This window comes from Kitasatospora sp. NPDC004240 (assembly GCF_053603215.1).
On the sequence record NZ_JBSGFD010000029.1, the window covers coordinates 1 to 56896 of the forward strand.

Here is a 56896-nt window from a genome sequence, read left to right on the forward strand (position 1 = left end):
CTCCTGGCTTGGACGGTGCAGACGGTTGGCACGGGACTACGAGCGCAAGACCGCGCACGCCGAAGCGATGATCAAGGTTGCGATGATCCGACTCATGGCCGCCCGCCTCGCCGGCGAGGAGGTTGAACCGCGCGGCCCCATCGAGACCGAAGCAGCCCGCCGCCTCGCCGACGACCTCAAGAACCAGTAATCATCCGATTACCCAACACTTTCTTAGGCCCTGTCCGGCCCTAGGACCGGCTCCGACCCGTCGCCGGTGGGGGCGTGGCGGCCGCTCCCACCGGTCACGGCCACGGGCGCCGGATCAGCCGGCCGCGCCCAGGAAGCTCTCCCAGCCGCCCGCCGGCGCCTGCCCCACGTTGAGGGTGCGCAGCTTGCGGAGCATGGACTGGTCCTGGACCTCCAGCCATTCGACCAGCTGCTTGAACGAGACCATCCGGACGTCGGGCTTGTCCGCGATCGCCTTGATCGTCTCCTCCACGGCGTCCATGTAGATCCCGCCGTTCCACTGCTCGAAGTGGTTGCCGATGAACAGTGGTGCCCGGTTGCCGTTGTAGGCCCGGTTGAAGCCGGCCAGGTAGGAGTCCCGGGCCTGGGTGCGCCAGTCGTTGTACTTAGCGGGGTCGCCCTTGGTGCTGCCGGCGGACTGGTTGGCCAGGATGTTGTAGTCCATCGACAGGACCTGGAACGTGTGCCCGGGGAACGGGATGCCCTGCAGGGGGAAGTCCCAGATCTTCCCGTCCTGGACCTTCTGCGGCCAGATCTGCGTCCCGCCGGAGGAGCTCGCGTCGTACTTCCAGCCCAGCTTGACCGCGGTCGGGAGCAGCGCCTTCTGCCCCTCGAGGCACGGGGTCCGGCCGCCGATCAGTTCCTTCTTGTAGTCGAAGGGCAGCGGGTCGACGTCGGTGAACCCGGTGTTGGTGCGCCACTGGGTCACGAAACCTATCGCCTGGTCTATCTCGCTCTGCCAGTCCTCGGGGGTCCACTTGTTGACCCCGTTGCCGTCCGAACGGGTCGAGCAGAAGTGCCCGTTGAAGTGGGTGCCGATCTCGTGGCCGGCCAGCCAGGCCTGGCTGATGAGCTTGAGCGTGCTCTTGACCGCGCCCTCCGACAGGTACGGGATGTCGGAGGCGCCGACCGAGTGCTTCGGCGGGTGGTACAGATCGGCCTTGGGCTTCGGCAGCGCGTAGATGCCGGACAGGAAGAAGGTCATCGACGCCTTGTGCTCCTGGGCGACCTTGAGGAAGCGGGGGAACTGGTTGTCGTCCGTCCCTCCCGCGCCGTCCCAGGAGAAGACCACGAACTGCGGCGGCCGCTCGCCGGGCTTGAGCTTCTCCGCCTTCGGCTGGTTCGGCTGCGGGCCGGTGTCGGAGGTCGATCCGTCACCGATGGGCGTCCCCTTGCCCCCGCCCTTGATCGGGCTGCCGCTCGCGCCCTGGCCGTTGCCGCCGTTCGCCGAGCCGTTGCCCGACTCGGGACCGGATCCGGACCCGCCACTGGAGCAGGCCGCTACCGCTCCGAGTGCCGCAGTCGCGGCGGTGGCTGTGAGCACGGTCCTTCGCGAGATGCCGGTCATGGTCTCCCCTGGTGCCGTTGACCGGGTGGTGGCTGCACCCCAGGGCCACTGGAACGCACCGGTCAAAATCGGGCAAATTGACGAATGATTCGTCGTCAGCATGTCACGCGAACACAGGGGCGACCAAGGCCCCCGCGTTCGCTGACATTCATCACGTCAGGAATGGACACCCGGGCTGCGCGGGTCGGTCGTCTGTTGCCGTCCTGTGACGGATCGCGCCCGTCGAGCGGTCAGGGGCGAACCCGGGGAGAGGCGTGGGCGTGGCCCAGGGCGAACGCGCGGGACGAACGCGCGGCGAGGGCAGCCCGCAGGGGGATGCCGCAGGAGGCCGCGTCAGATGGCCGCGAGCCGCCGGCTTCGGCGGACGATCCGCGCGATCGCGGTGCTGATCACCGTGGCGGCGGTGCAGGAGACCACGAGGCTCAGCCAGGCGGTGTCGAACCAGTGGCTGTTGAGCCAGCCCAGGGTGACGATGTAGGCCGCCCAGATCAGCGCGGCCAGGGCGGACCAGCGCAGGAACCGGAAGGGGTGGGCGGGGGAGTGGCCCATGGCGAGGTCCAGGACGGTGCGTCCGGCCGGGACGAAGCGGGCGATCACCACCATGGCGGCCGTCGCGGCGTTGGTGCGCCCGTCCAGCGCCCGCTGCAACTGGGTCACGCTGGCCGCGAGTTTGGGGCGGTGCTCCAGGCGGCGGCGTACCGAGGGCGCGCCCCGGCGGGCCAGCTGGAGCAGGAGGAGATCGCCGAGGAAGGAGGCCATCGCGACGCCGAGTGCCAGCAGCACCGGTGCGCCGTCGATCTGGGCGGTGTTCAACACGGCCAGGATGACGAGGGTGCCACTGGGGAGGAAGGGGAGGAACGCGTCGCCCAGGACGGCGCAGAGCGCCAGGGCGCAGATCCATGAGGATCCGATCACCATCGCGATGTCCAAGGTCTTCTCCCTCCAGGCTGCCCGGGGGAGCAGGTGGCTGCGGGGGTCAACGCTAGCGCCTCGACTTTTCATGCCATGAAGCACCCCGGTATGCCGCACCTCACAGGGGTGGCCGCTCCGGCCGGCGCCCGCCGGGCGGAGTCGAGGGGGAGGGGCGCGGCTGCGGGAGCCCGTCGTGGCCGCCTCGGCCCGCAATGGCGCGAGCCCCTGGAGCGGGGTGCCGCTCCAGGGGCTCGTGGGGATCGTTCGGCGCTGGTCCAGCCCGACGACCTTGCTGTGGAGTGCGGATCCAGTACGGGATCCGCTCCTGATCGATAGCCTGCCGGACGCGGCCCGCCGACCGCGAGCCCTGAGCCTGGCGACTTCCCGCGCTGGCGTGAAGTCGCCACGCGTGTCCGTCTGCTGGCGCAGAGTCATCCGAACGGTCGGTCGGCGCTCCTCGCGGATCGCTTCCGCCGGCACGCCCGCCGGGAACACGGGCCCCGCGACGCGGTTGTCCTCCGTCGACGAAGCAGCGACGAAACGGCGCGACGACCCGACGCGCGTCGGCGAGGCGGAACGACCGAGCGGCGACAGCGCTCAGCGTCCGGAGACGGCCAGGAGGCAGACGGCATGACCACCGAGGACCAGCAGGAGCAGGGGAACGGCGGACGGCCGACCGGGCCGGGCTTCACCGCGGACGCCATCCGCGGGACGGTCCGGGGCACGGCACCCGCCCCGCTCTCCATCCTCGACCTGGCGACGGTCGGCGCCGGCCGGACGGCGGCCGAGGCGCTGGCCGCCACCACGGCCCTGGCCCGCAGCGCCGAGGAGTGGGGCTACCACCGCTTCTGGGTGGCCGAGCACCACGGGATGCCGGGGGTCGCCAGTTCCACCCCGGCCGTCCTGCTGGCCCACCTGGGCGCCCACACCCGTACGCTGCGGCTCGGTTCGGGCGGGGTGATGCTGCCCAACCACGCGCCGCTGGCGATCGCCGAGCAGTTCGGGCTGCTGGAGGCGCTGCACCCCGGGCGCATCGACCTCGGTCTCGGCCGGGCCCCCGGCACCGACCAGGCCACCGCCCGCGCCCTGCGCCGCGGCCTCACCGAGGGGGCGGAGGACTTCCCGCTGCAGCTGTCCGAGCTCACCCACTTCCTGGACGGCGACTTCCCGGACGGCCACCCGTACGCGCGGCTGACGGCGGTGCCCAAGGGCGACGGACGGCCGCCGGTCTGGCTGCTCGGTTCCTCGGGCTTCAGCGCCCAGCTGGCCGGTCGGCTCGGCCTGCCGTTCGCCTTCGCCCACCACTTCAGCGCGGCCAACACCGTCCCCGCCCTCGACCTCTACCGGTCGAGCTTCCGGCCGTCGTCCGTGCTCGACGAGCCCTACGCGCTGATCGGCGTGAGCGCGGTCGCCGCCGAGGACGAGCCGGCCGCGCGCCGGCTGGCCCGCTCGGCCGCCCTCGGCATGCTCCGGCTGCGCCGCGGCAACCCGGGTCCGATCCCCACCCCGGAGGAGGCCGAGTCCTACCCGTACAGCCCGGTGGAGGCCGACTTCATCGACGACTGGCTGAGCAAGGTGGTCCTCGGCACGCCCGGAGAGGTCGCGGACGGGCTGGAGGCGCTGCGCAAGCGCACCGGCGCGCAGGAGCTGATGGTCACCTCGCACATCCACGGCCACGAGGCCCGGCACCGCTCGTACGGGCTCATCGCGCAGGCGTACGGGCTGACCGGCGGGGCGCCCCGCTGACGTCGGCGGTGGCGGGCGCCCGCCGGCCGGTCAGCGTCCGGCCCGGGCGGTGCGCCCTTCGCGGAGTATCGCGGCGACGAGTTCGGCCTCGCCGGGCCGGGCGAAGTACCAGCCCTGGGCGGTGTCGCAGCCGGTCAGCCGGAGCCGCTCGGCCTGGGCGGCGCTCTCGATGCCCTCGGCGGTGACGGTCAGGCCGAGGGTGTGGGCCAGCTGCACCATCGCGCCCACGATCTGCTCGTCGGCGTCGCTCCGGCGCGACCGGAGCCCTGGCCCGGCGGCAGCCTGAGGGGCAGGGGCAGGGGCGGCAGGAACGGCGGGCGCGGCCGGAGCGGTGGACGGGGCGGGTGCCGCCGGCTCGGCCGCCGTGAGCTCGGCGGGTTGGACGGACTGGACGGACTGGACGGGCTGGGGGCCCGGCGCCGGGTCGCGGAAGCCCTCGATGAACGTCCCGTCGAGCTTGAGGACGTGCACGGGCAGCCGGGAGAGGTAGGCGAGGTTGGAGTAGCCGGTGCCGAAGTCGTCGATGGCGATCCGGACGCCCATGTCGGCCAGCGCCTGCAGGGCCTGGAGGGGACGTCCGCCGGGGCCGAGGAGGGCGCTCTCGGTGATCTCCAGCTGCAGCAGCCGGGCCGGGAGGCCGGTGCTCTCCAGGGCCTGTGCCACGTCGGCGACCACGTCGGAGTCCCAGATCTGGCGGGCGGCCAGGTTGACGCTGACGAAGGCCTCGGTGTCGGGGAACTCGGTCAGCCACCGCTTGGCCTGGCGGCACGATTCTTCGAGCACCCACCGGCCGAGCGGCACGATCGCCCCGGACTCCTCGGCGAGCGGGATGAAGCGGTCCGGCGAGAGGGTGCCGTAGCGGGGGTGGCGCCAGCGGACCAGGGCCTCGGCGCCGTGGACGGCGCCGTCGGCGAGGCCGACCAGGGGCTGGTACTCGATGGTGAACTCGCCGCGTTCCAGGGCGGGGCGCAGTGCCGTGGCGAGCAGCTGGCGGGTCAGCTGGTGGGCGCCGCGGTCCGGGTCGTAGAGGGTCCAACGGGCGCGGCCGTCGGCCTTGGACCAGTAGAGGGTGGCGTCGGCGTCCTTGACCAGGTCGGTGGGCGTGGTGCCGTGGACCGGGCGCTCGACGACACCGACGCTGGCGGTGACCACGAGGCGGTGGCCCGCCACGTCGAAAGGGTGCTCCAGGGCCTCGGTGATGCGGGTCGCCAGTTCGGTCAGCTGCTCGCTGCCGGTGCTGTCGGTCACCAGGACGGCGAACTCGTCGCCGCCCATCCTGGCGACCAGCCGCTCGTCGTCCTCCGGGAACCCGCGCCTGAGGCGGGCGGCGACGGCGATCAGCAGCTGGTCGCCGATGTGGTGGCCGAGGGTCTCGTTGATGGCGGCGAAGCCGTCGAGGTCGAGGTAGCAGAGGCCGACCCGGCGCTCCGCGCCGGAGCGGACCGGGGCCGTCGCGGGAGGCGGAGGCGTCAGGGCCGCAGGGTCCGTCCGGTCGACGGGGAGGCAGGCGGCGTCGAGCCGTTCGAAGAAGAGGGTCCGGTTGGGCAGCCGGGTGAGCGGGTCGTGCAGGGCCTGGTACTCCAGGCGGTCGCCGAGGCGGCGCTGCTCGGAGATGTCCTCGACCATCGCGAGCGTGTAGAGGGGGGTGCCCGCGGCGTCCCGGATCAGGGAGACGGTGACCTTGCCCCAGACGGTGTGGCCGTCGCGGTGCTTGAGCTGCTTCTCGACGCGCAGCCGGTCGCGTTCGCCGCGCAGGAGCTCGCGGTAGAGGCGGCGGGGCATGTCCGCCGGGTCGATGATGTCGTGGAGCGGGGTTCGGACCAGGTCGGCGACCTCGCGGCCGAGCAGCGCGGCGAACGCGGGGTTGACCTCGGTGATGCGGTCCTCAGGGTCGATCAGGGCCATGCCGATGCCGGCGTCGGCGAAGGCGGCCCGGAAGCGGGACTCGCTGGCGCGCAGCGCGGCGAGGAGTTCGTCGGTGTCGTCGGCCAGCGGGCGGGCGCACAGCGGGCAGTTGGCGTGGTCGGCACCGGGCCCCGCGATCATGTCTCCGGGCGTACCCGCCCCGTCAGGGGCGGCAGGGTGGTCGGCCGGACGGGCGGGGGAGAGTCGGGTCCGGAGGCGGTGGAGCTGGTGATCCGGCCGGCCGGCCGGCAGCGAGCCGTCATGCAGCGGCGCGTCGAGCAGGGGCACACCGGGGAGCGGTGCATCGAGCGGCGGCCCGTCGTGCAGCAACGCATCGTGCGGCAACGTGTCGTGACATACAGCATCGTGACGTACACCGTCGTGACGTACGCCATCATGACCTGCGCCGTTATGACCTGCACCGTCGTGTGGTGGGGCGTCGTGGCGCGGTCCCTCGTGCCGCACGCCCGGGTGGTGCGCGTCGGCCCCCTCGCTCTGGCCCGGCACGGCATGCTCCCGTCCGCTGCTGACGCTGATCCGGCTTCGGCCGGTCCCTCCGCAGGGGCGACCGGCCTTCGTGACCCACCGGGCGCGCCCCGTGGGGTGCGCTCCGGGGTGGCCCCGGTGTTCCGCCGCGGCGCGCTCGACGTGGAGCGGCTGGTGGAGAACTGTGAAGAAAAGGGCCGTTGCGGCCGATCATAGGCGGCGGGGGGAACGGGTGTTGACAGCCAGTAGGGTGATTCGTCCTCTTTCGGGCCAAGTGTGGTGGAACATGCGGACGCCCCCGGTGCACATCACACGATGCGCGCCAGGGGCGTGTGCGCCTGCCGTACGCCCCCTGCGCGAGGGCGCACGACCACCTCCGGGAGGCGGACGCCTTCGGGCGTACGCGGTCCGCGAGGTGGCGGTGTGTCAGGCCAGCGAGGCGCTGAGGGTGATGGTGGTGCCGGTCAGGGCCTGGCTGACCGGGCAGTTCGCCTTGGCGTCCTCGGCGGCCTTCACGAAGCCCGCCTCGTCGAGACCGGGGACGTCGCCGACCACGGTGAGGTGGATGCCGGTGATGCCGGTGCCGGGCTGGAAGGTCACATCGGCCTTGGTGTCCAGCTTGGTGGGCGGGGTGCCCGCGCCGGTCAGGCCGTGCGAGAGCGCCATCGAGAAGCAGGCCGAGTGGGCGGCGGCGATGAGCTCCTCCGGGCTGGTCTTGCCGTTGGCGGCCTCGGCCCGGGCGGGCCAGGAGACCGGGTACTCGCCGATGCCGGAGGAGTCGAAGGTCACCTGGCCGGTTCCTTCGAGCAGGTTGCCCTTCCACGCCGTGTGCGCGGTGCGAGTGGTTGCCACGATCGGTGCCTCCGTTACTGAGGGAGTATTGATGCGTCACTTCCGGTCATGCGGGGACCAGCCTACGGGCACGGGGCCGGGACGGATCAGAACCGTGTCCGGATCGTGGACAGGTCGGTCAAATGGTGCGAGGTCGCGCCGGGTGCCCTGTTAGATTTGCCGACCGCCGGGGGAATCGGGGTGCCGACTGCCGACCGGCGAAGAGCCGGATCGTAGAAGACATCGCAGAAGACGCCGAAGAGCCTGACAGCAGTGGAGCCGCCCCGATGACGGATCACCCGACGACGCCCGACGCCGGCCTGCCCGAGGGGATCGACGATGCCGTGCGGGCCGAGCTGACCAGCCTGCGCGAGAGCATCGACAACATCGACGCCGCGGTGGTCCACATGCTGGCGGAGCGGTTCAAGGCGACCCAGCGCGTGGGCCGGCTCAAGGCCGAGCACAAGCTGCCGCCGGCCGACCCGACCCGCGAGCGCGACCAGATCAAGCGTCTGCGGGAGCTGGCCGCCGGGGCGCACCTGGACCCGGTGTTCGCGGAGAAGTTCCTCAACTTCATCATCGCCGAGGTGATCAGGCACCACGAGGCCATCGCCCGCGCCTGACGGGAACGGGACGGGACCGGGCCGGGGCCGCCGCCAGGAGGCGCCGCCGGTGTCAGCCGCAGCTAAATGCCGGATTTCGTGAGGCTTCTCGGTTGGGCTAGCGTGCAGGTTCCCCCAGCCGGAGAGGTGTACCGCGACGATGACGGCGAACCTGCCCGAAACGCACGCCCGGACCAGCCCCTCCGCGGCTCCCGAGGTTGCCGGTACGGGGACCGGAACCGCGGCCGGTGCCGCCACGGGCGGGCGGGCCGCCGCGCGCAGGGCGCGCGGCAAGCAGCGGCGCCGCCGTGGCTCGCGCCGCCCCAGACCGTGGTGGATCGAGGTCCCGGCGATGATCGCGGTCGGGCTGCTGGTCGCCCTGGTGATCAAGACCTGCCTGTTCCAGGTGTTCACGATCCCGTCCGGGTCGATGGAGAACACGCTGCGGATCGGCGACCGGGTCGGGGTGAACAAGCTCGCGCCGTTGACCGGCTGGGAGCCGGAGCGCGGGCAGCCGGTGGTCTTCAAGGACCCGGGTGACTGGCTGCCGCCCCAGCCCGCCGGCGGGAACCCGGTGACCGACGCGGTGGGATCGGTGCTGAGCTTCGTCGGGCTGGTGCCGCCCAAGGACGACAACTACCTGGTGAAGCGGGTCATCGCGACCGGCGGCCAGACCGTGCGCTGCCAGGGCAGCACGCTCACCGTGGACGACGTGAAGGTCGACGAGCCCTACCTCTACCCCGGCGACGACTCCTGCGGCGGGCTCGACTTCGGCCCGGTGACGGTGCCCACGGGGTACGTCTGGGTCGAGGGCGACCACCGCAGCGCCTCCGCCGACTCGCGCTACCACCGGAACGGGCCGGGCGGCGGCGCCGTGCCGGTGGAGAACGTGGTCGGGCCGGTGTCGGCCGTCGTGTGGCCGCTGGGCCACGTGGACTGGTTCGGCTGGGTGGGCCGCTGAGCCGGGCCCACCCCACCTGACCGGCGCCGGACGGGCGGGAGCGATCGGCTGCCCGGTCCCGGCTCCCTGGTCGCAGCTCTCCGGTCGCGGTTCCCCGGTCTCAGTCTCCCGACCGGCGGGCGGCGACGGGTGTCCGCCCGCCGTCCGAAGGCAGCGGGGCGGGCGTCCGCGCCGGGTCCTCGCCCACGGGCCCGCCCTCCTCGGCGCCCCCCGACCGGCCCGCCGGGTCGTCCACGGGCCCGCCCTCCTCGATACCCGCCGATTCGCCCGTCGAGTCGCCCGCCGGCTTGCTCGCCTGGGCGGCGAAGGCGCCGGCCAGGACGAGCAGGCCGCCGGCCATCTGGGGGAGGCCGAGGTGTTCGCCGAGCAGGACCCAGGCGAGGACGGTGGCGACGACGGCCTCCAGGTTGGCCACCACGCCGGCCACCGGCGGCGAGAGGTGGCGGACGGCCACCACGCCGGTGAGGTAGGCGAGCACGGTGGCGACCAGGATCATCCAGGCGGCCGGGATCAGCGCGGGCAGGGAGTGCCCGTTCATGACGGCCTGGCCGGTGAGCGGGCTCCAGTCGGCCTCCCACGGGCGGGTGATCGCCGTGAGCACGACGGAGCCGATCAGCAGGCCGTACGCGCTGACCGCGATGGGGTCGACCGGGCGGTCGCCCCGGCTGCCGGCGTCGGCGAGGACGAAGTAGCCGACCTGGCAGCAGGCGGCGCCGAGGGCGAAGAGCACGCCGAGGGCGTCGAAGCTCAGCCCGTTCCAGACCTCGACCACGCAGGCCAGTCCGGCGACGGCGACGGCGGCGCCGATCGCCGCGCCCCGGGTGATCGGCCTGCGCTGGACGAACTTGACGTACCCGATGAGCAGCGGCGGGCCGAGGTACTCGATCAGCAGGGCGACGCCGACCGGGATGCGGGATATCGCGGCGAAGTAGCAGGCCTGGACGCCGGCCACGGCGAGCAGGCCGAAGCCGAGGAGCAGGCCGGGGCGGCGCAGGACGGCGTGCCGGTGCTTGTAGGCGAGCGGGAGCAGGACCAGGGCGGCGCCGGTCACCCGGAGCCAGACCACGTGCAGTGGCGAGAGCCCGGCCTCGATCAGCGGTTTCGCGGCGGTCCCGGAGCCTCCGAAGGCGAAGGCGGAGACCAGCGCGAGGGTGAGGCCGAGGGATCGGGCCCGGGAGCCGACGAGGGGAGGATTCGCTCTGTGCACCGACGCATTGTGACAGTCGTACCGGTGATTATGTAAGGCGCCATTCCGGCATTTGGTCCTGAGGTGAACTGTCCGCGGCGGCGGGTTCACAGCAGGTCCCCGCACCCTCCGACCAGGCCCGCCCCCCTTCGACCAGGCCCTCCCCGGAGCACCCGGCACCCTCGGGCCCCCGCCCTCCCGGAGCACCCGGCCCCGGACCGCCCGGCGGGACGACGCCCCCGCCCTACGGCGCCCCGACCGCCGCGCCCGTGGGCTGGGGGGCCGTGGTCGGACCGGTGGTCGGGGCCGTGGGCCAGGTGGGCCGGGTGGGCCGGGTCGGGGCGGTCGGCTGCGGGGAGGGGCCGGGGCGGGTCGGCGCGGTGGTCGCGCCGCCGTTCGGGCGGGAGCCGCCGGTGCCCGCGCCCGACGAGCCGCCCGTCCAGCCGTTCGGCCAGCCGCCCGTGCCGCCGGAGGGGGTGCCGGACGGGGCCGGGGCCGACGGCGTGGCCGAGGGGGTGGTCGACGGGGTCGCGGTCGGGGTGGAGGAGTCGGTGTAGGTGTCGGGCTCGGCGGCCGCCACCGACGGGAAGTCCTTGACCGGCTGGCCCTTCAGCGCCGCCTTCATGTAGGCGGTCCAGATCTGTGCGGGGTACTGGCCGCCGGCCGCGCCGTCGATGCCGCCGGTGCCGCTGAGGCTGACCTGGGCGCCGGTGGCCGGGTCCTGGCCGAACAGGGCGACCGAGGTCACCAGCTCGGGCGTGTAGCCGACGAACCAGACCGACTTCTGGTCGTCGGTGGTGCCGGTCTTGCCCGCCGCCGGGCGGCCGAGTGCCTTCGCCCGCCAGCCGGTGCCGCCGGGGTCGCTCACCACGCCCTCCAGCACGGCGGTGACCCGGTTGGCGGTGTCCTCGCCGATCGCCTGGGTGACCTTGCGCTCGGGCAGCGGGAGCTTCTCGCCCTCGCGTTCCACGGACTGCACCAGCCAGGGGGTGATCTGCCGGCCGCCGTTGTCCAGGGTCGCGTAGACGCCGGCCAGGTCGAGCGCGCTGGGGGTGGCGGCGCCGAGCGGGATGGACGGGACCGGGTCGAGGCCGGGGGTGCCGCCGGGGAGGCCGAGCGCGACGGCGGTGTCCCGGACCTTCTGCAGCCCGGTGTCCTGGGCGAGCTGGGCGAAGACCGAGTTCACCGACCAGTCGGTGGCCTGCTGCAGGGTGACCTGGCCGTAGTCCTTGTCGCCCTCGTTCGGCGGCGCGTACGGGACGCCCTTGCCGCCGCGGACCTTGCGGCCGCTGGTGCCGTCGTAGACGGTGCGCGGGGTGACGGTCCGGCCGTCCTGGGTCTTCGCCCCGTTCTCCAGGGCGGCGGCCAGCGCGATCGCCTTGAAGGTGGATCCGGCCTGGTAGTCCCGCCGGGTGGCGTTGTCGATGTAGTGCTTGGTGTAGTCGACGCCGCCGTACAGGGCGACCACGGCGCCGGTCCGCGGGTCGACGGAGACGGCACCGGCCTGGGCGGCGGCGTCCTTCTTCCGGGTGTCCGGCTTGAGGTGGTCGGTGAGCTGGGCCCGTACGGCGTCCTGGAGGGCCTGCTCGCGCGCGGCGTCGACGGTCAGCCTGATGGTGTAGCCGCCCTTGGCGAGCTCCGACTCGTCGATGATCCCGTTGGCGGTGAGGTACTGGGTGGCCGCGTCGACCAGGTAGCCGGCCTGGCCGGACAGGCCCGGGTTGGCCTGCGGGTCCCGCACCTCGGGGAAGGCGGTGGCGGCGCGCTCCTCGGCGGGGAGCCAGCCCTCCTTGACCATGCCGTCCAGGACGTAGTTCCAGCGGTTCACCGCGTTCTGCTTGCCGACCGGGGTGGCGGTGGCCACGTCGTAGGCGCTCGGGGCGTTGAGCAGGGTGGCCAGGTAGGCGCCCTGGGCGGTGTTCAGGGCGGCGGCGTCGACGCCGAAGTACGCCTGGGCGGCGGCCTGGATGCCGTACGCGCCGCGCCCGTAGTAGGAGGTGTTGAGGTAGCCGGCGAGGATCTCGTCCTTGGACTCGGTGGCGTCCACCTTGATGGCTATGAAGAGTTCCTTCACCTTGCGGCTGATGCTCTGCGTCTGGTTCAGGTAGGTGTTCTTCACGTACTGCTGGGTGATGGTGGAGCCGCCCTGGGTGCCCTGGCCCTTGGCGGTGTTCACGGCGGCGCGCAGCAGGCCCTGGACGTTGACGGCGCCCTCGCCGTAGAAGTTGCGGTCCTCGGCGGCGAGTGCGGCGTGCCGGGCGGCGGGGGAGACCTTGTCCAGGGGGACGTTCTGCCGGTTGGTCTGGCCGGTCCGGGCGATCACCGAGCCGTCCTGGTAGAGCCAGGTGTTGCTCTGGGCGGTCGCGGCGGCGTGCGCGTCGGGGACCCTCACCAGGGCGATGCCCAGCGCGAACAGCCCCACGCCGAGCAGCAGGGAGGCTGCGAGGCCGGCCAGGGTCATCCGCCAGGTCGGGACGACCCGGCGCCATCCGGTGCGCCGGGTCCGTCCCGGGCTCCCGCCGGTGACGGAGGGGAGGGCGGAGGAGTACGGGGCGTCGGGTCGCTGGCTGCCGCTCCGGGCGTTACGGGACAAAAGCGGCGGCCTTTCCTGCGGTCGGACGGGGCCGGGCGGGCCCCGTACGGACGGATTGCTCGGGGGTGGACTACCCCGTGCGTCGGCGACCGCCGAGGGCGGTGACCACTGCCGTGCCGGGTACGGGGCGTTCGTCCCGCTTTCCCGGTGTACATCGCCGAACGTGCCATGTGGGCGGGTCTGTGCCGCCCGGGCCCGAAGCGAGACGGACATCACAGGGCATCAGTGGGCATGGCGTGCAAATCGGGCACGCGAGGGCGCAAAAAACCGGAGAGCCCCTCGCTGATGCGAGAGGCCCTCCGTGTCTGTGCGCCGCCAGGGACTCGAACCCCGGACCCGCTGATTAAGAGTCAGCTGCTCTAACCAACTGAGCTAGCGGCGCCTGCTGACCTGGAGAACAATACACGGTTCCGGGGCGGCCTCGTACCACCCGGACGTGAACCGGGCGTTTCCCGCCGCTCTAGGGTGGGAAACGTGCCCAGAACCCGGCTCGCCGTCACCCTCCTGCTGCTGCTCAGCGCGGTGGCGTACACCGCGTGGGTGCTGGAGGTGGTGCTGAGTACTGGCCTCGATCCGGTGCAGGCGTACATCAGCGAGCTCGCCGCGGAGGACCAGCCGCTGGGCGGGCTCTTCCGGGCCACCGACCTGGTCGCCGGCCTCGCCGTGCTCGCCGCCGCCCTGACCGCCCTGGCCTCGCCGGGCACGTCGGCCCCGCCGACCGTCCAGACCCCGGCGGCCATCCGGAGCACGCCGACCGCGCCGACCGCGCCGACCCCGGCGGTGCCGAGGGGGCTCACCGGTGGATGGCGCAGGCCCTGGGCCACGGTCGGCTGGGCGGCGCTCGCGCTGTTCGGCGCCGCCACCGCCGCGGACTCCCGGCTGCCGCTCAGCTGCGCGCCGACCAGCGACGAGGAGTGCGCCGCCCGCGAGACCGCCGGCCTGGTGCCCGCCACCCACACCGCGCACGCCGTGACCAGCAGCCTGGCCATGGCGGGGGCGCTGCTCGCGCTCACCGCGCTCACGGTGGCGGCCCGCCGCTACGGCTGGTGGACGCCGGTGCGCCGGTTCGGGCCGTGGCTGCTGGCCGCCGAACTGCTGGCGACCGGCTGGAGCCTGGCCGCGATCGCCGCCTTCGAGGCCGGCCACGGCAGCTGGTCGCTGGGGGCCGGCCAGCGGCTCCAGGTGCTGTTGGTCGCGTTCTGGCTGGCGCTGCTGGCCCTGGGTGTCTCGGGCGGGGAGGATCCGCCGCGGTCGCTCGTTCACCGGACGGCCGACGGCGACGAGCGGCCCGCCGGCCACCGGGAACACGATGGCTGCGAGGGCCGCGCCGGACACCGGGAGCACGGCAGCGGCGAGGACGGGACCGAGAGGCGGACACCGGCATGATCGGCAGCAGCGCGGACGCCCCCGGCGTGGACGCCGGAGGCCCGGAGACCGCCCCCGGGGCCCGCTGCGTCCTCGTCGACGGCATCCCGCTGCACGTCCGCCGCGAGGGGAGCGGCCCGGTCTGCCTGCTCAGCGGGGGGCTCGGCAGCAGCTGGTTCGACTGGGACCCGGTCCTCCCCTTCCTCACCCCGCACCGCACCGTGATCCGTTTCGACCGCCCCGGGTACGGGCTGAGCGCCCCCGAACCGGCCGGACGCCCGGTGGCGACCGCCGCCGGCGAGGCCGAGCGGATCCGCGGCGTGCTGGACGCGCTGGACGTCCGGGAGCCGGTCACGGTGGCCGGCCACTCGATGGCCGGGTTCCACGTGGAGGCCTTCGCGCGGCTGCATCCGGCGCGGACGGCGGGCCTGGTGCTGCTGGACGGCAGCGTGGAGTCCGCGCCCCGCCCGCTCCCGGCGCCCGGGCTGCGGGACCTCGCGGCCCGTACGGCCGCCGCCGCGGCCACCGCCGTCGCCGTGCCGTACCTGCTGGGGCCGTCCGCGCGCCGACTGGTCGCCAGGGCGGCGACGGTACGGGGGGAGGACCTGGCCCCGGCGCCGCTGGTGCGCCACTGCTACCGGACCGGCCGGTCGCTGCGGGCGCTGCTGCGGGAGAACGCGCGCTACCTCGACATGGCCGCCGAGCTGGACGGGCTGCGCCGGGACGCCCCGCTGTCGGACGGCCTGCCGGTGACCGTGGTCGCGGCCGACGGCGGTGGCGGTGGCCGCCGGACCGCGGACTGGCTCGGCCGTCAGCGGGAGCTCGCGGCCCTGCTCGGCGGGGACTTCCGCACCGCCGTCCCGGCCGGGCACCTGCTGATGTTCGACCGCCCGGACACGGTGGCCTCGGCGATCCTGGACACCCGCTGACCCGATGCCGCCCAGTGCCGGAAACGCCGGGAGCGCCGGAAACGCCGGAAGGCCCTCCGCTCTCGCGAAGGGCCTTCCGGCTGTCTGTGCGCCGCCAGGGACTCGAACCCCGGACCCGCTGATTAAGAGTCAGCTGCTCTAACCAACTGAGCTAGCGGCGCCTGCTGACGTGGAAGACATTACACGGCGCCGAGCCGATTCGCCGAATCGATGGCGGCCCCTCACTCCGGGTGACCGGACCCTCGGGCCTCCGGGTGACCGGGAGCTCAGGCCCTCGGGTAGGCCCCCGGGTGGTGGCAGGCCGCCGCGTGGTCGTCCGTGCCGCCGGGCTCCGGGGCGACCGCCGTGAGCGGCGGTGTCCGCTGCTCGCAGTCCTCGCGGCGCTCGGCGTCCAGGGCGGCGTCGAGGGCGGCGTAGGCCGGGCAGCGGGACCGGAAGGGGCAGCCGGTGTGGCGGCGGGTGGGGGAGGGCGGGTCGCCGGCGAGGAGGGTGCGCACGCGGGCCCGTTCGGCGGCGGGGTCGGGCAGCGGGACGGCGGAGAGCAGCGCCCGGGTGTAGGGGTGGCGGGGGTGGTCGAAGACGGCGGAGACCTCGCCGTGTTCGACCGTCCGGCCGAGGTACATCACGCTGACCCGGTCGGCGAGGTGCCGGACCACCGAGAGGTCGTGCGAGACGAAGAGGTAGGAGAGGCCGAGCTCGGCCTTGAGCGACTGGAGCAGGTTGAGCACCCCGGCCTGGATGGAGACGTCGAGGGCGGAGACCGGTTCGTCCAGGACGAGCAGTCCGGGCCGGACGGCCAGTGCCCGGGCGATCGAGATCCGCTGGCGCTGCCCGCCGGAGAACTGGTGCGGGTAGCGGACGGCGTGGGCCGGGTCGAGGCCGACCTGGCGGAGCAGCTCGGGGACCCTGCGGGCGATCTCCTCGCGCGGGGCGCGCTGGGCGCGCAGCGGTTCGGCGACGATGTCGCCGATCGGCATGCGTGGGTCGAGGCTGGCCATCGGGTCCTGGAAGACGATCTGCAGTTCGGCGCGGAGCCGGTGGGTCTCGGCGCGGGTGAGGCCGACGACGTCCCGGCCGAGCAGCTCGATCCGGCCGGACTCGGGGGCGGTGAGGTTCAGCAGTTCGAAGAGGGTGGTCGACTTGCCGGAGCCGGATTCGCCGACCAGGCCGAGGATCTCGCCCTGACGGACGGACAGCTCGACGCCGTCCACGGCGTACACCTCGCCGACCCGGCGTTTGAGGACGGTGCCCTTGACCAGGGGGAAGGTCTTGGTGAGGCCGGTGACCTCCAGCACCGGGGCGCGTTCGGCGCGGGGGGTGGGCGCGGGGGCGGCGGGCAGGGCGGGGACGGGGTAGACCTCGGCGGGCGCGGGGCGGCGTTCGGCGAGTTCGCCGGCGCGGACGCACGCGGCGAGGTGGGGTCCGGAGTCACCGCCGGGGGCGACCCCGGGAGCGGTCTCCTCCAGCGCGGGTTCGGCGGTGGCGCAGCGCGGTTCGGCGAGCGGGCAGCGGGCGGCGAAGGGGCAGCCGGCGGGCAGGTCGGCCATCGGCGCGGGGGTGCCGGGGATCGGGACCAGCGGGCCGCCCCGGGCGTCCAGCCGGGGGACGGCGCCGATCAGCCCGAGGGTGTACGGGTGGCGGGGGGCCGCGAACAGCTCGTCCACGCCGGCGGTCTCCACGATCCGGCCGGCGTACATCACGGCGACCCGGTCGGCCATGCCGGCGATGACGCCGAGGTCGTGGCTGACCAGGACGAGCGCGGCGCCGGTCTCGCGCCGGGCGGTGCGCAGCACGTCCAGGACCTGGGCCTGGATGGTGACGTCGAGGGCGGTGGTGGGTTCGTCGGCGAGCAGGACGTCGGGGTCGTTGGCGATGGCCATGGCGATCATCGCGCGCTGGCGCATGCCGCCGGAGAACTCGTGCGGGAAGGCGTCCAGGGCCCGGTCGGGGGCGGGGATGCCGACCAGGTCGAGCAGTTCGGCGGCGCGGCGGCGGGCGGTGGCGCGGTCGACGCGCCGGTGGATGCGGACGGCCTCGGCGATCTGGTCGCCGATCCGGTAGACGGGGGTGAAGGCGGAGAGCGGGTCCTGGAAGACCATGGCGATCTCGCGGCCGCGGACGGAGGCGAGTTCGCGGCCGGGCAGGCCGACGAGTTCGCGTCCGTCCAGCCGGACCGAGCCGCGGACCCGCGCGGTGCCGGGGAGCAGGCCGAGGACGGCGAGCGCGGTGACGGACTTGCCGGAGCCGGACTCGCCGACGATGCCGAGGGTCTCGCCGCGCCGCAGGGTGAGGTCGACGCCGCGGACGGCGGGCACCCGGGCGCCGCCGCGCGGCCCGGTGAAGTCGACGTGCAGGTCCCGGACGGCGAGCAGCGGGGTGCCGGCGGCCGGGTGGCCGGCGGCGGGGGTGTCGAGGGTGGTGGTCACGTGCGCTGCTTCCTGAGGGGGAGGGCGGGGTCACCGTCGGAGCGCCGGGACGGCCGGGACGACCCCGACGGCCCGGATGACCCGGACGACCCGGAAGGCCGGGTGCGCCGGGCCCGCCGGGGCCGGCGGGCGGCCTCGGCGGTGGGGTCGAGCGCGTCGCGCAGGCCGTCGCCGATCAGGTTCACGGCGAGGACGAAGAGCACCAGCAGCCCGGCGGCGAAGTAGAAGAGCCAGGGGAAGACCGGTGCCTCGGAGGTGCCGGCGGCGAGCAGGGTGCCGAGCGAGACGTCGGGGGCCTTGACCCCGAAGCCGAAGTAGGAGAGCGCGGTCTCGCTCATCACGGCCCCGCCGACGGCGATGGTGGCGTCGATGATCAGGAAGGAGGCGACGTTGGGCAGGACGTGCCGGGTGATGATCCGCAGCGGGTGCACGCCCATGAACCGCGCGGCGCGCACGAACTCGCGGTCGCGCAGCGAGATGGTCATGGAGCGGACCACCCGGGCGGTGATCATCCAGTTGAACAGGGCGAGCAGCAGGACGAAGGCGATCCAGCCGGTGCTCTTCAGCCGGGGCGAGACGATGGTGATGATCAGGAAGCTGGGGAAGACCAGCATGAGGTCCACCGCGAACATCAGCAGCCGGTCCGGCCAGCCGCCGAAGTAGCCGGCGCAGGCGCCGACCAGCGAGGCCAGCACGGTGGAGAACAGCGCCACCAGCAGGCCGATCACCAGCGACTTCTGCAGGCCGCGCACGGTCTGGGCGAAGACGTCCTGGCCGACCCCGTTGGTGCCGAACCAGTGCTCGGCGGACGGGGGTTGCCGCAGCGCGGTGTAGTCGGGGGCGGCGTAGTCCCAGGGCGTGAGGTACTGGCCGCCGAAGGCGAGGGCGAACAGCAGCAGGACGACGACGGCGCCGGCCACCGCCCAGCGGGCGGCGAGCAGCCGGGCGAGGACGAGCCGGGCGCGCCCGACGGGTCGGGGGGCGGCCGCGGGGGCGGGTCCGGCGGTCTCCGGGAGGACGGCGGTCACGATCGGGCTCCCCCGGGTGCGGTCATGGTCGGGTTCCCTCCGGCGAGGTCGCGGCCGGGTTCCTGCGGTGCGGCCCCTCCGGCGCGGCCGGGCTCCTGCGGTGCGGTCATGTCGGGCGCCCTCCGGTCAGGTCCGCACGCGCGGGTCGAGGGCGGCGTGCAGGGTGTCGGCGAGGAAGCCGGAGGCGAGGACGACCACGGCGGCGAACAGGTTGACCGCGACGACCGAGTTGACGTCCTGTTCGTTGATCGACTGGATGAACCACTCGCCCGTGCCGTGCCAGCCGAAGATGGTCTCGGTGAAGGCGGCGCCGGTGAAGATGCCCAGGAAGCTGTAGGCGAACATCGTCGACATCGGGATGATCGCGGTGCGCAGCCCGTGCTTGAGCAGGGCGCGGCCGCGGGTGAGGCCCTTGGCCTCGGCGGTGCGCAGGTAGTCGGAGCCGAGCACGTCGAGCATGGTGCCGCGCTGGTAGCGGCTGTAGGTGGCGAGGCCGCCGAGGGCCAGCGAGAGGGTGGGCAGCAGCAGGTGCAGCGCCCAGTCGGCCAGGTGGGCGCCGGGGCCGCCGGTGAGGCCGGGGGTCTCGTAGCCGGTGAAGGGGATGACCTCGTGGCCGGCGACGTCCTTGGCGGCGATGGCGCCGTTCTTGAGGAAGAGGGCGACCAGGAAGACCGGGGTGGAGAGCAGGACGAAGGAGAAGACGGTGAGGGCCCGGTCGGAGAGGCGGTACTGGCGCACCGCGCTCCAGGCGCCGGCGGCGACGCCGAGCAGCATGCCGAGCAGGGAGCCGATCAGCAGCAGCCGCAGGGAGACCCCGACCCGGCGGCCGAAGTCGTCGGCGACCGGGGTGTCGTGGATGGTGCGGCCGAGGTCGCCGTGGAGCACCAGGTCGCCGGCCCAGCGGCCGAAGCGTTCGACGACCGGGGTGTGGTCGTTGAGGTTGAGCGCGGTGAGCTGGCGTTCCACGGAGGCGGCGGCCGGGCGGGGCACCTTGGCCTCGAAGTAGGTGCGCGGCTGGAGCGCGGAGGCGGAGAGGGCGTACGCCAGGAACACGGCGGCGACCAGCAGGACCGCGTAGTAGGCGAGGCGTTTCGCCAGGTAGCGCAGCATCAGCGGCCGCCCGGGACGGGGGCGGGACCGACGCGTCTGGTGGGCATCGGATGGTGGCCTTCGGTCGGGGGCCCGTACGGCGTTCCGGGTGGGTGTTCCGGACGCCGGATCGGGCGGTGAGGGAAACCTGCAGGTCGGAGTCTTGCACCGGTGCACGGCCGGGGTGTTGCGGTGGCGTTGCGGCGTGTGTCGTTCCGATCAGGTGTGAACTCGCCCCCCTGTTCGTGGAACTGATCGACTGTTACGTTCGGCTCGGCGGCCCCGACTTGGCTGCCCACGATCAAGCCTCGCCACACCTCGCGACGCGCGCAACCCTCACAACTCGTCGATCTCACGGGGAGAACCCTCATGGACGCTTCCAGCACGCCCCGACGCCGTCTCGGCCGGGCGGCCGCCCTCGCCGCGGCCGTCGCCCTGGCGGTGACCGCCTGCGGTTCGGGCGGGGGGTCGGCCGGTGACGTGGCGAAGAGCGAGCCGCCGGGGCACGGCGCCAACGACGTCAACGCGCGGCCGCTGGACCAGGTCAAGGACGGCGGCGAGCTGCGGCTGCCGCTGTACCAGTGGATCACCCAGTGGAACCCGTTCCAGGTCGACGGGCGGTACGGCGACGCGGTCGACATCATGCGCGCGCTGGAGCCCAACCTCTTCACCACCGACGGCAGCGGCACCTTCAAGCCGGTCGCCGACTACCTGCTGGACGCCAAGGTCACCTCCACCTCGCCGCAGGTGGTGACGTACCGGCTGAACCCCAAGGCCAAGTGGTCGGACGGCAAGCCGCTCGGCCACCTGGACTTCAAGGCGGACTGGGAGGCCAGCAACGGGAAGAACCCGGCGTACAACATCGCCGACTCCGCCGGCTACGAGCTGATCTCCGCGGTCGAGCAGGGCGCCGACCCGAGCGAGGTGAAGGTGACCTTCTCGGAGCCGTACGCGGACTGGCAGAACCTGTTCCGGCCGCTGATCCCGGCGGCCGGCATCGCCACCCCGGAGGACTTCAACAAGGGCTGGGTCGAGAAGATCCCGATCACCGCCGGCCCGTTGAAGGTCGGCACCGCCGACAAGACCGCGCAGACGCTCACGCTGGTGCCGGACCCCAACTGGTGGGGGCAGAAGGCCAAGCTGGACAAGGTGACCTTCCGGGTGATGTCCCAGTCGGCGACCACCCAGGCCTACCTGAACAACGAGATCGACCTGGCCACGGCCGGCACCGCCACCGCGTACGGGCAGCTCAAGGACGCCAAGGACACGGTCATCCGCAGCGCCAGCCCCTGGGACGAGGTGCACATCTCCTTCGGCGGGGGCGGGCCGCTGGCCGACCCGAAGGTGCGCCAGGCGCTGGGGAAGGCGCTGGACCGCTCCTCACTGATCAAGATCGCCAACAACGGCGTGCCGGTGGAGTTCAAGCCGCTCGGCAACCACATCCTCATGCCCAACCAGGTGGGCTACCGGGACAACTCCGGCGAGTGGGCCAAGTTCGACCTGGCCGCGGCGAAGAAGCTGCTGGACGAGGCGGGCTGGAAGGAGGCCGGCGCCGGGCAGCCGCGCACCCGGGACGGGCAGCAGCTGACCCTGCACTGGGTGTTCAACGACGCCGCCGCGCAGGCCCAGGTGGACCTCGCCACCGCCGCGCAGTCGATGTGGCTGGCGGCCGGGGTCAAGGTCGAGATCGACAAGGTGCCGGGCAACGACTTCTTCGCCAAGTACGTGAACCCGGGCAAGTTCGACATCGCCAGCTGGCGCAACACCGACTCGTTCCCGCTCTCCACCAGCCTCGTCAACTTCCGCCTGCCGGTGGGCGACAACGTGTTCGGCAACTACTCCAAGCTCGGCACGCCCGAGATCGACGCGCTGCTGAAGAAGGCGGCCGGCACGCTCGACCCGGCCGAGGCGGCCGAGCTGTACAACCAGGCCGACGCCAGGATCTGGGAGCTGGGCCACACCGTGGAGCTCTACCAGCGGCCGACCGTGCTGGCGACCCGCAAGGGGCTGGCCAACTACGGGGCCTTCGGGCTGGCGAGCACGGAGTACGCCAAGGCGGGCTGGGAGAAGTAACGGCCTCCTCGGCGGGGCGGGGCCGGTGGGCGCGGGTGCTGGCGGGCAGCGCGGTGATCGCGGGGCCGGTGGTGGACGGGCGCGGCCGGGGGCGGTACCGCCGCCCCCCGATGCCCTGCCACCGGCCTTGACCTTCCGCGTTGCCCGCAGGCCGCCCGTGTCGTCGGTCCCTTCCGGATCCGTTGTCCTGCCCTGCTTCCGACGGGGGAAGAATCTAGCGGGGTGCACCGGCCGGCCGCGGTGTGCGGCACGCGGGGGACGGCAAACCGTCCGCGCTGTCACCCGGTTCGCGCACCTCGCCGTCAACTGGCGCTGACGGCAGGGCAAAATGGGACAGAACGGCACGAGTGGCGTGATCCGAAAGGGGGGCCCGGGGTGCGTGCACCACGGGCCGGGCGCTGCCAGGATGCGGCGGGAGGCCCGTCCGAAACCCGGCGGCGCCCCGCACCCGCAGCCGGGCCCGTACCCGCCCCGGCACCCGCGGAGCCCGCCCCCGCACCCTGGAGCACCGGCCATGAGCAGCGAGTCAGCCGCCGAACCCCACCGCCGCCACCGGGATCCGCGCCCGGTGCGCCGGATGGTCCCGCGCAGCCGGGACGAGCCGCACCGGACCGCCACCCCGCTGGAGCTCTTCTTCGACCTCTGCTTCGTGGTGGCGATCGCCCAGGCCGGCCGGGAGCTGGCCCACGACCTCGCCGAGGGGCATCCCGGCGACGGCCTCGGCGGCTACGTGCTGGCGTTCTTCGCGATCTGGTGGGCGTGGATGAACTTCACCTGGTTCGCCTCCGCCTACGACTGCGACGACGTGCCGTACCGGGTCACCACCCTGGTCCAGATCTCCGGCGTGCTGGTGCTGGCCGCCGGGGTGCCCCGGATGTTCGCCGACCAGGACCTCACCCTCGCGGTGACCGGCTACGTGGTGATGCGCCTCGCCATGGTCACCCAGTGGCTGCGGGCGGCGGCCAGCGAGGAGGGCCTGGCCCGCGCGGTGGCGCTGCGGTACGCGATCGGCATCAGCGTCTGCCAGGTGGGCTGGGTGCTGGTGCTGCTGGTGCCGGACGACGTGCGGCCGTACCTGATCGCGCTCGGCGTGGTCGCGGAGCTGTCCGTGCCGGTGATCGCCGAGCTGCGCACCCGCACGCCCTGGCACCCGCACCACATCGCCGAGCGGTACGGGCTGTTCACCCTGATCGTGCTGGGCGAGACGGTGGCCGCGGCGACGGTGGCCGTGCAGTCGGCGGTGGACGAGCACGAGGAGCTGGGCGGGCTGCTGACGGTGGCGTTCGGCGGTCTGCTGATCTGCTTCTCCGCCTGGTGGATCTACTTCGCCCGGCCGGTGCACGAGCACCTCGTCTCCAGCCGGCGGGCCTTCCTCTGGGGGTACGGGCACTACCTGGTGTTCGGCTCGGCGGCGGCGATCGGCGCGGGCCTGGAGGTGGCGGTGGAGTCGGCGGTCCACAAGGCGCACGTCTCGGTCACCGCCGCGACCGCGGCGGTGACCGTCCCGGCGGCGCTCTACCTGTTCACGGTCTGGCTGCTGCACGCCAGGCACGTCAAGACCGGCGCCGCGCAGGCGCTGCTGCCGGTCGCCGCGGCGGCGGTGCTGGCCTGCACCGCGGCGGGGGAGGCCGGGGTCCTGCTGGCGGGCCTGGTCAGCGCGGCGACGGTCGCGGTCGGGGTGGTGCTGCACGCCCGCGAGTGAGCGGCGTCGAGCAGCGGCCGCTCGTTGCGCAGCAGCCAGGCGAGGTACCCGGGGTTGGCCCGGGCGAGTTCCAGGTAGGCGGCGCGCAGCTCCCCGTACAGGGCCTCCAGGGCGGGCGGGTCCAGCGCGCGGGGCCGCCAGACCAGCAGCAGCCGGACGGCCAGCGGGTCGCCGTGGACCGGGCGCACCACCGTGCCGGGCGGCGCGGCCGAGGTGGGCTGGCAGGGGCGGACGGCCTCGCCGGAGGCGACCAGTTCGGCGGCGGTGGCGTTGTCGCGCACCTGCACCACGTGCGGGTTCAGCCCGGCCTCGGTGAACACCCGGCGCATCGCGGCGTACTCGTGGTCGGCGGTCGGGTCGACCATCCAGGTGTCCTCGGCGAGGTCGGCGAGGCGCACGACGGTACGGGCGGCGGCCGGGTGGCCGGCGGCGAGGGCGACGTACTGGGGCTCGCGGGCGAGCAGCACCCGGTGCTCGGCCTCGGGCGGCACCCGCAGCGGGAAGCCCTCGCTCTCGTGCACGAAGGCCACGTCCAGCTGGTCGGCGGCGACCATCCGCAGCAGGGCGTTGGCGGAGATGTCGACGTGGATGGTCGTCCCGGTCTCCGGTAAGCGCTCGTGGACGCGGCGCAGCCAGGCCGCCACCGCGCGGCTGCCGACGCTGCCGATGCGCAGCCGGCTCTCCTTGCGGTCGCCGGCCGCCTCGCGGGCCTCCTGGCGGGCGGCGGCGACCAGGGCGGCCATCTCGCCGATGATCGGCCGGGCCCGGGACAGCACCGAGTGGCCGAGCGCGGTCGGCAGGCTGCCGGTCTGCTCCCGGGTGAACAGGGTGCCGCCGACGGCCCGTTCGATCCGGTGGAGCTGGGTGGTGACGGAGGGCTGGGTCATGCCGAGCTGCTGCGCGGCCTTGCGGAGGCTACCGGTGTCGGCTATCGCGCAGAGCACCCGCAGATGTCTCACGTCGAGCTCCACGTCCGGAGCATAACGGCTGAAAGGGGCATGACGCCAGGGACATGACATGTCAGAGGTGGTCCACGGCGGGGGTGTTGGACCGGCGGCAGGGGTATTGGACCGGGCTATCGCCGGTTGACATCATCCGCCGGACGGGCCGGTGACCCAAGCTCTGGACATCGACAGTTCACCCGCCGCCCCGCGGCCGGCCCCCAACCCGGCCTCGGCGACCGTGAATCGGAGCCCCCACATGAACCGCACCGCGCGGACGTTCTCCGCTGCCGTCGGCCTCGCGCTGGCCGCCGGCCTCGCCGTCCTGCCCTCGCAGGCCTCGGCCGCCCCCGTCCAGGGCTACACGCCCTCGGCCCAGGGCACCTCCTACGCCGGCTCGGCCGAGGAGGGCGCCAACAACCAGGCGTTCTACGAGGCCGTGATGAAGTCGGCGCTCGCCAAGCAGGCCGCCAACCCGTACCTCAAGGTCGTCTACGTCACCTATGACGCCAGCAGCGCCCCGACCTTCCGTACCCAGATATCCCAGAGCGCCCAGATCTGGAACGGCTCGGTGCGCAACGTCCAGCTGCGGTCCGGCACCGCCGCCGACTTCAAGTACTACGAGGGCAACGACTCGCGCGGCTCCTACGCGAGCACCGACGGCCACGGCCGCGGCTACATCTTCCTCGACTACCGGCAGAACCGGCAGTACAACTCGCTGCGGGTCACCGCCCACGAGACCGGCCACGTCCTCGGCCTGCCCGACCACTACTCCGGCCCGTGCAGCGAGCTGATGTCCGGGGGCGGCCCGGGCACCTCCTGCACCAACGCCTACCCGAACAGCGCCGAGCGCAGCCGCGTCAACACCCTGTGGGCGAACGGCTGATCCCCCACACCTCGGCGCCGCGGCCCGGTTTCCCGTACGGGGGCCGGGCCGTGGCGCTGACCGGGCCCGTCCCCGGGCGCCTCCACCGGCCGTCGCGGTGCGGCGCCGTCGCCCGGCGGGTGTCGGCGGCGCGTGCGACGATGCGGGCCCGACCGTTCTCCCCCGAAGGTGCCAGCCGTCATGCCGATCACCGTCCCGGACCGTCTCGACGACCTTCCGTACGCCGACCTGCTGCGCCCGCACACCGGCCCGCTGCGCGGCGACGCCCGCTACGACACCGTCCACTTCGACGGCGGCGAGTACACCGACGTCCCGGCCGGCGGGGCGAGCTTCCTGGAGTGCGCCTTCACCGGGGTCGCGCTCAGCGGGGTGAAGCTGCGTCAGGCCCGCTTCAACGAGGTCTGGGCGCAGGCCGGGCGCTGGGTGGCCTGCGAGCTCGTGGACAGCGACTGGCAGGACAGCGCCGTCCTCGGCGGGGTGCTGGCCGGGGTGGCCGCGCACGGCTCGGCGCTGCGCCGGGTGGTCTTCCGCGGCTGCAAGCTGGAGGCGGTCAACCTGCGTTCGGCCGTGCTGCGGGACGTCGTGTTCGAGGACTGCCTGCTGCGGGACGTCGACTTCGGCGACGCGAAGCTGACCGAGGTGTCGTTCCCCGGCTCCACCCTGGAGGAGGTCCGGCTGCGCGGCGCCCGGCTCTCCAAGGTGGACCTGCGCGGGGCGGCGGCGCTGGGCCTGCCGGACGGACCGGAGGGCCTGCGCGGGGCGCTCATCGGCTCCACCCAGCTGCTGGAGCTGGCCCCGCAGTTCGCCCAGGCCCTGGGGATCACCGTGAAGGACCGCTAGGTCCTCGGGCTCCGTCCGGCCGTCCGGCGTTCAGGCCTCCGTCGCCCGGTGACACCCCGGCGAACAGTGCGCCAATCCTGACCGCGGCCCCTGGCAGGGGAGTCGGGGCCCGGTGGAGGATTCAGCGCGATCGATGACGGTGCGACTTGTGTACACAACATCGCGGGCGGAAGGGACGGACGGGTCCGATGGCGGAGCTGAGTCGTAGGAAGTTCATGGCCCTGTCGGGAGCGGCGGCCGCGGGTGCGGCCGTGGCCGGTACGGGCGCCGCCGCGGCCGGTCCGGTGCCGGGCGCCGTCCCCTCGGCGGCGCCGTCGCGGACCGGCACCCTCGCCGACGCGCGGCACATCGTGGTGCTGATGCAGGAGAACCGCAGCTTCGACCACTACTTCGGCACGCTGCGCGGGGTGCGCGGCTTCGCCGACCGCAGCGCCATCCAGATCGCCGGCGGCCACAGCGTCTTCAACCAGCCCAACGGGCTCGGCCGCCAGTACCCCTGGCAGTTCAGCCTCACCAAGCCCGCCGGCGGCGCCGACCCGAAGCGCCTGGCCCAGTGCAACGGCGACCTCGCGCACGGCTGGGGCGACCAGCACACCGCGTGGAACGGCGGCAGGCTGGACTCCTGGGTCCTCGCCAAGGGCAACGTCCGCACCCTGGGCTTCCTCACCCGCGACGACATCCCCTTCCACTACGCGCTCGCCGACAACTGGACCGTCTGCGACGCCTACTTCTGCTCGGTGCTCAGCGCCACCGGCCCCAACCGCACCTACCACTGGAGCGGCCAGATCGACCCGGCCGGCGCCGCGGGCGGCCCGGCGTACGACGGCGGCGACGAGAAGGGCCTGCGCTGGCAGACCTACGCCGAGGCGCTGGAGGCCGCCGGCGTGAGCTGGAAGGTCTACCAGAACGCCGCCGACAACTACGGTGACAACGCCCTGGGCTACTTCTCGCAGTTCACCTCCGCCCCGGCGGGCAGCCCGCTGGCCGTCAAGGGCATGGGCTCGGTGCCCCGGGTGACCGGCCGCACCCCGGACGACATCGTGGCCGCGATCAAGGCCGACGTGCTGGCCGGCACCCTCCCGCAGGTCTCCTGGATCGTCCCCAACCAGGAGGTCTCCGAGCACCCGTACGCCACGCCCGCGGACGGTGCGCACTTCGTCCACAACGTCATCGACGCCCTCAACGCCGACCCGGACGTCTACAATTCGGCCATCCTCCTCCTCAACTACGACGAGAACGACGGCTTCTTCGACCACGTCCCGCCGCCCGCCGCGCCGGCCGGCACCCCCGGCGAGTTCTACAACGGCACCAACATCGGCCTCGGCTTCCGCGTCCCGATGATCGCCGTCTCGCCGTGGAGTCGCGGCGGCTGGGTGAGCTCCGAGATCTTCGACCACACCTCGGTGCTGCGCTTCCTGGAGAAGTGGACGGCCGCGATCGGCCGCCCCGCCGCCGCGCCCCACATCAGTGCCTGGCGGCGCAAGGTCTGCGGCGACCTCACCGGCCTGTTCGACTTCGCCAACCCGGTGTACGGGCTGCCCGCGCTGCCGGCCACCGGCGTGATCGGCATGGCCACCTGCGGCCCGCTGCCCAACCCGGCCCCCGTCGACAACCGGCTGCCCGCCCAGGAGGCCGGCACCCGTCCGGCCCGCGCGCTGCCGTACCAGCCGAACGCCACCCTGGACCGCCTGGAGTTCGGCGCGGCCGGTGCGATCAAGGTGTGGCTGAAGATGGCCAACGGCGGCACCGCGGCCACCCACTTCGCCGCGTACGCCAACGCCCACCGCTCCGGCGGGCCGTGGCAGTACACCGTCGACCCCGGCGGCGCCCAGAGCGACTTCTTCAACTGCGGCACCGCCTACGGCGGCGGCCTGTACGACCTGAGCGTGGTCGGCCCCAACCGCTTCCTGCGCCGCTTCAAGGGCGACGCCACCAAGGCCGGCCGGTACGCGGCCGTCACCGCCTCGTACGCCGTCGAGCCGGGGACCGGCAAGCAGGCGCTCTACCTGGCCCTCGCCAACACCGGCACCACCCCGCTGACCTTCACCGTCACCTCGAACAACTACCGCGCCGACGGCCCCTGGACCTACCAGGTCCCGGCCGGGGGCACGGTCACCGACTTCTTCAACGCGGTCGCCTACACCAACGGCTGGTACGACTTCACGGTCACCGTGAACGCGGACGCCGCCTGGTCGCAGCGGTTCACCGGCCACCTGGAGACGGGGGCCGCCAGCGTCAGCGGCTGAACCCGGGGCGGCGGGCCCGGCCGCCGGGTGCCGCGGTGCGGGTGCGGGTGCGGGGGAAGGGTGTCAGGGTGGTCGGAAGCCCGGCGTTCACCGCGATCCCGGGCGATCCCCGGGCGATTCCGGGAGCGGTGATCCCGAGGAGGGGCCATGGGCCTCAAGGACAGGTTCCAGGAGAAGGCGCACGAGCTCGCCCAGCACGCGAGGTCCGCCCTCGGCCACCGGTCGGAGCGGGCCACGGACGCGGCGCCCGAGCGGGCGGGCCGGGCGACGGTGGCGGGCAGGGCGGCGGAGAGCCCGGAGGAGACCGGCCGGGAACTGCGGAACCGGCCCGACGAGACCGAGGGCCCCTGGTGACCCGTCCCTTCTGAACGGCTGCCGGGCGGCCCCCGTCTGCGGATGCGCCCGCGCGCACCCGGTGTGAGAGTGGGGGCACGGCCCGGTACCCGTCCCGAGGAGGAGTGATGGGCATCTTCGACAGGTTCCGCCACAAGACGCACGAGGCCGCCGGGGACGCCAGATCCTCGGTCGGCGGGAGCCACGAGCAGGACACCCCGGCGATGACCGACGCCGCCCAGCGTGCCGCGATCGCCCATGACGAGGCCGCCGACGCGTTCGACGACGAGGCGACGAAGGCCCGGGAGTTCCAGCAGGAGACCGAACTCACCGAGCGGCAGGCCGAGGAGCGTGCCCGCGAGGACATGACGGCCGAGGGCGACCCCTGGGACTGAGCGCCCTGTGAGCCGGGGCGCGCCCGTGGGCGGGCGCGCCCCTCCGGCATGCCCCGCGCCCGTCCGCTCCCGTGCTCGTTTCACTCCCGCGGCGGCAGCGGCGGCCGGCGCAGGTCGGGCCGCGGGGTGTCCTCCGGCGGGGGCACGGCGGCCGGGATGTCCTCCAGCAGTTCCAGCGCCAGCCGTACGGCGGTGATCAGCTCGGGGTGCTTCCCGCGGGCCCAGTCCAGCGGGGTGCGCAGCACGTGCACGTCCGGCTCCACGCCGTGGTTCTCCACCGACCAGCCGAGCCCGCCGGTGAACCAGGAGGCGTTCTTGGGCACCGAGATCTGGGTGCCGTCGCCGAGGGTGTGCCGGCCGGTCATCCCGACCACCCCGCCCCAGGTGCGGTTGCCGATCACCGGGCCGAGGCCGAGCAGCTTGATCGCGGTGATGATGACGTCCCCGTCGGAGCTGGTGGCCTCGTCGGCGAGCGCGACCACCGGGCCGCGCGGGGCGTTGCGCGGCCAGCGCACCGGCTGCCGGCCACGGCTGAAGTCCCAGGCGAGGACGCGTCGGGTGAGCTTCTCCAGGACGAGTTCCGAGACGTTGCCGCCGGCGTTGCCGCGCACGTCGAGCACCAGGGCGGGCTTGTCGAGCTCCCGGCGCAGGTCCCGGTTGAACTGCGCCCAGCCGGAGCCGCCGAGGTCCGGGATGTGCAGGTAGCCGCACCGGCCGTCGCTGAACTCCCGTACCAGTGACCGGCGTTTGGCCACCCAGTCCTGGTAGCGGATGGGCCGTTCGTCGGTCAGCGGGGTGACCGTGATCCGGCGCGGGGCGTCGTCCGGGCCGGCGTCGCCCGGGCGCAGGGTCAGTTCGACGCTGGTGCCGCCGGTGCCGGCCAGCAGCGGCAGCGGTCCGAGCACCGGGTCGACCGGGCGGCCGCCGACCTCCAGCAGCTCGTCGCCGTCGCGCACCCCGTGGGTGGCCAGTGGCGCCCGGGCCCGCGGGTCGGAGGACTCGCCGGGCAGCACCCGGTCGACCAGCCAGCGGCCGTCCGGGGAGCGGTGGGCGCCCGCGCCGAGCAGGCCGAGCGGCTGCTGGAGCAGCGCCGGGCCCTCGCCGCGCCGGGAGGGGGTGACGTAGGCGTGCGAGGTGCCGAGCTCGCCCAGCAGCTCGCGCAGCAGGTCGGCGAAGTCGTCGGGCCCGGCGACGCGCTCCAGCAGCGGCGCGTACTGCTCGACCAGGGCGGGCCAGTCCAGCCCGGACATGGCCTCGTCCCAGAACTGGTCGCGGACGATCCGGGCCGCCTCGTGGTACGCCTGGCGCCACTCGTCGCCCGGCCGCACGGTGTGGGTGATCCGGCGCAGGTCCACGGTGGTGCCGGCGGAGGGGGCGGTGACCGGGACGATCCGCAGGCTGCCCGCCGAGTACACGGCGATCGAGCCACCGTCGCCGGAGACCGCGTAGCCGTCCAGCTTGTCGACCAGGGTGCTGCGGGTGCCCCGGGCCAGGTCGAAGTACTCCAGCGAGGGCCGCCCCGAGGTCTCCTCCGGGCCGGTGAAGGTCTGGCCGAGGGTGCCGCTGATCGGCCAGCGCAGCCAGACCAGCCCGCCGCGCACGGCGTCGGTCGCCGAGTACTTGGAGGCGATCACCGGGAACTGCACCATCCGGTCGCCGATGCCCTGCGGGTCGACCCGGACGGTGCCGTCCCCGCCGCCGTCGCCGCGCGACGGGCGGTCCTCGGCGGGCGCGCCGAACGGCGAGGGCGTGTCCGTGGTGAGCGGCACCAGGTACGGGCGGCAGCCGAGCGGGAAGGACAGGTCGCCGGTGTGCACGTCGTGCACCGGGTCGAAGCCGCGCCAGGACAGGAACGCCAGGTAGCGGCCGTCCCGGGTGAACACCGGCTGCTCGTCCTCGAAGCGGCCGTCGGTGACCTCGGTGATCGGGGCCGTCCCGTCCGCCCGGGTGAGCCGGATCCGGCGCAGCGAGCGGCCCGCCACCGGCTGCGACCAGGCCACCCAGTGCGAGTCGGGGGAGAAGCGGGCCGCCGAGACCGGGCCGAAGCCGGAGGCCGCCACCTCGCGGACCTCGCCGTCCTCGCCGGCGACCAGCAGCAGCCGCCCGTCCGAGGTGGCGACGGCCAGGTGCGCGCCGTCCGGGGAGGCGGTCAGCTCCAGCACCCGGCCGATCCGGCCCGGGGCCAGCAGCCGGGGGCGGTGCCTCCCGGAGCGCCCGGAGCTCCCGGGGCGCCCGGCCGGCTCGTGCCCCGGCAGCGGGACCACCTCGATCGCGTCCTCGCCCTCGGCGTCGGTCACCCAGGCCGCCTCGCCGGTGTGCCCGAGCATCACCGGCAGCCTGGTCCGTACGCCCGGGGTGTCGGCGAGCGCCCGGGCCGGGCCCTCGCGGTGGGTCAGCCAGTACTGGCTGCCGCGGACGGTGATCACCCCGGCCCGGCCGGTCTGGTCGCAGGCGAGGTCCTTGACGTGCGAGGCGGCGCTGACCTGGTACGCCCGGCGGCCGGCCCGGGCGCCGCCGAGCGGCACCCGCAGCCGGCGCGGGGCGGGCTCGCCGAGGTTCTCCAGCAGCCAGAGGTCGCCGGCGTGCTGGTAGACGATCCGGACGCCGTCGGTGGCGGCCTCCCGGGCGTAGTAGGAGGCGTGGTCGGTGTGGCGGCGCAGGTCGCCGCCGTCCGGGCGGCAGGAGTAGAGGTTGCCGATGCCCTCGTGGTCGGAGAGGAACGCGATCCGCTCGCCCAGCGGCCCGCCCACCGGCATCGGGGAGGCGAGGTGGCCGCGGTGGTCGGGCAGGATCCGCTCGCCGTCCACCCAGAGGCGGCCGGTGGCGCCGCCCCGGTAGCGCTTCCAGGCGGCCGGTTCGTGCGGGGCGGCGCCGGTCAGCAGCACGGTGTGGGCGCGGCTCATCTGCGCGTCACCCACCGGGCCCCAGGGCATCCGGCGGGGCGGTGAGCCGTCCGGGGGCAGCGCGTGCGCCCAGGTGTAGTGGCCGAAGGGCTCGTGGAACGAGGTCACGGCCAGCACCTCGCCGTCCGGCAGCCAGCCGCGGACCCGGGTGTCCTGGCTGCCGAAGTGGCTGAGCCGGGCCGCCTCGCCGCCGTCCACCGGGGCCGTCCACACCTCGGGGGCGAGCGTCTGCCAGCTCGTCCAGGCGAGGGTGCGGCCGTCGGGGGAGAGCCGGGGGTGGCTGACCCGGGTGCGGTCGCAGCTGACCCGCCAGGCGCGGCCGGTGTCGGCGTCCCGGCCGGTCTCCAGCGGGGCGACCCAGACGTCGTCCTCGGCGGTGAAGGCCAGCAGGCCACCGCGCAGGTGGGGGTATCGGAGGTAGCCGGGCGCCGTCACCCTCCCATCGTTCGACGGGTCGTCACGGTCGGCAACCGGAGCGGCTCCGCACGGCCGGAGTACCGGTCTGGACCATTGACAGCGCACGGTCGTATCCACTTCAGTGGTCTAGTCCTAGGTCTAGTCCAACTCGTACGGCTGCCCGGGCCGAAGACCCCACCGGCACGGGCCCCCACCGCACATCCCGGCACCCCGGACGGACCGCGGACGTCCCCCACACACCGCGCCCCGCAGGAGTCCCCGCATGCGCAGAACAGCACCCGTCGCCCCCACGTCCCACCGCCGCCCCGGCGGCCGGCTGGTCGCCGCCGGCACCGCCTCCGTGGTCGCCGCCGCCACCATGGTCGGCCTGACCCTCGGCCTCGCCGCGCCCGCCTCGGCCGGCGAGTTCCTGGTCAACGGCGGCTTCGAGAGCGGCAACCTCGGCCCGTTCAGCTGCACCGGCAACACCGGCAGCGTCGTCACCGGCCAGGCCCGCACCGGCAGTTACGCCCTCGCCGCGGCCGCCTCCGCGAGCGACACCGCCAAGTGCGTCCAGACCGTCCAGGTCGCCCCCAACACCACGTACACGCTCAGCGCGTACCTCAAGGGCTCGTACGTCTACCTCGGCGTCGACGGCGGCACCAGCACCTGGACCCCCGGCACCGGCGGCGCCTACCAGAAGCTCAGCGTCAGCTTCACCACCGGCGCCAACCAGACCAGCGCCACCGTCTACACCCACGGCTGGTACGGCCAGGGCACCTACTACGCCGACGACGTCTCGCTCGACGGCCCCGGCGCGCCCAGCCCCACGCCGACCGCCACCACCACGGCCACGGCCACCGCGACCGCGACCGCTACGGCCACCGCGACCGCCACGGCCACCGCGACGGCGACCAGCACCTCGACGCCCACCACCCCGCCCGGCGGCCCGCACGCCCTGGTCGGCTACCTGCACGCCAGCTTCGCCAACGGCGCCGGCTACACCCGGGTCGCCGACATCCCCGACTCCTGGGACTTCATCAATCTCTCCTTCGGCGAGCCCACCTCGGTCACCTCCGGCGACATCCGGTTCAACCGCTGCCCGGTCACCGAGTGCCCGACCGTCGAGTCCGACGCCGACTTCAAGGCCGCCATCGCCGCCAAGCGCGCCCAGGGCAAGAAGGTCCTGATCTCCATCGGCGGCCAGAACGGCCAGGTCCAGCTCACCACCACCGCCGCCCGCGACACCTTCGTGAGCTCGGTCTCCGCCATCATCGACAAGTGGGGCCTCGACGGCCTCGACATCGACTTCGAGGGCCACTCGCTGTCCCTGCAGACCGGCGACACCGACTTCAAGAACCCGACCAGCCCGGTCATCGTCAACCTGATCTCCGCCATCAAGACCCTGAAGGCCAAGTACGGCCCGAACTTCGTCCTGACCATGGCGCCGGAGACCTTCTTCGTCCAGCTCGGCTACCAGTACTACGGATCCGGCCCCTGGGGCGGCCAGGACCCGCGCGCCGGCGCCTACCTCCCGGTCATCCACGCGCTGCGCAACGACCTCACCCTGCTGCACGTCCAGGACTACAACTCCGGCTCCATCATGGGCCTGGACAACCAGTACCACTCGATGGGCGGCGCCGACTTCCACGTCGCCATGACCGACATGCTCCTCAAGGGCTTCCCGGTCGCCGGCAACACCAACAACGTCTTCCCCGCCCTGCCCGCCACCAAGGTGGCCATCGGCATGCCCGCCACCACCCAGGCCGGCAACGGCTGGGTCTCCAGCACCGAGGTCAACAAGGCCCTCGACTGCCTCACCAAGCTCACCAACTGCGGCACCTACACCCCCAAGGCCGGTGCCCAGCCCACCCTCCGCGGCCTGATGACCTGGTCCATCAACTGGGACCAGTACGGCGGCCGCGAGTTCTCCAAGAACTACGACAAGTACTTCGGCTGACGGTAAGGACCGGACACCGGAACACGTCGGGGCGCCCGCGCGGCGTCCCGACGTGTTCCGGGCCGACCCGGTCAGTGGACCCGGGCCGCTTCCTCGGTGGCGCCTACTAGCGGGCGCCCTTGACGTTGGGCTGCGTCTTCTGGTTGTAGATCTCCTTGCCGTCCGCGTTGAAGGCGTGGACGTAGGGGGCCGGGGGGCGGGAGTTCCCGTCGTGGCCGGTGGAGATGGCCGCGGTGTGGACGAACGCGCCGCCCGCCATGACGGCCGGGTACTGCGTGGGGTCGTCGCCGTAGCTGATGGTGACCTTGGCGACGTCGGGTGTGTAGTGCCCGGCGCCCAGTGAGAGGTGCTGCCCCGCACCGGCCGGCGTGCTGAAGCTGTCGAAGAACTCGATCAGGTGACCGGTGCCCCACAGGCGGTCGTTGATGAACGTCGCGGGGACGGACCTGCTGGTGCCCTTGTTGCCCTTCGACTCGCACTGCACGTACTGCTCGGCGGAGTTGACGGCGACGACCACGCCGTCGGTGTCCGCCGAGGCCACGGGAGTACGGACCGCGATCACCGCGTGGTACTGCGACGCCTCGGAGCCCAGGCAGGAGGTCAGGATCCGGGCGACGGCCTTGGCGTCGATCGGCGTCGTGCTCGTGCTGGTCACGGTGAAAGCGCCCGGGGTGGCAGTCGGACGGGTGACGGACGGGCCGCTGCCGGGGACCACCGAGGCGCCGGCCGAGCCGGCGGTGGGCGCCGGGGCGGCGGGCGCAGCGGCGGGCGCGGCGTGGGCCGTGGGGGTGGGCGTGGAGGCGCCGGTCGCGGCGGTGGCCATTCCCCCCGCGGTCGCGATGGCTGCGACGGTGGCGGCGGTGAGCATGATCGGGCGGATACGCATGAATCCGTGTCCTTTCCTGCCGGGCGTCCGGTTGACGCCTGCGCCCCTGTACGCCTCCCGCCGCCCGGCAGGTCGCGCCCCGCGCACGTGATCCAGGTCATAGGCCGCGGCTGCAACCCCGGGGCGGTGCGCGTGCGTACAGGGCGGGAGGCTCCGCCCAGGACGCACGGCTCCACCGCCGCGGCCGAGGAGTGCCTCCTCGCGAGCCGCCTGCGCCGCGAGCCGACGGACAGCCCCGGAAGAGAGGCCTTGATGACGCCACAGGAGTTCGACGCGTTCTACGCGGCGTCCTTCTCCCGCCTGACAGGGCAGCTCTACGCGATGACCGGCAACTGGTCCGAAGCACAGGACGTGGTCCAGGAGGCGTTCATCCGCGCGTGGGACCGAAGGCGCACCTTCGACCCGGGCAACGCCCCGGAGGCATGGATCCGGACCACGGCCCGGCGGCTGGCACTCTCCCGCTGGCGACGTCTGGCCCGGGGCCTGCACCTGGCCGGACGCCACCACCGCCAGGAACCGCCCACCGTCGAGCCGCCCACCGAGGAGCACCTGATGCTGGTCACCGCGCTCCGCGACCTGCCCGAGGCACAGCGGAGCGCCCTGGTCCTGCACCACATGTGCGACCTCTCCGTCGAGCAGGTCGCGGCCGAGACCGGCGCCAGCGTCAGCGCGGTCAAGAGTCGCCTCGCCCGCGGCCGGGCCGCGCTCGCGGCCGGACTCACCGACCGGACCCCGACCAGCGAGGAAGGAAAGCTCCGTGTCTGACCCCGTCCACGACACCCTCGGCGACAGGCTGCGGCAGCTCGGCACGCAGATGCCCGCGCCGACCCTGCCCGCTGCGGAGATCCGCAGACGCGCCGACCGGCGCCGCCACCGCCGGCACGCCCTGGGCGCGACCGCGGCCTGCGCCGCGGCGGCCCTGTGCCTGGCTCTCCCGTTCGTGCCGGACTCACCGGGACCGCAACACTCACCAGGACCACAGCCGGGAGCAGCCACCACGGACGCCTCCCCCGTGCCGGCTTCCCCCCGCCCTTCCCCGGGCGCTTTCACCGTCACGAGCACGAGCACGACGCCGATCGAGGCCGAGGCCGTCGCCGGGATCCTGACGTCCTGCCTGGGCTCCGAGGCGTCGAAGTACCACGCGGTGATCGCGGTCCGTGCTCCCGTGGCCTCGGCGGACACCGACGGCGTGGTCATCGCCGTCAACTCCGCCGAGCAGTACGTGCAGTGCGAGTCGAAGGGCAACAAGGGCACCAGCAGGTCCGTCCCCGCGACGTTCATCAACGACCGCCTGTGGGGCACCGGTCACCTGATCGAGTTCTTCGACAGCTTCAGCTCGCCGGCCGGTGCGGGGCAGCGCCTCTCGCTGGGCGCCGGGCACTACACACCCGAGGTCGCCAAGGTCACCATCAGCTACGGCGACGACCCCACGCAGTACCCGGCCGTCATGGCGGGCGGCGCGTTCGTCCACGCGGCGGCCATCTCCACCGCCCCCGACGGGAGCCCCTTCGCCGCGGCCCCCTACGTCCACGCCTTCAACGCCGACGGCAAGGAGATCTACAACCAGAAGACGCAGCCACAGCGATGATCACTGGAGGTACAACGACAAGCTCAGGGACGTGATCTGTCGTTCCGCCGCAGCCACACCGGAGCTCATGCCAGTTGTGTCGGCTCAGCTCGACAGCAGTGAGTGTGCTCAACCCCATTGCGCTTCCTGACCGTTCCATTCGCGGTGAACCAGAGACAGAGTCCTCGCCGGTGAACATTCATTCCGAGGCGACGCGCCGGGCGGAGGGGTCTCCGCCCGGCGCGTCCGGGTTCAGGCGGTCACCGGACGGCGGAGCGTCGTACGGGGTGAGGACGAAGGAGGAGGCGTCGCCGTCCAGGTCGATGGTCAGCGCGGCGTCGAGGGCCTTGGCCAGACGGGTGAGCAGGGGCAGCGTGGGCACGGAGTCGCCGCCCTCGATGGTGGAGATCTGCGGCTGCGTCATTCCCGCCCGCCGTGCCAGCTCGGCCTGCGACAGCCCGAGCTCGGTACGGCGGTCGTACACGGCCTGCCCGAGCGCGAAGGCATGGCCGGCCTCGACGTACGCCGGGGACTCCTCGACGGACTCGCCCAGGAGCCTTCTGGTCCGGCGCATCCTCCACCGGGAGTGGTTCACGCTTGCACCTCCTTGCTCCGGGGTGGAGTGATTCTTTCAGCCCGGGGCCGAGGTCCGGGGGAGCCTCGTAAGCTGGCTCCGACAGTCCGTGTTCAGCACCGGTGGAGGTCACCGTGAGTACGTCCGATGCCACCTTCGCGTACTCTCGGCGGCCCCGCACGAGCCTGTCGGTCGAGGAGCTGTTGGCGGCGAAGAACACCCGACCGATCCTCTCGCCGGACGACCTGGCGGCCGACACTTTCGAGTCGGAGGAGGAACTGGACGAGTTCCTTGCCTTCACCCGTGCAGAGCGTCACCGCCCAGGTGCCTGAGAGGCACCTGCGGATCCTGGCCGCCGGTCGCCATGGAGCGGCGTGAGGTGAGTTTGTGAACCGGGCGGCGGGTGCGAGGCTGTCAGGCAGGCACGTCATATGCTTGCGCCGGCGCCGGGGTTACCCCTGGGCGACGAACAGGCTTCCGACGGTGACGACGGTCACCGTCGGATCGACGGAAACAGGGAACAGCGCTATGAGCGAGAACAAGAACGCGAACGTCTACTTCGACATCACCATCAACGACGAGCCGGCTGGCCGGATCGTCTTCAAGCTCTTCGACGAGACGGTCCCGAAGACCGCCACGAACTTCCGTGAGCTGGCCACCGGTGTGCACGGCTTCGGCTACGCGGGCTCGTCCTTCCACCGCGTCATCCCGAGCTTCATGCTCCAGGGCGGCGACTTCACCCGTGGTGACGGCACCGGCGGCAAGAGCATCTACGGCGCGAAGTTCGAGGACGAGAACTTCAAGCTGAAGCACGACCGCCCGTACCTGCTGAGCATGGCGAACGCCGGCAAGAACACCAACGGCTCGCAGTTCTTCGTCACCACCATCGTCACCGACTGGCTGGACGGCAAGCACGTCGTCTTCGGCGAGGTCGTCGAGGGCCAGGACCTGGTCAAGAAGATCGAGGGCCTGGGCAGCCAGAGCGGACGCACCAAGGCCAAGGTCACCATCGCCGAGAGCGGCATCGTGAAGTAATCCACGTACGGTGGGGCCAGGGGCCCCGGTCCCGGAACGGCTGATGTTCCGGGACCGGGGCCCTTTGCCGTCCCCGCTTACTGCCAGGCCGCGCGCTGGCCGTGCAGGAGCAGCGGGACCCCCTGGCCGCCGGCGAGGGCCTCCAGGGTCCGGGACGCCTGGGCGGGGCTCATCGCGTTGGGGAGGTCCGCCGGGCGGACCAGACGGGTACCCGGCGGGGTGGCCGTGGCCGTGGTGATCGCGCCGCCGTCGAGGACCAGGGTCAGCCGGCCGCTCTGGCTCCAGTCGACGGCCAGGACCCGGTTCGGCCGGATCGGCAGCCCCGTGAGGGCGTACAGGTGGCGGGCGGCCGCCTCGTGGGGCGGCTCGCCGGGTTCGGCCGTGCCGCCGGGCAGCCGCAGCCCGCTGAGGCCGGGCGGGGTGGTGAGGAGGAGTTCCCCGTGCTGGTTGCGCAGCAGGACGAGGCAGCCGAGGCGGTGGGTGGGTTCGTTCAACGTGCGTTCCTAATCAGGAGATTTGCCGCGGAGGAAGACGGTGACCACCAGCGCCGCGAACAGCAGCCACCAGAACAGCCGCACGGCGGTGGTGAGTTCAGACACGGGTGGCGTCGTCGCGCTCCCGGTTGCGGTTCAGGTCGCGTTCGCGCTCGTAGCGCAGGCCCTTGCGGAGGAGGTCGACGATCCGGGCGATCACCTCGGGCCGGGCGGCACCGAGTTCGATGAGGAACGCGCCGGTGAGGCGCCCGGCCCGCCAGTCGACGGCGGCCGACGGCAACCGCACCCCCGCGAGGGCGAGGACCGCGAGCAGGTCGTCGAACGCCTCGGCGGCGGCCCGCCGGTACTCGGCGGTGGCACGGGTGAGGATCGAGGGCATCAGGACACCGCCGTCCCGCGCGGCTGGTGGCTTCGCCAGGCGGAATCGGCCCGGATGAACGAGGTGAACGCGACGAGTTCACCGGAGCCGTCGCGCAGCCACACCCCCGTGAGCTCGTTGCGGATCAGGTACCGCCGCCCGACCGGGTCGAACCGCACCCCGTACCCGGGGATGTCGGCCGGCGGGTCATCGGGGAGGGGTGGGGGAGGAGAATCGGGCATGCGAACGCTCCGCACTCGGAATTTCACGGACTGTGTCCATGTTGAAGGAGTGGGAGCTACCATCGGAAGCGGATCTGAACCTGATTCCGGTGTGATTCACATTGGGGGACTGCCTTGAACCGTAAGGAAATTGATCCAACCTCTGGTCCGTGGGCACCCTTCGGCGTGCAGCTTCGCAGGTCACGCGAGGCAGCTGGGCTGACCCAGGCGCAACTGGCGAAGAAGTGCGGGTTCGATCCCTCGTACGTCTCGTTCGCCGAACTTGCTCGACGGGAGCCGAGCGAAAAGTTTTCCCGCCGCGCGGACGAGGTCTTGGAGACCGGCGGGACGCTGATGCTGATGTGGTGGCAGTACAAGCACACGGCTCTGTTCCCAGGCTTCCCGGAGTATGCGGGCTACGAGGCGCGGGCCACTGAGGTCAGGCTCTTCGAGATCGGCATCATTCCGGGGCTCTTTCAGACCCCTGCGTACGCCCTTGCCGACCTGGCGGGGCCGCTTGAGAGGGGCGAGATCACCAGTGCTCAGGCAGAGGAACGATTTGAGTTCAGGTTGATGCGACAGGAGCTCCTGAAGCGTCAAGCCCCACCGCTCGTCTACGCGGCTCTGGATGAAAGTGCGATCCGGTGGCAACTTGGCGGTCCAAAGGTCATGTTGGAGCAGCTGGACCACTTGGAGCAGCTGGCTTTGCAGTCCAACGTGATCATTCAGATCCTGCCGTTCGGCATGGGCTCGCAGCGATTGTTCCAATCGTCCGTCACGTTGCTGACGCTGCCCGACCAGAGCCGGGTCGGGTACGTCGAGACGCTGCTGCGTGGATTCCTTGAGCGTGACAAAGAGACTGTTGCGATGTGGGGCAGACGCTACGATCGGATGCAGGTTGACGCGCCTACGCAGGCCGAGTCCCTGGCGATGATCCGCGCAGCTCGGAAGGAACTTGCAACATGAATCTCCCTGGCCGTGACCTGTCCCGCGCGCGCTGGACGAAGAGCTCCTACAGCACTGAGGGCGGCCAGTGTGTCGAGGTCGCCGATGGCTTCCCCGCCATCGTGCCGGTTCGCGATTCCAAGGATCCGGGCGGGCCTGCGCTGATCTTCTCCTCCTCGGCCTGGGCGGCGTTCGTCTCCGCAGTCCGTGCAGGAGAGTTCAGCTGATGTTGGCCGATGCCGCGTGGCGGAAGAGCTCGTACAGCGGCGGGTCCAGCGGGTGTGTTGAGGTCGCTGATGGCTACGTAGGGGTCATGCCCGTCCGTGACTCCAAGGATCCGCACGGCCCGGCGCTGATCTTCTCCGCCTCGGCCTGGTCCGCCTTCGTCTCCGCAGTTCGCGCCGGGGAGTTCGGGGCCGCGTAACCTCTACGCCCCCAGCTCGGGTAGGCCGTCGGCCCCCCGAACAACGGGATGGGCGACGGCCTGCGGGTGCGCGGAGCGCCGGGTGGGTGGGTCAGTCGATGCTGCGCATGAGCTTCTCGACGGCCGCCAGCCGGCCCTGGACCTCGGCGAGCTCCCGGGCCACGGCCTCCTGTGCCGCCGCACTGCGTTCGGCGAGCAGCTGGTACTCCTGCTCGTTGGCCAGCTTGAGACGGATCTTCTCCCGCTGGGCGGCGAACACCTGCCAGATCACCAGCACGACGATGCTGAACCCGATCAGCATGCCGAGCACCGCGTAGACCATTTCGTCGTTCAACTCTTTTCATCCCCCAGGGAGCCCTTGTCGGCGGCCGGCTTCGCGGCGTCGCCCTCGGAAAGAGAGGCTACGGCCTCCGCGAGGGACTCCGGTGTCAACTGAAGGTGGAACGGGGTCAGTTCGAAGTACTTCATGGCCTTGCCGTCGGTCGAGAGTTCCAGTGAGCCGACGACGAGCCCGGACTCCTCCAGACGCTTGAGGTGCATGTAGAGGAGTGGCCGGCTCATCCCCACCTCGCGGGCGAGGTGGCTGACGTAGTCGCGTCCGTCGGCCAGTGCGGCCAGGATCCGCAGTCGCTGGGGGTGTGCGAGCGCCTGGAGGGTGAGCAGCAGCGCGTCCCCAGTCGGCTCGACCCAGCTCATTGCGTCTTCCTTCATATGTAAGCCGAGACTGACAGGTGCCTGCCCGGCTGTCAATCCGCGACTCACCGCACCCCGGATTCGCCCCGGAGCCGCCCCCCGGTCGGCCCCCGACCAGCTCCCCGGCCGGCCCCCGATCCGCCTCCCTGTCCGGGCCCGACCACCCCCCGATCCGCCTCCGACCAGGCGCGGACCCCCGGTGTCCGGTTCTGGACAACCACCTGTTCGGAGTAATGGCGGGCTGCTTGGCTGTGCCGGTGCGCATGTCAATCCACTGCGCAACTACCGCCCGCCGAAGGTCATTTGGCGCGGACGTCCGGTCCGGCCCGGCGATCCCGGGATCGATTGACAGCCCAAACAGCCACCTGTCAGTATCGAATGACAGGTGGAAGGGCGGTACATCATGTGTCGGCACTTCCGGTCACGCTGTCGGGTTCGGGGCGTCCTTGAGGCCCCGGCCGACCTGGTGAGTGGGGGACGCATGGATTCCGCCGTCGTGATCACGTTGATGGCCGTCTCGATGGCGCTGCTGATCGTGATCTTCTTCGCGACCCAGGTGTATCTGACCCGGTTGGAGAAGCTCCGGGCGCAGCGGGCGCGGCTCGCCCCCGTCGAGTCGCGCCCGCTGCCCCGGTCCCACCCGGACGGGCCCGCACCGGCCGCCACCTCCGCTCCGACGAGAACGCCGACGTCGACGAGAACGCCCACGCCGACGCCACGACCCACGCGAAAGCAGTCCCAGACCCCGAAGGGAGAGCACCCCGTGCTCCGCCGTCTCACACAACTGGTGGTCCTGCCCGCCGGCCGTCGGGCCAAGTGGGCGGTGCTGCTGCTCTCGGCCGTACTGCTGGCACTGGCCACGCCGCTCGCCGCCCAGATCGCCGACGTCGCCGACGACAACGCGGCCTCGTTCCTGCCGCGCACCGCGGAGGCGACCCAGGTCGACAAGGTGGCCAAGCGGTTCCCGGACAGCGATGTGCTGCCGGCCCTGGTCGTCTACGCCCGCCCGGGCGGTCTGACCGAGGCCGACAACGCCAAGATCGCCGCCGACCGGCAGAAGTTCGCGCCGTTCGCGATCGAGAAGTCGGTCGAGGAGGCCGTGCCGTCGCCGGACGGCAAGGCGGCGCTGCTCACCGTGCCGCTGCGCGACCACGAGGACGACGCGCCGGACCGGGTCAAGGACATGCGCGAGCTGGTGAAGGCCGGCGCGCCGGCCGGGCTGCAGGTCCAGGTGACCGGGCCGGCCGGGCAGGTCAGGGACCAGATCGCGGTCTTCGACGACCTGGACGGGCAGCTGCTGATGGCCTCCGCCCTGGTGGTGGCCGTGCTGCTGCTGGTGATCTACCGCAGCCCGGTGCTGTTCCTGTTGCCGCTGCTGGCGGTGGGCGTGGCCAGCCGGGTGGCCAGCGGGGTGGTGTTCCTGCTCGGCGGCAACGCCGACATGCCGGTGAACAGCCAGAGCATCGGCATCCTGACCGTGCTGGTCTTCGGCGTCGGCACCGACTACGCGCTGCTGCTGATCGCCCGCTACCGCGAGGAGCTGCACGAGCACGAGGACCGGCACGAGGCGATGCGGATGGCGATCCGCCGCTCCGGCGGGGCGATCTTCGCCTCGGCGACCATCGTGGCGATCGGCCTGCTCTGCCTGCTGGCCGCGGACCTCAACTCCAACCGCAGCATGGGCGTGGTCGGCGCGGTCGGCGTGATCTGCGCGCTGCTGATCATGATGACCCTGCTGCCGGCGCTGCTGGTGGCCGTCGGCCGCTGGATCTTCTGGCCGTTCGTGCCGGCCGTCGGCGCCCGGGTGGCCCGCCGCAAGGGCGTCTGGTCGCGGATCGCCGGCCTGGTGGGCCGCCGGCCGCGGGCGGTCTGGATCGTCACCGCCGTCCTAGTCGGGTCGCTCGGCGTCGGCATCGCGGGGATGAACACCGGTCTCACCCGCGCCCAGCAGTTCCGTGACACGCCCGAGTCGGTCTCCGGCCAGGCGGTGGTCGCCCAGCACTTCGCGGCCGGCTCCGGCGACCCGGCCGAGGTGTACGCCGACGCGTCCGCCGAGCAGGCCGTGATCGCCGCGGTGAAGGCCGTGCCGGGGGTCGCCTCGGTGGGCGAGGTGCTGCGCTCCACGGACGGCAAGCTGGTGCACGTCCCGGCCGTGCTGAAGGACGCCTCCGACAGCAAGGCGGCCGAGCGGACCGTCGACCGGCTGCGGACCGCGGTGCACGCGGTGCCGAACGCCCACGCCATCGTCGGCGGGGCCACCGCGACCACGCTGGACACCGCGCGGGCCGCCGACCACGACCGCAAGCTGATCATCCCGCTGGTGCTGGGCGTGGTCTTCCTGATCCTGGCGCTGCTGCTGCGCTCGCTGCTCGCGCCGCTGATGCTGATGGCCACCGTGGTGCTGTCCTTCGTGGCGGCGCTGGGCGCCAGCTGGCTGCTCTTCGAGCACGTGCTGCACTTCGCCGGGGTGGACCAGTCCTGGGCGCTGGAGGCCTTCGTCTTCCTGGTCGCGCTCGGGGTGGACTACAACATCTTCCTGATGCACCGGATCAAGCAGGAGGCCGCCGCGCACGGCCACCGGCAGGGCGTGCTCACCGGCCTCTCGGTCACCGGCGGGGTGATCACCAGCGCGGGCCTGGTGCTCGCGGCCACCTTCACGGTGGTGGCGACGCTGCCGCAGGTCGCGATGGCCGAGGTCGGCGTGGTCGTCGCGGTGGGCGTGGTGCTCGACACCTTCATCGTCCGCTCGCTGCTGGTGCCGGCGCTGGCCCTGGAGATCGGCCGCAAGGTGTGGTGGCCGGGCAAGCTCTCCCGGGCCGCGCAGCCGACGCCGCACGGCGGGTCCGCCAGCGGCGAGTACGAGCGGCCCGTCCCGGCCGGCCGGTACTGAGCCCTAGGCCCTGTCCGGCCGATCTTGCCGGGCGCACGACGCCGGGCATCCCGGCTGGACGCACGACCGAATCGCCCAAGTACGTCCAGTACGAGGACGATCCGGCCGCACGCCCAGCCGGGCGCCCAACGCCGCGCGCTGATCCGACAAGATCGACCGGACAGGCCCTAAGCGGCGGGGGACGGGGATGAACGCCGACGGCCGGTCCACCGAGGGGTGGACCGGCCGTCGGCCGTCAGGACGGAACGTGAGGGGAGGGGGAGCGGTGGGACGGGAGCGTCAGGCGCCGTCGATCAGGCCCTCGCGGATCGCGGTGACCACGGCGGTGGTGCGGTTGGGGGAGCCGAGCTTGAGCAGCACGCTGGCCACCAGGCGCTTGGCGCCGTGCTCGGAGATCCGCAGCCGGGTGGCGATCTGCTTGTTGCTCAGCCCGGCGGCCAGCAGGGCGAGCGTCTCGGTCTGCCGCCCGGTCAGCGGCACCACCCGGGGGCGGGCGAACGGGTGCTCCGGCTCGGCGCCGGCCCGGGCCAGCAGCCGGCGGGCGAACCCGGCGGGCATCGGCAGCTCGCCGGCCCGGATCCGTCCGACGGTCGACTCCAGGGCCTCGGCGGTGAGCTCCTGCCGGATCAGGAAGCCGTCGGCGGTGACCGGGCCGACCGCGCCCGGGTCCTCGGCCTCGGACTGGTCGAGCAGCATCAGGACCTTGACCCCGGCGCGGCGGGCCTCCTCGGCGGAGGCGGACGACCAGGTCCGCTCGCCGCTCGCGGTGATCAGCAGGTCGACCCGGTCGCCGGCCGCGCCGTCCAGCGCCTCGGCGGAGGTCCAGCCGCGCAGGACCCGGACGGAGGCGGTCAGCGGGAGGCGGCGCAGCACGGCCTCCAGCCCGTGCTGGAGCACGTCGTTGCCGACCAGGATCGCGAAGTTGACTCTCTGTGCGGCCAGGCGGTCCTGGTCGATGGGCATCGTCGTCATGTGTTGAATCCCCGTGGTGTGTAGCCGTGTTGAGCTGACGAGCGCGGTCCGCACAGGTCATCGAACCGCCACGCGCGTTGACACGCCAGAGCACTGTCGTGTTCTGGACACCGTTTCGACGGTTCAACCGGCGAGCGCGGAGAACTCGCCCAGCGACTTCGCCACCCGCAGCCCCAGGTCCTCGAAGCCCGGACGCCAGGCGACGAACCCGCCCGGACGGCTGGTCCGCTCCTCGTCCGGCACCGCCACGAAGCCGCCGCCGGAGGCGGTCACCAGGGTCCGGCCCGCGGCGATGTCCCAGACGAACACGTCGGCGTTGACCGCCAGGTCGGCCCGGCCGGCCGCGACCAGCGCCAGCATCAGCGCCGAGGAGCCGATCCGGCGTACGTCCGAGTGGTCCAACAGCTCGCGGAACAGCGTGAGTTCGGCCGGATCGTCGACCCCGGCGCTGGGGATGTCGGTCAGCACCAGCGGCGCCACGCCCGGCGAGGGGGCGGGCGGCGCGACCCGCTCGCCGTCGAGGCGGAACTCGCCGTCCAGCGCGGTGTACAGCTCGTCGCGCACCGGGTCCAGCACGACGCCGCCGGCCGGGCGGCCGGCCACCTCGAAACCGACCGAGATCGCGTACAGCGGCAGTCCGCGCGCGAAGTTGTAGGTGCCGTCGATCGGGTCGACGATCCACCGCACGCCCGTCCCGGCCCCGTCCGCGCCCCGCTCGCCCGGGCGGTCGGGGACGCCCGCCGCGGCGCCCTCCTCGCCGATCACCGTCGAGGCGGGGAACCGCTCCAGCAGGGTCGCCCGGATCACCTCCTCGGCGGCCAGGTCGGCGGCGGTCACGACGTCGTACGCGGAGGACTTGGTCCGTACGCCGAGGCCGGCCGGGTTGCGGCGGGTCAGCTCGCCGGCGGCGCGGCGGGCGGCGGCCACGGCGGCCTCCAGCAGGGCGGCCGGGTCGGGGCCGGGGAATCCGATGATGTCGGTGATGGTCATGGCGGCGAAGCTAGTGTGCGAAACAGCCTCTGTCACCGGCCCGTTGGGGCGTCCCCGGAATGGCCGGGGAAGGCGGGTATGGCCGTTCGGACAGCTCCATCGGGCGCCCGAACGGGACTTACCGGCCCCGCCGGCCCACGCCCACAGTGGGGACCGTCCGCACAAACGTCTGGACGGTCTGTGAGGTTTTGATGAGCGACACGTCGACCGGGAATTGGGGAATCCAGAACCCGCCGGTGCAATCCCACCGCCTTTTCGAGGCCGAGCAGGAGGTCATCGGCCCCGGTCTGCAGGCCGTCATGCTCTGGGCCAAGCTGGTCGTCGAGGAGGCCGACGGTGCGGTGATCACCGACGCCGACGGCAACAGGATCATCGACTTCCAGGGCGCCGGCGGCGTCAACTCGGTCGGCCACGCCAACCCCAAGGTGGTCGCGGACCTCGCCGAGCAGCTCAAGGTCTCCACCGCCGGCGCCTTCGGCTCCGCCGCCCGGCTGCGGATGACCGAACTGCTCGCCGAACTGCTGCCCGCCGACCTCGACCGCGTCCAGCTGTACAGCGGCGGCACCGAGGCCGTCGAGGCCGGACTGCGGCTCGCCAAGTCGGTCACCGGCAAGCACGAGTTCCTGTCCTTCTGGGGCGGCTTCCACGGCAAGACCATGGGCAGCCTCGCACTCACCGCCGGCGCCCGCGCCAAGCTCGGCCCGCTGCCCACCGGCTTCTTCAGCGCCCCGTACGCCAACTGCTACCGCTGCCCGCTGAAGACCACCTTCCCCGGCTGCGGCCTCGCCTGCGTCGACCAGGCCCGCGAGGTCGTCAAGCAGCAGTCCACCGGCTCGCTCGCCGCGATCGTCGTCGAGCCCGTCCAGGGCCGCTCCGGCAACGTCGTCCCGCCGCCCGGGTACCTGCCCGCGCTCGCGGAGGTCGCCAAGGAGCACGACGCGCTGCTGCTCAGCGACGAGATGATGACCGGCTTCGGCCGCACCGGCGCCACCTTCGCCTACCAGCACGAGGCGGTCTCCCCGGACATCCTCACCGTCGGCAAGGGCATGGGCGCCGGCTACCCGGTCACCGGTGTGATCGCCTCCGCCGAGTCGATGGCCGCCGCGCCGTTCAGCGACCCGAGCGCCAGCTCCTCCAGCTTCGGCGCCTTCCCGATGGCCTGCCGGGCCGTCGCCTCCACCGTCGAGATCCTGCGCGACGAGGACCTCGCCGGGCGCGCCGCCCGGATCGGCAAGGAGATGCTGGAGGCGCTGCGCCCGCTCGCCGAGGAGGCGCCGCTGGTCGGCGACGTCCGCGGCCTGGGCCTGGCCATCGGCATCGAGCTGGTCGCCGACAAGAGGACCAAGGAGCCGGTCAGCGGCGAGGTGCTCAAGCGCACCTTCCTCGAACTGCTCGACGCCGGCGTGCTGGTCATGACCGGCGGCAACACCCTGCGGCTCTACCCGCCGCTCAACGTGGACGAGGACCTCGCCCGCGAGGCCGTCGAGATCATCCGCGAGACCCTGATCAACCCGCCCGGCCCGGACCGTCCGGCCCGTCCGGCCCGCCCGGCGATCGACCTGGGCGGTGCCCGATGACCGCCGCCGTCCAGGGGGACGGGCAGGTCCTCAAAGCCGCCGTGATCGGCTTCGGCGTGGCCGGCCAGGCCCGGCTCGGCGCCTACGCCCCGCTCACCGGGGTCGACCTCGTCGCCGTCGTCGACCCCTCGCCGGCCCGCCGCGAGCAGGCCGTCGCCATGGACCCGGCGCTGCGCGCGTACGCCGGCCTGGAGGAGCTGCTCGCCACCGAGTACGTCGACCTGGTCGACGTCTGCACCCCGCCCGCCTACCACCGCGACCTCAGCCTGCAGGCGATGGCCGCCGGCGTCCACGTGATCTGCGAGAAGCCGGTCGCCTTCGCCACCGCGGACGCCCTGGCACTGACCGAGGCCTCCCGGCGCACCGGCCGGCTGCTCTACCCCGCGCACAACTACGGCTTCTCGCCGATGATGCGGGTGCTCACCGAGGCCGCCCGGGAGATCGTCGGCTCGCCCAGCGCGCTGCGGATCGAGATCGAGCGCAGCACCCACGCGGTCGGCACCGGCTCCTGGCAGCCCGACTGGCGCAAGGACCCGGGCGTGGCCGGCGGCGGCATCCTGCTCGACCACGGCTCGCACTGCGTCTACATGTCCACCCGGCTGTTCCAGGGCCTGCCCGAGAAGGTCACCGCCACCGCGGGCTGGGGCGAGCACGCGGGCGGTCGCGGCGTCGACGAGTCGATCGACGTCCGGCTGAGCTTCCCCACCGGGGAGGCCGAGATCTCGCTCTCCTGGACGGGCGGCGCGCGGCGCAACCGCTACGCGCTCTCCGGCCCGTCCGGCAGCGCCGAGATCACCGAGGGCACCGCCGTGATCAGCGGCCCCGCCGGCCGTGAGGTCCGGGAGCTGGAGGACCCGACCCGCAGCGGCACCCACGAGGAGTGGTTCGCCGAGCTGTTCGCCGACTTCGCCGGACTGCTCGCGCACCCCGACCGGTGGCGGCGCCCGCTCGGCGAGGTCGAGTCCACCGCCCGGATCATCGAGGCCGCCTACCGTTCGGCCCGAGCGGACGGGCGCCCCGTGACGCTCGCCGCCGGCTAGGGGGACGCGATGTGGTTCGCCGGCGTCGGCTGGACGAGCACCGGCTACCGGATCCGCCTGCTGGACACCGACGGCCGCGCGCTCGGCCCCGCCGAGCCGTACGAGCGCAGCGGCCTCGCCGGGCCCGTCGGCCGGCTCGTCGAACTGGCCCGGCGGGCCCCCGGCGGCCTCGCCGTCGTCATCGACAGCGGCAACGGCGTCCTGGACGGCTCGCTGACCGGCGCCGGCGTCCGCGTCCACCGGGCCGACCCCCACCAGCTGGCCGGTCCGGCCACTGCCGAGGCGCTCGCCGAGCTGGGCCGTTCCCGGCTCGGCGCGCTCACCGCGCTGCTGCCCGCCACCGGCACCATGGGTGGCCGCGAGGAGGAGATGGACCTCGCCGAGGCGGCGGCCGGACCGGTCGAACGCCGGCTCGCCGCGCAGGGCCGCGCCCTGCTCGGCGGCACCGGCGACGGACCCACCGGGGACGCGCCCGTGGTCGCGCTCACCTTCGACGACGGGCCGCACCCCGTGCACACCCCGCAGGTGCTGGACGTCCTGCGCCGGCTCGACGCGCCCGCCGCCTTCTTCTGCGTCGGCCTGCACGCCCTCGCCCACCCCGGGCTGGTGCGCCGCATCGTCGACGAGGGCCACACCCTCGGCAACCACACCTGGTCGCACGCCTACCTGCCGGAACTCGGGCCCGCCGCACTGCGCCGCCAGCTCGACCTCACCGGCGAGGTGCTCGCCGACGCCGCCGGCACCGGCCTCCCCACGCTGCTGCGCCCCCCGTACGGCGGGCGCAGCGCCGGGACGCTGGAGCGGATCGCCGAACTCGGGCTGACCACCGTGCTGTGGGACGTCGAGACCGACGACTGGGCCCGCCCCGGGCCCGAGGTCATCGCCGAGCGGGTGATGCGGCAGGTCCGCCCCGGCTCGGTGGTGCTGATGCACGACGGCGGCGGCGACCGCTCGCAGACCGTCGCCGCGCTTCCGCCGGTGATCGCCCGGCTGCGGGCCGAGGGATACCGGCTGGTCCCGGTCGGCGACCTGCTGACCGCCCCGGCCGGAGTGGGAGGGTGAACGACGTGCCGGTGACCGTGGAGCCGGAGGAGATCCGGATCAGCGTCGCGATCATGCACCACCCGTCGCGCACCGCGCGGCTGCCCGCACTCGTCCGCGCCTGCCTGCCCCTGGAGGCCCGGCCGGTGCCCGACCCCGACCCGTACGGGCTGCCCAGCCCGCTGCGGACCGCCAAGCGCGCCTGGGCCGACATCGCCGACGGCGCCACCCACCACCTGGTGCTCCAGGACGACGCGGTGCCCGCCGAGGGCTTCGCCCGGCTGCTGACCGAGGCGGTCGCCGCCCGGCCGCTCAGCGGGCTCGCCCTCTACTCCAACTGGAACAGCCCGCAGAACTCCTACCTGGTCCGGCGGGCCGTCGCGGCCGGCTCGCCCTGGGCGCCGCTGTCGCGCACCGAGTGGATCCCCACCCAGGGCTTCGTGCTGCCCGTCGACCAGGCCCGCGACCTCGCCAAGTACCTGGCGGAGATTCCGGACGAGGTCCGCGACGACGACGAGATGGTCGCGCTGTTCTGCCAGGAACGCGCGGTCGAGACGCTCGCCGCCGTCCCGCACCTGCTCGACCACGCCGACAGCCCCACCATCGCCGGACACCCCGGCTCCTTCCACGCCACCGTCCCCGCCGGGGAGTTCACCCCGGACGCCGGGCACTGGACGGCCGACGGACCGGTCGGCGCCGCACTCGCCCGCCGGGCCGCGGCCCGCGACCCGCTCGACTTCGTCGTCGAACTCACCGGCTCCCGCTGCCGGCTGCGCTTCCTGCGGCCCGGCACCGGCGAACCGGTCGAGCACCCCTTCGGCTGGGACTGGTACGACTGGTGCGCCCTGATCGGCGCCGACGCCGAACGGATCGGGACGCTCGGGCGGCGGGCGGCCGCCGGGCTGGGCGAACTGCCCGGGTACGGGCCGGAGGTGTGGGCCGCCGGCTACCTGCTCGGCGCGGACGCGCCCGGGCCGGGCTTCGGGGCGGGCCCCGGCGAGGGGCTGCTCCGGGAGGCCGTCGGCTCCTGGATCGACTCCGGACTGCGCCCGGCCGACCTCGCCGCGCTCACCCCCGCGCTGCGCACCACCCTGGTCGACCTCGGGACGCTCGGCGTCGCCGCCGGACGCGTCGACGGCCTCGGCCTGCCGGTCGCCCCGGCGCCGCCGCCCGGCGGCGACCACGGACTGCTGGAACGCGAGACGGCCGCCCACCTGCGCGCCGCCCCGACGATCCCCTCGCCCTCGCTGTTCGCCCCGCCGCCGCCCCGCCTCGCCGTCCGGGTCCGCACCTGCCCGTGGTGCGGGGCCGGCGAGGCGCAGGTCCGCGCCCGCCCCGAACCGCTCCCGCTGCCCGGCGCCCTGGTGCTCGGGCCGCGGGAGGAGCCCGGCGGGCTCGCCGTGCTCACCGTCCTCGGCTGCGAACGCCCCACCGCGCGGGCCCTGCTACCGCTGCTGGCGGACGGCCCGCCCGCCCACGAGGTCCGCACCCGGGCGGTGGCCTGGGCCGAGGAACTCGGCGGGCCAGAACTGCCCATGGACGAGGCCGGGTTGGCCAAACTGCTGGCCCTGCTGGCGGCCACCGAACAGTGGCGGCCGGACCACCACGGCCCGCTCACCCTGCCCGCCGCCACCGGGCGCCACGGCGACCCGCGGGCCCACCCGCTGGGGCCGCACGGCACCGGGCCGGCCCTCGACGCCTTCAACCGCCGCCACCGGGCGGCCCGTTGGGGAGCGGTCGCGGCCGGGATGGGGCACCCGGCCCCCTGATCCGCACACCGCACCGGACGATCCGGTACCCCGGCACCACCCACGCCCGCCGGCGGCCTCCCGACCCCATGGGGGAGGCCGCCGGCGTTTCGGCGTTCCCGGGGAGGGCTCGCCGGACGGCCGGGTGGGCCGGGTGACGGGGGTGCCCGGACGGGCATGGCCGGTCGGGCATGCCCGTTCTACTGCCTTATCTCGTGCGGCCGTTCGAGTCTTACCGCCCATCCCGCGGCCCGGGAGCATGAAGCCACGGAGGAACACCCCGGGTATCCCGCAGGAGGTCCACGCATGCCCGAGTACGAGAGCCTGACGGCGCTGCTGCGCCATCGCGCCGCCGCCCACGGGGAGCGGCCGGCGGTCGGGTTCAGTGCCGACCCGGCCGACCCCACCGCGTACCGGGAGCTCGGCTACGCGGAGCTGGACGAGGCCGCCCGCCGCACCGCCGCGCTGCTGCAGAGCTCCGGGCTGGAGACCGGCGACCGGGTGCTGCTGCTGCACCCGGCGGGCCTGGGCTTCGCCCGCGGCTTCACCGGCTGCCTCTACGCCGGGGCCATCGCGGTGCCCGCGCCGATGCCCGACGGCTACCGCCGTCAGCAGGAGCGGCTGGCGGGCATCGCCCGCGACGCCGGGGTCCGCGCGGTGCTGACCGACGCCGCGACCGCCGAGCTGGTCGCCGAGTGGGCGCGCGAAAGCGGGCTGGAGGGCCTGCCGGTGCTGACCGCCGACCCGGAGGGCCTGCCGCCCGCCGAACGGTGGCGCGAGCCGGAGCTCGACGCCCGGACGGTCGCCTTCCTCCAGTACACCTCCGGCTCCACCAGCGCCCCCAAGGGCGTGGTGGTCGACCACGGCAACGTGCTCGCCAACGCCGAGGTCTTCCGGACCATCGTCGGTACCCGCGAGGACGCCCGCTGGGGTGGCTGGCTGCCGATGTACCACGACTTCGGGCTGATCGGCCTGCTGCTGACGCCGCTGATCCTCGGCACGACCGCCGTGCAGATGTCCCCGGCGACGTTCCTCAAGCGCCCGCACCTGTGGCTGCGGCTGATGGACGAGCACGACGTCCAGATCTCGCCGGCGCCCAACTTCGCCTACGACCTCTGCACCCAGCGGATCACCGACGAGCAGCTCGCCGGCCTGGACCTGTCCCGCTGGACGCACGCGCTGAACGGCTCCGAGCCGATCCAGGCCCGCACGGTGGAGGGCTTCGCGGACCGCTTCGCCGCGGCCGGCCTGCGCCGCGAGGCGCTGGTGCCCGGGTACGGCATGGCGGAGGCCACCCTGTGCGTCTCCGGTTCGCCCGCCGACCAGGCGCCGGTGATCACCCCGGTGGACGCCGAGGCGCTGGCCAAGGACGAGTTCCGCCCGGCCGACCCGGACGCCCCCGCCGAGCGGGTGCGCCGGCTGGTCAGCAGCGGCCGGCTCGGCGAGGGCGTCGAGGCGATCGCGGTGGACCCGGCGGACGGCAGGCCGCTGCCCGAGGGCGCGGTCGGCGAGATCTGGCTGCGCGGGCCGAACATCGCCCGCGGCTACTGGGAGAACGAGGAGCAGAGCGCCCACGCGTTCGGCGCGGTGACCGCCGACGGCCGGACGGGCTGGCTGCGCACCGGCGACCTGGGCCTGCCGGTCGACGGCGAGCTGTACGTCACCGGACGGATCAAGGAACTGCTGATCGTGCGCGGGCGCAACCTCTACCCGCACGACCTGGAGGCCGCCGCCCGCGGCGCGCACCCGGCGCTGGAACGGGCCGTGACCGCGGTGTTCACCGTGCCGGTCCCGGAGGAGGAACTGGTGGTGGTGCAGGAACTGCGCCCGGCGCAGCTCGGCTCCACCACGCCCGAGCAGCTGGTCGACGAGGTGAAGCGGCTGCTGGGCCGCGAGTTCGGGGTCGCCGTGCCGAACGTCGTCCTGGTGCGGCCCGGTGACGTGCAGCGCACCACCAGCGGCAAGATCCAGCGCGGGCTGACCCGGGAGCTGTTCCTGGAGGACTCGCTGCGGGTGCTGCACCTGTCGCTGAGCGCCGGGGCCGAGCGGGCCCGGGCCGCCCACCGCGCCGCCGACGCCGTCCACGCCGCCGTCGCCGCCGCCGCGACCCCCGCGGAGGAGACCCGGTGACCGCCCCGACCACCCGGACCGCCATGGCCACCCCGGTCGCTCCGGCCGCCCTGACCGTCGCGGACCTGGAGCACGCCCTCGGCGACCCGGACGACCCGCGCACCCTCTTCTCGTACGCCCGCTGCGCCGAGCTGGACCGGGCCGAGGAGTTCCCCGAGTCCATCTGCGAGGAGCTCGACCGGCTCGGCCTGCCCCGCCACTACGTCCCCGAGGCGTTCGGCGGCGCGCTGGCCGGCCACCAGGGACTCGCCGACCTGATCCGGGCGATCTCCCGCCGCGACCTCACGGTGGCGATCGGGCACGCCAAGAGCTACCTCGGCGCGGCCTGCGTCTGGGCGGCCGGCACCCCCGGGCAGGCGGCCGCCCTCGCCGGGCGGATCACCGCCGGGACGCCCGCCTCCTGGGGGCTCACCGAGCGGGCGCACGGCAGCGACCTGCTGGCCACCGAGCTGGCGGCCGAGCCCGACCCGGCCGGCGGCTGGCGGCTCACCGGCGAGAAGTGGCTGATCAACAACGCCACCCGCGGCGAGCTGATCTGCGTCCTCGCCCGCACCGATCCGGCCGGCGGGCCGCGCGGCCACAGCCTGTTCCTGGTGGACAAGCGGCAGTTGGCGCCCGGCGCGTTCCGCTGCCTGCCCAAGCAGCACACCCACGGCATCCGGGGCGCCGACATCAGCGGCATCGCCTTCGAGAACGCCCACGTCCCGGCCGAGGCCCTGGTGGGCACGGTCGGCGGCGGCGCCGAGGTGGTCCTGAAGGCGCTCCAGCTCACCCGGACGGTCTGCGCCGCGCTCTCGCTGGGCGCCGCCGACCACGCGCTGCGCCAGGCGGTCGGCTTCACCTCGGGGCGCGAGCTGTACGGCAGCCGGCTGGTCCGGTTCCCGCACGTGCGGCGCACCCTGGGCCGGGCGTACGCGACGCTGTTCGTCTGCGAGGCGGTCAGCCTGGTGGCCAACCGCTCGATCGGCGCGCTGCCCGCCGAGCACACCGTCACCTCGGCCGTGGTGAAGGCCTTCGTCCCCGCGCGGATCGACGAACTCATCACCGACTGCGGCGAACTGCTCGGCACCCGGGCCTTCCTCACCGAGGTGTACGAGCACGGCGGCTACCAGAAGCTGGCCCGCGACCACCGGGTGGTGGGCATCTTCGACGGCAACCAGGCGGTCAACCGCAACGCCCTGGTCAACCAGTTCCCGGTGCTGGCCCGCCGCTACCGCGAGGCCCGGGTGGACGACGCCGGGCTCGCGCTCGCCGTCGACCCGGCGGCCGCGCTGCCGCCCGCCGACGCCGGGCGCCTGGAGCTGGTCTCCCGGGACGGTTCCAGTCTGGTCCAGCACCTGCCGGCCGTGGTCGCCGAACTGCGCGCCCTGCCGGACACCGACCCCCGGCTGCTCGCCGCGGCCGAACGGCTGCTCGCCCACTGCGGGCGGCTGCACGCCGAACTGGCCGCCCTGCGGCCCGCCCCGACCGTGCCGACGGCCGCCTTCGACCTCGCCGAGCGGTACGAGGCCTGCTTCGCCGGCTCCGCCGTGCTCCACCTGTGGCTGACCGGCCGGCACCGCGCCGGGCCCGCCGCGCTGTGGCGCGACGGCCGCTGGGCGCGCGCCGCGCTGGCCGTCCTGCTCGGCCGGCTGGAGCCGGGTACGGCCGAGGCCGTCGAGTTCGACGAGCTGTTCGACACGCTGGAGAGCAGCGGCGCCACGGCCGGGCCGGTCCTGGTGCTGACCGGAGGGGAGACCCGATGAGCGCCACCACCACCACCGCCACCACCGCCACCACCGCCACCACCGCCACCGCCACCGTCACCAGTGCCGGCGCAGGCGTGGCCGAGCTGGAACGCCGCTTCGGCGACCCCTGGGACCCGGCCAACCCGGCCGGCCACGCGGCCACCGTCGAGGCCGACGAGCGCCAGGCCGTGGCCGAGGCCGCCGAGAAGCTGCTCGACGACCACGTCCTGGGCGCCGAGTTCGTCCCGGTCGCCCTCGGCGGCCGCCTCGACCGCCTGGACCGGCTGGTCGAGGTGATGCGCGCGGTGTTCCGCCACGACCCGGCGCTCGGCCTCGGCTACGGCGCCAGCTCGTTCATCGCCTCGGTCAACATCTGGGGCTCCGGCAGCGAGGAACAGCGCCGCCGGGTCGCCGACCTGCTGCTGAGCGGCCGCCGGGTGGCCTCGGTCTACCACGAGCTGGAGCACGGCAACGACTTCGCCCGCGCCGAGTTCGCCGCCCGCCCGCAGCCCGACGGCACCCTGCGGCTGAACGGCCACAAGGAGATCGTCACCAACGTCCAGCGCGCCGAGGCCCTGGTGATCTTCTCCCGGACCTCCGACGGACCGGGCTCGCGCAGCCACTCCCAGCTGTTCGTGGAGAAGGAACTGCTGGACCCCGACCGCTTCCGCTACCGGCCGCGCTACCCCAGCGCCGGCATGCGCGGGGTGCAGCTGGGCGGCATCGAGTTCGACGACTGCCCGGTCGGCCCCGAGGCCGTGGTCGGCCGGGTCGGCCAGGGCATGGAGAGCGCCTTCCGCTCCTTCCAGCTCACCCGCACCGCGCTGCCCGCGATGGCCGCCGGCATCCTCGACACCGGGCTGCGCACCACCCTGCGCTTCGTCCGCTCCCGCCGCCTGTACGGGGGCCGTGCGGACGACCTGCCGCTGGTGCGCGACACCGTCGCCGAGGCCTTCACCGACCTGCTGGTCTGCGACGCCTTCGCGACCACCGGCGCCCGCGCGGTCCACCTGCTGCCCGGCGGCACCGGGGTGTCCGCCTCGGCGGTGAAGTTCCTGGTCGCCAAGCAGCTGATCGACGCGATGGACCGGCTCTCGGTCGTCCTCGGCGCGCACTTCTACCTGCGCGAGGGCGAGTACGCGATCTTCCAGAAGCAGCTGCGCGACCTCCAGGTGGTCGGCTTCGGCCACGCCGCCCGGGTCGCCTGCCTGGCCACCATCCTGCCGCAGCTGCCCGGCCTCGCCCGCCGGGCCGGGCAGGCCGGGGCACCGCCC

At 73.5% G+C, this 56896-nt stretch carries 48 protein-coding genes, 2 tRNA genes and 2 pseudogenes (1 of these 52 cut by a window edge); 30 read left to right on the forward strand and 22 right to left on the reverse strand.

What is annotated here, in order from left to right:
* Positions 1-190: pseudogene (locus tag ACWEQL_RS10550) on the forward strand (hypothetical protein); the annotation flags it as partial.
* Between the two features lie 114 nt (positions 191-304).
* Here the strand turns inward: ACWEQL_RS10550 and ACWEQL_RS10555 are convergent.
* Together ACWEQL_RS10555 and ACWEQL_RS10560 are read right to left on the reverse strand one after the other, a co-directional pair.
* Positions 305-1576, reverse strand: coding sequence for a hypothetical protein (locus tag ACWEQL_RS10555; protein WP_452149821.1), 1272 nt, complete (start codon positions 1574-1576; stop codon positions 305-307).
* Between the two features lie 333 nt (positions 1577-1909).
* Positions 1910-2506, reverse strand: a complete 597-nt coding sequence (locus ACWEQL_RS10560; protein ID WP_452149822.1) for a DedA family protein — start codon at positions 2504-2506, stop codon at positions 1910-1912.
* Between the two features lie 612 nt (positions 2507-3118).
* On the opposite strand from ACWEQL_RS10560, the gene ACWEQL_RS10565 reads away from it, so the two are divergent.
* Positions 3119-4234 (forward strand): LLM class flavin-dependent oxidoreductase, encoded by a 1116-nt coding sequence (locus ACWEQL_RS10565; protein WP_452149823.1) that lies wholly within the window; start codon positions 3119-3121, stop codon positions 4232-4234.
* Between the two features lie 30 nt (positions 4235-4264).
* Here the strand turns inward: ACWEQL_RS10565 and ACWEQL_RS10570 are convergent, their stop codons facing one another.
* On the reverse strand, positions 4265-6280 hold the full coding sequence (locus ACWEQL_RS10570) for a putative bifunctional diguanylate cyclase/phosphodiesterase (RefSeq protein WP_452149824.1): 2016 nt from the start codon (positions 6278-6280) through the stop codon (positions 4265-4267).
* Positions 6281-6358: 78 nt separating this feature from the next.
* On the opposite strand from ACWEQL_RS10570, the gene ACWEQL_RS10575 reads away from it, so the two are divergent.
* Positions 6359-6841, forward strand: coding sequence for a hypothetical protein (locus tag ACWEQL_RS10575; RefSeq protein ID WP_452149825.1), 483 nt, complete (start codon positions 6359-6361; stop codon positions 6839-6841).
* A gap of 210 nt (positions 6842-7051) precedes the next feature.
* Here the strand turns inward: ACWEQL_RS10575 and ACWEQL_RS10580 are convergent, their stop codons facing one another.
* A complete protein-coding gene (locus ACWEQL_RS10580) occupies positions 7052-7477 on the reverse strand; it encodes an OsmC family protein (protein ID WP_452149826.1) in 426 nt (141 codons plus the stop codon).
* Between the two features lie 266 nt (positions 7478-7743).
* Here ACWEQL_RS10580 and ACWEQL_RS10585 point away from each other — a divergent pair, with 266 nt between their 5' ends.
* Both ACWEQL_RS10585 and lepB read left to right on the forward strand, forming a co-directional pair.
* Positions 7744-8079 (forward strand): chorismate mutase, encoded by a 336-nt coding sequence (locus tag ACWEQL_RS10585; RefSeq protein WP_452149827.1) that lies wholly within the window; start codon positions 7744-7746, stop codon positions 8077-8079.
* Positions 8080-8218: 139 nt separating this feature from the next.
* Positions 8219-9019: a signal peptidase I gene (gene lepB / locus ACWEQL_RS10590; RefSeq protein ID WP_452149828.1), complete on the forward strand. Its 801-nt coding sequence runs from the start codon at positions 8219-8221 to the stop codon at positions 9017-9019.
* A gap of 100 nt (positions 9020-9119) precedes the next feature.
* Here the strand turns inward: lepB and ACWEQL_RS10595 are convergent, their stop codons facing one another.
* The 3 genes from ACWEQL_RS10595 to ACWEQL_RS10605 all read right to left on the reverse strand — a co-directional run bounded on the left by ACWEQL_RS10595 (position 9120) and on the right by ACWEQL_RS10605 (position 13180).
* Complete coding sequence (locus ACWEQL_RS10595; protein ID WP_452149829.1) at positions 9120-10226, reverse strand: EamA family transporter; 1107 nt, start codon at positions 10224-10226, stop codon at positions 9120-9122.
* Between the two features lie 223 nt (positions 10227-10449).
* Positions 10450-12798 carry a transglycosylase domain-containing protein gene (locus tag ACWEQL_RS10600; RefSeq protein ID WP_452149830.1) on the reverse strand — a complete coding sequence of 783 codons (2349 nt, stop codon included), beginning with the start codon at positions 12796-12798 and terminating at the stop codon, positions 10450-10452.
* A gap of 308 nt (positions 12799-13106) precedes the next feature.
* A tRNA-Lys gene (locus tag ACWEQL_RS10605) sits at positions 13107-13180 on the reverse strand.
* Between the two features lie 92 nt (positions 13181-13272).
* Here ACWEQL_RS10605 and ACWEQL_RS10610 point away from each other — a divergent pair.
* Both ACWEQL_RS10610 and ACWEQL_RS10615 read left to right on the forward strand, forming a co-directional pair.
* Positions 13273-14184: a DUF998 domain-containing protein gene (locus ACWEQL_RS10610; RefSeq protein WP_452149831.1), complete on the forward strand. Its 912-nt coding sequence runs from the start codon at positions 13273-13275 to the stop codon at positions 14182-14184.
* On the forward strand, positions 14181-15092 hold the full coding sequence (locus ACWEQL_RS10615) for an alpha/beta fold hydrolase (protein WP_452149832.1): 912 nt from the start codon (positions 14181-14183) through the stop codon (positions 15090-15092). Before ACWEQL_RS10610 ends, ACWEQL_RS10615 begins: the two co-directional genes overlap by 4 nt.
* An 87-nt stretch (positions 15093-15179) precedes the next feature.
* Here ACWEQL_RS10615 and ACWEQL_RS10620 read toward each other — a convergent pair.
* From ACWEQL_RS10620 to ACWEQL_RS10635, 4 genes are all read right to left on the reverse strand, one after another.
* Positions 15180-15253: transfer RNA gene (locus ACWEQL_RS10620), tRNA-Lys, on the reverse strand.
* Between the two features lie 105 nt (positions 15254-15358).
* Positions 15359-17518 carry a dipeptide ABC transporter ATP-binding protein gene (locus tag ACWEQL_RS10625; protein WP_452149833.1) on the reverse strand — a complete coding sequence of 720 codons (2160 nt, stop codon included), beginning with the start codon at positions 17516-17518 and terminating at the stop codon, positions 15359-15361.
* Positions 17515-18549: an ABC transporter permease gene (locus ACWEQL_RS10630; protein WP_452149873.1), complete on the reverse strand. Its 1035-nt coding sequence runs from the start codon at positions 18547-18549 to the stop codon at positions 17515-17517. Before ACWEQL_RS10630 ends, ACWEQL_RS10625 begins: the two co-directional genes overlap by 4 nt.
* Before the next feature lie 123 nt (positions 18550-18672).
* On the reverse strand, positions 18673-19656 hold the full coding sequence (locus ACWEQL_RS10635; protein ID WP_452149834.1) for an ABC transporter permease: 984 nt from the start codon (positions 19654-19656) through the stop codon (positions 18673-18675).
* A 348-nt stretch (positions 19657-20004) separates the two neighbouring features.
* Between ACWEQL_RS10635 and ACWEQL_RS10640 the strand changes: the two genes are divergently transcribed.
* Together ACWEQL_RS10640 and ACWEQL_RS10645 are read left to right on the forward strand one after the other, a co-directional pair.
* A complete protein-coding gene (locus ACWEQL_RS10640) occupies positions 20005-21708 on the forward strand; it encodes an ABC transporter family substrate-binding protein (protein WP_452149835.1) in 1704 nt (567 codons plus the stop codon).
* 514 nt (positions 21709-22222) lie between these two features.
* Positions 22223-23410 carry a low temperature requirement protein A gene (locus ACWEQL_RS10645; RefSeq protein ID WP_452149836.1) on the forward strand — a complete coding sequence of 396 codons (1188 nt, stop codon included), beginning with the start codon at positions 22223-22225 and terminating at the stop codon, positions 23408-23410.
* Between the two features lie 89 nt (positions 23411-23499).
* Here ACWEQL_RS10645 and ACWEQL_RS10650 read toward each other — a convergent pair.
* Positions 23500-24429: pseudogene (locus ACWEQL_RS10650) on the reverse strand (LysR family transcriptional regulator); the annotation flags it as partial.
* Positions 24430-24610: 181 nt separating this feature from the next.
* On the opposite strand from ACWEQL_RS10650, the gene snpA reads away from it, so the two are divergent.
* From snpA to ACWEQL_RS10675, 5 genes are all read left to right on the forward strand, one after another.
* Positions 24611-25237, forward strand: a complete 627-nt coding sequence (snpA, locus tag ACWEQL_RS10655) for a snapalysin (RefSeq protein ID WP_452149837.1) — start codon at positions 24611-24613, stop codon at positions 25235-25237.
* A gap of 180 nt (positions 25238-25417) precedes the next feature.
* Positions 25418-26077, forward strand: coding sequence for a pentapeptide repeat-containing protein (locus ACWEQL_RS10660; protein WP_452149838.1), 660 nt, complete (start codon positions 25418-25420; stop codon positions 26075-26077).
* Positions 26078-26265: 188 nt separating this feature from the next.
* Positions 26266-28323 carry a phosphocholine-specific phospholipase C gene (locus ACWEQL_RS10665; RefSeq protein WP_452149839.1) on the forward strand — a complete coding sequence of 686 codons (2058 nt, stop codon included), beginning with the start codon at positions 26266-26268 and terminating at the stop codon, positions 28321-28323.
* A gap of 147 nt (positions 28324-28470) precedes the next feature.
* Positions 28471-28677, forward strand: coding sequence for a hypothetical protein (locus ACWEQL_RS10670; protein ID WP_452149840.1), 207 nt, complete (start codon positions 28471-28473; stop codon positions 28675-28677).
* Between the two features lie 107 nt (positions 28678-28784).
* Positions 28785-29051 (forward strand): hypothetical protein, encoded by a 267-nt coding sequence (locus tag ACWEQL_RS10675; protein ID WP_452149841.1) that lies wholly within the window; start codon positions 28785-28787, stop codon positions 29049-29051.
* Between the two features lie 80 nt (positions 29052-29131).
* Here the strand turns inward: ACWEQL_RS10675 and ACWEQL_RS10680 are convergent, their stop codons facing one another.
* Complete coding sequence (locus tag ACWEQL_RS10680) at positions 29132-32389, reverse strand: S41 family peptidase (RefSeq protein ID WP_452149842.1); 3258 nt, start codon at positions 32387-32389, stop codon at positions 29132-29134.
* 340 nt (positions 32390-32729) lie between these two features.
* Between ACWEQL_RS10680 and ACWEQL_RS10685 the strand changes: the two genes are divergently transcribed.
* Positions 32730-34310 carry a chitinase gene (locus ACWEQL_RS10685; protein ID WP_452149874.1) on the forward strand — a complete coding sequence of 527 codons (1581 nt, stop codon included), beginning with the start codon at positions 32730-32732 and terminating at the stop codon, positions 34308-34310.
* Positions 34311-34416: 106 nt separating this feature from the next.
* Here the strand turns inward: ACWEQL_RS10685 and ACWEQL_RS10690 are convergent, their stop codons facing one another.
* On the reverse strand, positions 34417-35196 hold the full coding sequence (locus tag ACWEQL_RS10690) for a hypothetical protein (RefSeq protein WP_452149843.1): 780 nt from the start codon (positions 35194-35196) through the stop codon (positions 34417-34419).
* A gap of 252 nt (positions 35197-35448) precedes the next feature.
* Here ACWEQL_RS10690 and ACWEQL_RS10695 point away from each other — a divergent pair, with 252 nt between their 5' ends.
* Together ACWEQL_RS10695 and ACWEQL_RS10700 are read left to right on the forward strand one after the other, a co-directional pair.
* Positions 35449-35961 (forward strand): SigE family RNA polymerase sigma factor, encoded by a 513-nt coding sequence (locus ACWEQL_RS10695; protein WP_452149844.1) that lies wholly within the window; start codon positions 35449-35451, stop codon positions 35959-35961.
* The gene (locus ACWEQL_RS10700) at positions 35954-36784 is read left to right on the forward strand and encodes a hypothetical protein (protein ID WP_452149845.1); all 831 of its coding nucleotides are present in this window, start codon (positions 35954-35956) and stop codon (positions 36782-36784) included. The genes ACWEQL_RS10695 and ACWEQL_RS10700 overlap by 8 nt, the downstream gene beginning before the upstream one ends.
* Positions 36785-36962: 178 nt before the next feature.
* On the opposite strand, the gene ACWEQL_RS10705 is transcribed toward ACWEQL_RS10700, so the two are convergent.
* The gene (locus tag ACWEQL_RS10705; RefSeq protein WP_452149846.1) at positions 36963-37358 is read right to left on the reverse strand and encodes a helix-turn-helix domain-containing protein; all 396 of its coding nucleotides are present in this window, start codon (positions 37356-37358) and stop codon (positions 36963-36965) included.
* A gap of 113 nt (positions 37359-37471) precedes the next feature.
* Here ACWEQL_RS10705 and ACWEQL_RS10710 point away from each other — a divergent pair, with 113 nt between their 5' ends.
* Entirely contained in the window at positions 37472-37669 is a 198-nt protein-coding gene (locus ACWEQL_RS10710; RefSeq protein ID WP_452149847.1) for a hypothetical protein, read from the forward strand.
* A 196-nt stretch (positions 37670-37865) separates the two neighbouring features.
* Complete coding sequence (locus ACWEQL_RS10715; protein ID WP_452149848.1) at positions 37866-38372, forward strand: peptidylprolyl isomerase; 507 nt, start codon at positions 37866-37868, stop codon at positions 38370-38372.
* 77 nt (positions 38373-38449) lie between these two features.
* Here the strand turns inward: ACWEQL_RS10715 and ACWEQL_RS10720 are convergent, their stop codons facing one another.
* From ACWEQL_RS10720 to ACWEQL_RS10730, 3 genes are all read right to left on the reverse strand, one after another.
* Positions 38450-38866 (reverse strand): NUDIX domain-containing protein, encoded by a 417-nt coding sequence (locus tag ACWEQL_RS10720; protein ID WP_452149849.1) that lies wholly within the window; start codon positions 38864-38866, stop codon positions 38450-38452.
* 97 nt (positions 38867-38963) lie between these two features.
* Complete coding sequence (locus tag ACWEQL_RS10725; protein ID WP_452149850.1) at positions 38964-39245, reverse strand: hypothetical protein; 282 nt, start codon at positions 39243-39245, stop codon at positions 38964-38966.
* Positions 39245-39466, reverse strand: coding sequence for a hypothetical protein (locus tag ACWEQL_RS10730; protein WP_452149851.1), 222 nt, complete (start codon positions 39464-39466; stop codon positions 39245-39247). Before ACWEQL_RS10730 ends, ACWEQL_RS10725 begins: the two co-directional genes overlap by 1 nt.
* Before the next feature lie 114 nt (positions 39467-39580).
* Between ACWEQL_RS10730 and ACWEQL_RS10735 the strand changes: the two genes are divergently transcribed.
* From ACWEQL_RS10735 to ACWEQL_RS10745, 3 genes are read left to right on the forward strand one after another with little or no spacing between them, the layout of a single operon-like run.
* On the forward strand, positions 39581-40411 hold the full coding sequence (locus tag ACWEQL_RS10735) for a helix-turn-helix domain-containing protein (RefSeq protein ID WP_452149852.1): 831 nt from the start codon (positions 39581-39583) through the stop codon (positions 40409-40411).
* The gene (locus tag ACWEQL_RS10740) at positions 40408-40617 is read left to right on the forward strand and encodes a DUF397 domain-containing protein (RefSeq protein WP_452149853.1); all 210 of its coding nucleotides are present in this window, start codon (positions 40408-40410) and stop codon (positions 40615-40617) included. Before ACWEQL_RS10735 ends, ACWEQL_RS10740 begins: the two co-directional genes overlap by 4 nt.
* A complete protein-coding gene (locus tag ACWEQL_RS10745) occupies positions 40617-40814 on the forward strand; it encodes a DUF397 domain-containing protein (protein ID WP_452149854.1) in 198 nt (65 codons plus the stop codon). The genes ACWEQL_RS10740 and ACWEQL_RS10745 overlap by 1 nt, the downstream gene beginning before the upstream one ends.
* A 91-nt stretch (positions 40815-40905) precedes the next feature.
* On the opposite strand, the gene ACWEQL_RS10750 is transcribed toward ACWEQL_RS10745, so the two are convergent.
* Together ACWEQL_RS10750 and ACWEQL_RS10755 are read right to left on the reverse strand one after the other, a co-directional pair.
* Positions 40906-41148 (reverse strand): hypothetical protein, encoded by a 243-nt coding sequence (locus ACWEQL_RS10750; protein ID WP_452149855.1) that lies wholly within the window; start codon positions 41146-41148, stop codon positions 40906-40908.
* Positions 41145-41510, reverse strand: coding sequence for an ArsR/SmtB family transcription factor (locus tag ACWEQL_RS10755; protein WP_452149856.1), 366 nt, complete (start codon positions 41508-41510; stop codon positions 41145-41147). Before ACWEQL_RS10755 ends, ACWEQL_RS10750 begins: the two co-directional genes overlap by 4 nt.
* 493 nt (positions 41511-42003) lie before the next feature.
* On the opposite strand from ACWEQL_RS10755, the gene ACWEQL_RS10760 reads away from it, so the two are divergent.
* Positions 42004-44397, forward strand: a complete 2394-nt coding sequence (locus ACWEQL_RS10760) for an MMPL family transporter (RefSeq protein WP_452149857.1) — start codon at positions 42004-42006, stop codon at positions 44395-44397.
* 279 nt (positions 44398-44676) lie between these two features.
* Here ACWEQL_RS10760 and ACWEQL_RS10765 read toward each other — a convergent pair whose 3' ends face one another.
* Positions 44677-45369, reverse strand: coding sequence for a LuxR C-terminal-related transcriptional regulator (locus tag ACWEQL_RS10765; protein ID WP_452149858.1), 693 nt, complete (start codon positions 45367-45369; stop codon positions 44677-44679).
* Positions 45370-45492: 123 nt separating this feature from the next.
* On the reverse strand, positions 45493-46359 hold the full coding sequence (locus ACWEQL_RS10770) for an inositol monophosphatase family protein (protein ID WP_452149859.1): 867 nt from the start codon (positions 46357-46359) through the stop codon (positions 45493-45495).
* Positions 46360-46595: 236 nt separating this feature from the next.
* On the opposite strand from ACWEQL_RS10770, the gene ACWEQL_RS10775 reads away from it, so the two are divergent.
* The 7 genes from ACWEQL_RS10775 to ACWEQL_RS10805 form a co-directional block, all read left to right on the forward strand.
* Positions 46596-47936, forward strand: coding sequence for an aspartate aminotransferase family protein (locus ACWEQL_RS10775; protein WP_452149860.1), 1341 nt, complete (start codon positions 46596-46598; stop codon positions 47934-47936).
* Positions 47933-48976: a Gfo/Idh/MocA family protein gene (locus ACWEQL_RS10780; protein WP_452149861.1), complete on the forward strand. Its 1044-nt coding sequence runs from the start codon at positions 47933-47935 to the stop codon at positions 48974-48976. Before ACWEQL_RS10775 ends, ACWEQL_RS10780 begins: the two co-directional genes overlap by 4 nt.
* 9 nt (positions 48977-48985) lie before the next feature.
* Positions 48986-50038, forward strand: a complete 1053-nt coding sequence (locus tag ACWEQL_RS10785; protein ID WP_452149862.1) for a polysaccharide deacetylase family protein — start codon at positions 48986-48988, stop codon at positions 50036-50038.
* The gene (locus ACWEQL_RS10790; protein WP_452149863.1) at positions 50035-51786 is read left to right on the forward strand and encodes a hypothetical protein; all 1752 of its coding nucleotides are present in this window, start codon (positions 50035-50037) and stop codon (positions 51784-51786) included. Before ACWEQL_RS10785 ends, ACWEQL_RS10790 begins: the two co-directional genes overlap by 4 nt.
* Before the next feature lie 285 nt (positions 51787-52071).
* The gene (locus ACWEQL_RS10795; RefSeq protein ID WP_452149864.1) at positions 52072-53895 is read left to right on the forward strand and encodes a fatty acyl-AMP ligase; all 1824 of its coding nucleotides are present in this window, start codon (positions 52072-52074) and stop codon (positions 53893-53895) included.
* Entirely contained in the window at positions 53892-55640 is a 1749-nt protein-coding gene (locus ACWEQL_RS10800) for an acyl-CoA dehydrogenase family protein (protein WP_452149865.1), read from the forward strand. The genes ACWEQL_RS10795 and ACWEQL_RS10800 overlap by 4 nt, the downstream gene beginning before the upstream one ends.
* Positions 55637-56896, forward strand: the 5' portion of a protein-coding gene (locus ACWEQL_RS10805; protein WP_452149866.1) for an acyl-CoA dehydrogenase. It continues 507 nt past the right edge of the window; only the first 1260 of its 1767 coding nucleotides appear in the window; it begins with the start codon at positions 55637-55639; its stop codon lies off the right edge, out of view. Before ACWEQL_RS10800 ends, ACWEQL_RS10805 begins: the two co-directional genes overlap by 4 nt.

Excerpts from the sequence above, each read along its gene's own strand:
- ACWEQL_RS10795 (WP_452149864.1), top strand. The coding sequence starts at position 52,072 with ATGCCCGAGTACGAGAGCCTGACGGCGCTGCTGCGCCATCGCGCCGCC.
- ACWEQL_RS10670 (WP_452149840.1), top strand. The coding sequence starts at position 28,471 with ATGGGCCTCAAGGACAGGTTCCAGGAGAAGGCGCACGAGCTCGCCCAG.
- ACWEQL_RS10740 (WP_452149853.1), top strand. The coding sequence starts at position 40,408 with ATGAATCTCCCTGGCCGTGACCTGTCCCGCGCGCGCTGGACGAAGAGC.
- ACWEQL_RS10780 (WP_452149861.1), top strand. The coding sequence starts at position 47,933 with ATGACCGCCGCCGTCCAGGGGGACGGGCAGGTCCTCAAAGCCGCCGTG.
- ACWEQL_RS10635 (WP_452149834.1), bottom strand. The coding sequence starts at position 19,656 with ATGCTGCGCTACCTGGCGAAACGCCTCGCCTACTACGCGGTCCTGCTG.
- ACWEQL_RS10675 (WP_452149841.1), top strand. The coding sequence starts at position 28,785 with ATGGGCATCTTCGACAGGTTCCGCCACAAGACGCACGAGGCCGCCGGG.
- ACWEQL_RS10660 (WP_452149838.1), top strand. The coding sequence starts at position 25,418 with ATGCCGATCACCGTCCCGGACCGTCTCGACGACCTTCCGTACGCCGAC.
- ACWEQL_RS10765 (WP_452149858.1), bottom strand. The coding sequence starts at position 45,369 with ATGACGACGATGCCCATCGACCAGGACCGCCTGGCCGCACAGAGAGTC.
- ACWEQL_RS10685 (WP_452149874.1), top strand. The coding sequence starts at position 32,730 with ATGGTCGGCCTGACCCTCGGCCTCGCCGCGCCCGCCTCGGCCGGCGAG.
- ACWEQL_RS10730 (WP_452149851.1), bottom strand. The coding sequence starts at position 39,466 with ATGCCCGATTCTCCTCCCCCACCCCTCCCCGATGACCCGCCGGCCGAC.
- ACWEQL_RS10715 (WP_452149848.1), top strand. The coding sequence starts at position 37,866 with ATGAGCGAGAACAAGAACGCGAACGTCTACTTCGACATCACCATCAAC.
- ACWEQL_RS10695 (WP_452149844.1), top strand. The coding sequence starts at position 35,449 with ATGACGCCACAGGAGTTCGACGCGTTCTACGCGGCGTCCTTCTCCCGC.
- ACWEQL_RS10615 (WP_452149832.1), top strand. The coding sequence starts at position 14,181 with ATGATCGGCAGCAGCGCGGACGCCCCCGGCGTGGACGCCGGAGGCCCG.
- ACWEQL_RS10570 (WP_452149824.1), bottom strand. The coding sequence starts at position 6,280 with ATGATCGCGGGGCCCGGTGCCGACCACGCCAACTGCCCGCTGTGCGCC.
- ACWEQL_RS10565 (WP_452149823.1), top strand. The coding sequence starts at position 3,119 with ATGACCACCGAGGACCAGCAGGAGCAGGGGAACGGCGGACGGCCGACC.
- ACWEQL_RS10785 (WP_452149862.1), top strand. The coding sequence starts at position 48,986 with ATGTGGTTCGCCGGCGTCGGCTGGACGAGCACCGGCTACCGGATCCGC.
- ACWEQL_RS10645 (WP_452149836.1), top strand. The coding sequence starts at position 22,223 with ATGAGCAGCGAGTCAGCCGCCGAACCCCACCGCCGCCACCGGGATCCG.
- snpA (WP_452149837.1), top strand. The coding sequence starts at position 24,611 with ATGAACCGCACCGCGCGGACGTTCTCCGCTGCCGTCGGCCTCGCGCTG.
- ACWEQL_RS10585 (WP_452149827.1), top strand. The coding sequence starts at position 7,744 with ATGACGGATCACCCGACGACGCCCGACGCCGGCCTGCCCGAGGGGATC.
- lepB (WP_452149828.1), top strand. The coding sequence starts at position 8,219 with ATGACGGCGAACCTGCCCGAAACGCACGCCCGGACCAGCCCCTCCGCG.
- ACWEQL_RS10755 (WP_452149856.1), bottom strand. The coding sequence starts at position 41,510 with ATGAGCTGGGTCGAGCCGACTGGGGACGCGCTGCTGCTCACCCTCCAG.
- ACWEQL_RS10640 (WP_452149835.1), top strand. The coding sequence starts at position 20,005 with ATGGACGCTTCCAGCACGCCCCGACGCCGTCTCGGCCGGGCGGCCGCC.
- ACWEQL_RS10690 (WP_452149843.1), bottom strand. The coding sequence starts at position 35,196 with ATGCGTATCCGCCCGATCATGCTCACCGCCGCCACCGTCGCAGCCATC.
- ACWEQL_RS10745 (WP_452149854.1), top strand. The coding sequence starts at position 40,617 with ATGTTGGCCGATGCCGCGTGGCGGAAGAGCTCGTACAGCGGCGGGTCC.
- ACWEQL_RS10665 (WP_452149839.1), top strand. The coding sequence starts at position 26,266 with ATGGCGGAGCTGAGTCGTAGGAAGTTCATGGCCCTGTCGGGAGCGGCG.
- ACWEQL_RS10770 (WP_452149859.1), bottom strand. The coding sequence starts at position 46,359 with ATGACCATCACCGACATCATCGGATTCCCCGGCCCCGACCCGGCCGCC.
- ACWEQL_RS10725 (WP_452149850.1), bottom strand. The coding sequence starts at position 39,245 with ATGCCCTCGATCCTCACCCGTGCCACCGCCGAGTACCGGCGGGCCGCC.
- ACWEQL_RS10555 (WP_452149821.1), bottom strand. The coding sequence starts at position 1,576 with ATGACCGGCATCTCGCGAAGGACCGTGCTCACAGCCACCGCCGCGACT.